Genomic DNA, 54,617 nt, shown 5'->3' with positions numbered 1-54,617 from the left:
GCGTGACATGGCCGGGCGGTTAGCGCCGCATATGGCCGCCGTCCAGTGCGCAAATGCAGACCGGGCGGCGGCGTTTCATCAGCGCCGAACGGGCACCAGGGCGGTGCTTTCGCCCTTGCCCACGTTCCTGGCCTCTTCGGCGATCCGACGGTCCTGATGACGCTTGGTGGCAACAATCAGGCCGCAGAAGAGGAAGGCCAGGTAAGCTGAGTCGGTGTTGCTTACCACGGAACAGTTGATTGTATAACCAATCAACCCAACCGCAGCAGCGCCTGCATATTCCTCATACTCGTTGGCGGCACGCAAGAAGCATCGAATACCGAGCCAGGCGCAGCGCAGGAACATGCCGAAATAGGCAATGAAGCCAAGATAGCCGAGATCGACGAGCATGTTGATATAGAGACTGTCAACGATCTTATTGCCGCGGACATCCACGCCAACGAACTCGATTGAATTACCAGCACCGACCCCAACGGGATTTTTGGCCAACTGCGCCCAAGCATTTGCCCATTGCTTCTCGCGCGCCAGGTTGCTGCCGGCATGCTGCTTTCCGCCAAAGACGTACATCTGCGCCCGGTGGCTGGTGGCCAGCACGCCGCCAAGCATGCCAACGGCCATCAGCACCATCATGCCCCGGATACCGAACTTCAGCGCATCGCGGCGGCTGCCATTGGCAATGCTGCGTGCCACGGTCATCACCGAGAAGCAGACCAACGGCACGATCAGCGCGATGATGGCGGTTCGGGCATTTGCGAACCAAGCGGTGTGAAGCACCAACACGATCAAGGAGAGCCCTAGGATCCGGAAGCGACCGGTCATGCGCGTCATGGCATAAAGAACCATCGGCATCACCAGGCTGAGATAGAGCGTATAGTAAAGCACAACCGGGAAGGTTGAGCGTATGCGATAGCGCGTATCGCCGACGCGGGCCTGGGGGGAAAGGATGCGGGCCAGCCAGTCTTCATCAATCCGCATGAAAGACGGGATGTTTTCCGCCCAAGGCGGAATCTGCATATAGTTTTCCAGCACCGCAACCAGCATTGAATAAATCGCAACGCAGGTGACCACGGCATAAATCGGTTTGAAATACTTTGGGTTGTGAAGGAAAGCTGCAGCCCCGATCACCGCGGAAAAATTCATGACATCCTGCAACGCCCAATAAGACGCAGTTTCAGCTGGTCCGGGCGACAGCGGCAGAACGATGAAATTCAAGCATTCATACAAGAGAAAAAGGCTGATGGCGATGCGATCATAGCCCAGCGTATCCACAATCTGGCTGCGGACACGCCCACGTTGCGGATAATAGATCAGCATCATCGCAAGCAGCACGGCCAGGATCAGCCGCGGCGGCGTGATCCATGGCAGGCCGGGAATCACGATGGCAATATAGGACGGCCAGACAATGATACTGGCAATGAAAGTGAGCAGCACCGGCAGGAATGGAAGATCGGCAGTTTCACCGCGACTGTGCGTGTCGGCATCGGGCAGCAGCCAGATCACCACGCCCAGCAGGCCAAGGATTGGCAACGAAACGGTTTTCAGCACCTGGGTGCCGCCAACAGTCGCGAGCGCACTGCCATAGACGATCATCGCCATCATGAGGCAGATCAGCACCAACTTGAATACCGGAAACCACGGCCGGAATTCCAGCCGGTTGTAGGGCGCCATGATGCGCGTGGAGCGCCGCATCACCGCAGTCCGGCTTGCCAATGCCATGCTCACCTGGTTCACCCCATCACTTCGCCACGGTGGCCAAAACACGATCACCGACCGGTTGCTGATACGGCCGGGCCACACGATGGTTGCTGGCTATCGGTAACACGGGGCCATGTTGCACCGCAAGATGGCCCCGTCCGGCTCAGCCGGCGCGTTCCAGCATCATCAGCTTGATTTCGGCGATCGCCTTGGCCGGGTTCAGGCCCTTCGGGCAGACGTTGGCGCAGTTCATGATGGTATGGCAGCGATAGACACGGAACGGGTCCTCCAGCGCATCCAGGCGCTCGCCGGTCATCTCATCACGGCTGTCGGCCAGCCAGCGATAGGCCTGCAACAGGATGGCGGGGCCGAGGAACTTGTCGCTGTTCCACCAGTAAGACGGGCAGGCGGTGGAGCAGCAGGCGCACAGGATGCACTCATACAGCCCGTCGAGTTTCTCGCGCTCTTCAGGCGACTGGATGCGCTCTTCCCCAGACGGCGCCGGAGTCACGGTCTGCAGCCAGGGCTTGATGCTGGCATATTGGGCATAGAAATGCTTGAAATCAGGGACGAGGTCCTTGATCACCTCCATGTGCGGCAGCGGAGTGATCACCACCTCGCCCTTCACCTCCTCGATCGGCTTGGTGCAGGCCAGCGTATTGGCGCCATCGATGTTCATCGAGCAGGAACCGCAAATACCTTCTCGGCAGGAGCGGCGGAAAGTGAGCGTGGGGTCCACCTCGTTCTTGATCTTGATCAGCGCGTCCAGAACCATCGGGCCGGTGGCATCGAGATCGAGCGCGTAGGTGTCATAGCGCGGGTTCTGCCCATCGTCCGGGTTCCAGCGATAGATCTTGAAGCTCTTGGTCCGCGTCGCGCCAGCGGGGGCCGGATAGGCCTTGCCGTTGCCCTTGATGACGCTGTTGGGGGGGAGGGAGAATTCAGCCATGGTCCATTACCGCCTGATCAATAGGTCCGCGCCTTGGGCTTGATATATTCGATCTCGTCCGACAGCGTGTAGGTGTGGACCGGGCGCTTGGCGAGTTCCACTGCGCCATCGCGGAACCAGCCGAGGCTGTGCACCATCCACTGATCATCGTCGCGATTGGGGAAATCCTCGTGCATGTGGGCGCCGCGGCTTTCGTGGCGGTTGCGGGCCATGTGCATGGTCAGCACGGCCTGGCCGATCATGTTGTCCAGTTCCAGCGTTTCGATAAGATCGGTGTTGAACACCATCGAACGGTCACTGGTGCCGATATCGGCCATGCGCTGATAGACGGCGTCGATCTTGCGCACGCCTTCGTCGAGGATTTCGCTGGTGCGGAACACGCCGGCATTGGCTTGCATCGTCTTCTGCATGGCGAGGCGCACCTCGGCTGTGCTGGAACCGCCCTTGGCATGGCGGAAGCCATCGAGGCGGCCCAAGGCGAAATCGGCATTGTCGGCCGGCAACTTCTGGTGTGGGGCGTTCGCCTTCTGGATGTTGGCAATGCGATGCGCGGTGGCGCGGCCGAAGACGACCAGATCGATCAGGCTGTTGGACCCGAGGCGGTTGGCGCCATGCACCGAAACGCAGGCGGCTTCGCCCACGGCGAATAGGCCGGGCACGACCTGATCAGGGTTGCCATCCTTCAGGGTGACGACTTCGCCGTGATAATTGGTCGGGATACCGCCCATGTTGTAGTGGACGGTCGGCACCACCGGGATCGGCGCCTTGGTCACATCGACACCGGCAAAAACCTTGGCGGTTTCGGAAATCCCAGGCAGCCGCTGGGCCAGCACGCTGGCATCAATGTGGTTGAGGTGCAGGTGGATATGGTCGCCTTCGGCACCAACGCCGCGACCTTCGCGGATTTCCATGGCCATCGACCGCGAAACCACGTCGCGGCTGGCCAGATCCTTGGCCGACGGGGCATAACGCTCCATGAAGCGTTCGCCCTTCGAATTGGTGAGATAGCCCCCCTCCCCGCGCGCGCCTTCGGTGATCAGCACGCCGGCGCCATAGATGCCGGTGGGGTGGAACTGCACGAATTCCATGTCCTGCATGGCAACGCCGGCACGGATGGCCATGCCGCCGCCGTCACCCGTGCTGGTGTGGGCAGAGGTGGCGGAGAAATAGCAGCGGCCATAGCCACCGGTCGCCAGCACCGTCTGGTGGCTGCGGAAGCGATGGATGCTGCCGTCTTCCATGTTGAGCGCGATGACGCCCTTGCACTTCCCGTTCACCATGATCAGATCGATGGCGAAATATTCGATGTAGAAATCGCAGCTGTACTTCAGGCTCTGCTGGTAGAGCGCGTGCAGCATGGCGTGGCCGGTGCGATCGGCTGCGGCGCAGGTGCGCTGGGCGGGCGGGCCGGCGCCCATGTTCTGCATCATGCCGCCGAACGGGCGCTGGTAGATGCGCCCCGCTTCGGTGCGGCTGAACGGCACGCCGAAATGTTCCAGTTCATAAACGGCCGCCGGGGCTTCGCGGCAGAGATATTCGATGGCGTCCTGGTCGCCCAGCCAGTCCGAACCCTTCACCGTATCATACATGTGCCAGGTCCAGTGATCCGGCCCCATGTTGCCCAGCGCGGCCGCAATGCCGCCCTGCGCTGCCACCGTATGGCTGCGGGTGGGGAACACCTTGGTGATGCAGGCGGTTTTCAGGCCAGCTTCGGCGATGCCCATGGCCGCACGCAGGCCGGAGCCGCCGGCCCCCACCACAACGGCATCATAAACGTGATCGATAATCTGATAGGCTTGCACCACGTGGAAATCCTCAGGCGGCAGGCAGGGCGATCTTCAGCACCGAGAACAGTGCGAAAGCCGCCAAGACGAACGTGTAGAAATTCAGCGCGAGCATGGCGATGACGCGCTTTGACCCATGGAGATAATCCTCCAGCATCACCTGAACGCCCAGGCGGAAATGCCAGAAAACGCTGACGACCAGCAGGCACATCGGCACTGCCACGATCGGTTGCGACAGCCACAGGCGCGCGCTGGCATAATCAAGGCTGGGCAGCCGAGCGAGGCTGAAGGCGAACCACAGCACCAGGAACAGGCTGGCTACCGCTGTCACGCGCTGCAGCCACCAGTGGTGGACAACGCCGCCGCCAGCGGCACCAAGGCCGCGGACCTTGCCGAGTCGAGTCCCATTGCCCATGATCAGAGCCCCTTGCCGAGAAGGATATAGGCCCAGAAGGCCAGGGTGGCGGTCGCGCCAAACACGAAGGCGCCTTGCGCCATGCGGCGCGAGGTGACGAGGTCATAACCTTCGCCGGCATCCATGATGAAGTGGCGCAGCCCGCTGCCCATGTGCTGGAACATCGCCCAGGTCAGGCCAAAGCCGACAATCACGCCCAGTGGCGAGAAGACCACATCCTGGAAGAAGCGATAATATTCCGGACCGCTGGCCAGAGCCGCCAGCCACCAGGCAAAAATGACCACGGCACCAAAGGCCAAGGCATGGCCAGTGACGCGGTGGACGATGGAGACCGCCATATGCACCCGCCATTTCCAGATGGTGAGGTGCGGGCTCAGCGGGCGCGGAGCGGGCGCGGTTGGACGAGAAGCCATTGATCCCCCTTTCGCCCAGCACCGGGTATCCCGGCGCCGGCGTGATCATCACATCAGCGCTTTCATAACGCGCTGGCGCTGCGGTGCAACAGAGAAGCCACTGCCACGTTCAGCCGCACTGGATGAGGACGGTCCGTTCCAGGCCGGCATAACGATGCACCAGCGCGTCGCGATAGGCATCATTGGCCATCATGTTCAGGAAATGCTGCCGGCTGGGATAGCGGACCAGCAGCAGCTTGTCCCAATCGGTTGCATCGCTGCCAGCTTGACCGATGAAGACCTGTTCGCACGGGCCATCATACAGCACCTCGGCCTGGCTGATGGCTCCGACGGCCACGGTGAAGGCGTGCTGGTAGCGATCATAGGCGGCCTTTCCCGAACACGCGGCCATGCCCAATTCGGGCGGATAATCTGCGGTTTCGCGGAATTTCAACAGATTCATCATCACCACCGGTCCGTCGCGACCATGATCGCGCAAATGCCGCACCTGGTCGCGGGTGGGATCGATTCGGGCATCGTGGTTGCTGTGGTATGGGATGGCCATGTCGGGACTCGCGGTTGTGGACAATCGAGCGTAGCATGCGCTCCAAGACCGCCAAGAGGCGGCGAACATGGGGAGGATATCATGGCGACTCTGTCACCCGCAGCCGGCCTTGATGTGCCGTTGTCGGCCATCGATGTGTCGGACGCGACGCTTTATGCCACCGACAGCTGGCGGCCGGTGTTCGCTCGCCTCCGGGCCGAGGCACCGGTGCATTTCCAGCCCAACAGCCCGTTCGGCCCCTATTGGAGCGTGAGCCGCCATGCCGACATCATGGCGGTGGAGGCCCGGCCCGACATTTTTTCGAGCAGCCATGAATTCGGCGGCATCACCATCCTGGACCTGTTTGACGAATTCAACCTACCGCAGTTCATCGCCATGGACCGGCCCAAGCACAGCGAGCAACGCCGCGTGGTGGCGCCGGCCTTCGGCCCGTCGGAAATTGCCCGCATGGCCGTGGAAGTGCGGCGGCGCACGCAAGAACTTCTCGACAGCCTGCCGGTGGGAAGCGAATTCTATTGGGTGGATCAGGTATCGATCGAACTCACCACACAAATGCTGGCGATCCTGTTTGATTATCCTTGGGAAAAGCGCCGCGATCTGACCCTCTGGTCGGACTGGGGTGGCGATATCGAGGCAGCGATCAACCCGGCGACCAATCTGATCCGCCACCAGCATATGCTGGACATGACCCACGCGCTCGACGCGCTGATGGCGGAGCGCAAGGCCAAGCCACCTAATGGTGATCTGATCAGCGCCATGGCCCACAGCGAAGCCATGGGCGACATGCCGTTCAAGGAACGTACGGGCAATTACATCTTGCTGATCGTTGGCGGGAACGACACCACGCGCAATTCGATGTCGGGCCTGGTGCAGGCTTTCAATCGTTTTGATAGCGAGTGGGCCCGGCTGGAAGCCGATGCCAGCCTGATCCCCAATGCGGTGAGCGAATTGATCCGCTGGCAGACGCCGCTGGCCCATATGCGCCGCACCGCGCTGGCCGACGCCGAAATCGCCGGCGTGCCGGTGAAGCAGGGCGATAAGATCGTGCTGTGGTACATCAGCGGCAACCGGGATGAAGAGGTGTTCCCCGATGCCGAGCGCTTTGATGTCGGCCGTGCCAACGCCCGGCGGCACCTGTCATTCGGCTTTGGCGTGCACCGCTGCGTCGGCGCGCGGCTGGCCGAACTGCAATTGTCGGTGCTGATTGAGGAATTGCTGGCGCGCCGGCTGTTTCCGCGCCAGACCGGCCCGGCCGAATATGTGCCGCAGGCGTTCGTGCATGGTTTCCGCAAGCTGCCGGTTGTGCTTGAACGGCACTGATGCCGAAGATTGATCCCGCCGCCCTGCCCGTCAACCGAGGCTCCAACTATCTGCCGCCCTATCAGGAGGCGGTGGCCGGCCGCGTTTGGCAGGCCGTGGCTGCGGCCGGTGAGTTGACGCAGTTTGGTGCCAATCTGGTCACCTTGGAGCCCGGTGCCTGGTCGAGCCAGCGCCATTGGCACAGTCATGAAGACGAGATGGTGGTGATGCTGGCTGGCGAGGCGGTGCTGGTGGAGGAGGATGGCGAAACGCTGCTGCGGCCGGGTGACATCGCCTGCTTCCCGGCCGGCAGCGCCAACGGCCATCATCTGCAGAACCGCAGCGCCCTGCCCTGCCGATTCCTCGCCATCGGCACGGACCGGATCGAGATCGACGAATGCCATTACCCCGATATCGACATGCACTTGGATCCCCAAGGTTTTCGGCGCAAATCATGATGGCGCGGCGCCGTTTTTTGGCCGCTGGCTTGGCCAGCCTGCTGCCAGCCCGCTTGGCAGCCAGCCCGCTGCGACAGGGTGCAACAGCACCAGGTATCCGCATCGCGCCTGACCGCGAAGCCATGGTGGCTGTGCCTGGCGGGCGCATTTATGTGCGGGTCAATGGTGCGCTGGATGGGCCGCGGCCGCCGATCCTGTTCATCCACGGCGGGCCGGGCGGATCGCACTGGGGCTGGCTCAACGCCACGGCATTGGCCGACGAGCGCGCGGTGATTCTCTATGATCAGCTGGATTGCGGCCGGTCAGACCGGCCGGGCAATCCGGCCAATTGGACGGTGCCGCGCTTCCTCGCCGAGATCGAGGCGATCCGCACGCACTTCGGCATCGCGCGGTGGCATGTCCTGGGCGGCAGTTGGGGCGGCACGTTGGCGCTGGAATATGGCGCCACACGGCCGGCGGCCCTGGCCGGGCTGGTGCTGCAATCGCCGCTGGTGGCAACATCAGTGTGGCTGGAGGATGCGGCGTTGCTCAAAGCCGGCATGCCTGCCGATGTGCGGCAGCTGCTGGATGCCTGTGACACGCCGGGCGCGGCCCCCGAAGCCGCCTGCCAGGCCGCCACGGATGCCTTTTATGCGGCCCATGTGCGCCAGGTGATGCCGCCGCCAGCCATAGCCGCCTATCGCGATGCCCTGCCAGCGCCCTTTGCCGCCGGGCTCTACACCCATATGTGGGGCCGCGCCGAATTCACCTGCACCGGCACATTGAAGGACTATAATGGGCGGCCGCTTCTGGCCCGGCTGAATGGCCCGCGCAGCCTGTTTGTGGCCGGCATTGATGACGAGGCCCGGCCGGACACCGTCCGCCGCTTCGCCGATCAGGCTGGCGCCCAATTTGCAGCGGTACCGGGCGCGGCCCACAGCATCATGCTTGACAATCCAGCCGCTTATCTCGCCCTGCTCAGGCCGTGGCTGAAGCGGCAAGACGCTTGAAGGTGGAATAGCGCGGGTTGTCCACGGCGCATCTGGCCTGTGCAATGGCCAGCAATGCATCGATCAGGCCAGGTGTCGTTTCGCCCTTGCGGCCGTCGCGAAGATCGGCACACAGGTTGGCACGCAGCGTATCGAGGCTGTCATCCTGGCCCATAACCCCGGCCAGCAGCGCCTGTTCCCTTGCCTGAGGAGCCTGGGCAAGCTCGCGCGCCACGATGGCCAGGGCGTTTTGCGCCACCTTGGCATGAAAGGCGCGTCGGCCCGACAGTTCGGATTCCAGCTCGGCCAGGAAGAGCTGCACTGCTTCGATCAAGGTGGTGGCTTCGATCTGTTCGGCCATCACAGGCTCCCGAACTTCAGCAAGTGCATCAGGTCAAGCTCCACCTCGCTCACACGGCGGCCGATTGCAGCGCGCTCCACATTGCGCAGCCGGCCCGACACATGGTCGTCGCCCAATTGCAGGCAGGCAATCCCCCATTTCAGCGTGCCCCACACTTCCCACACATGGGCGCGCGCCCGGTCCACCGGGCCACCGCCGGCGGCTTCATAGGCCTGATAAAGGGCATCGCGTTCGCCAAAGCCGCCCGCAGGCTTGTCCCACAGGCCAAAGCGCCAGGCGTTGCAGCACAGCCAGCCCAAATCCTCGTGCCCGTCGCCCAGATGCGCCAATTCCCAATCCAGCACCGCCACCAGTCCATCGGGCGCCACGAGGAAATTGCCGGAGCGGAAATCGCCGTGAACGATTGCCGTTGCCGGCCGATCCTCCACCCGTTCCTTCAGCCAGGCAAACCCCAGGTCGAACACCGGGGAATCGACCGCGAAGCGCCGATAATTGGCGAACATGCGCGCCAACCCCTCCGCCGTGCTGCCGGTCGGCAACTTGAGGCCAGCCGTGTTGGCCAGCGGCAGTCGGTGCAACCGGGCCAGCACGGCAGCGCATTGACCGGTAAGGGTGGCGCGCGCCGGGGCATATTCCGGCAGCTTCAGCCATTTCGGCGCCAGCGCCTCGCCCGGCAGCCGCGCCATGATGAAACCCTCACCCAGGCCATCCTCGGGACCGAGCACCCGCACCACTTCGGCCACCGGCAGACCGGCCTCGAACGCGATCTGCTGCAATCGGGCCTGATCGGCCCGCGGCAACCCGCCTTCTGGCACACAACCGGTGGCGGCGCACTGCAGGATCAGCGGCCAGGGCTGGCCATCGCGCACCGCGTCCACGGCATAGGTGGCCGACGATGCCCCGCCTGACAATTGCTCGATCCGCACCACATCGGCGCCAATCAGCAGGGCCACATGATCAGGCGCGGGCGTGGCCATCAATCACTGACCAGGCGGGCATAAGACAATTCATCAAACCATTGATTGCCATCGCGCCAGCTTTCGACAAAGCGACCTTCCAGCCGGAACCAGTTGCGTTCCAGCACACGCTGGGCAGCACGGTTGCGCACATCGGTCACCGCCATAACCCGGCGTCGGCCACGATGGAACAACAGCCGCACCATGGCGCCAACCGCCTCACTGGCAATGCCCTTGCCGCGCTGCGCGACATCGACGGCAAAGCCGATTTCGGCCGTGGCGTTGAACGGCGGCGAAAAACGGATGCCAAGATCTCCGATCATGCTGCCATCCTTGGCCAAGATACTGAATTGTTGCCACCCATCGGAATCAGGAGCGGCGCGGGCCTGCATGGCGGCAATCATGGCGACGCTTTCATCCATGCTGCGAGTCACTGGATCATAAGGGGCACTGGCACGGATGATGTGCCATTCACGGGCCTCCGCAACGCGCATCGGGCGGATGAACAGGCGATCCGTGCTGATTTCCCACTCCGACATTGCGGCGCGACCTTTCCTCTGGCGGGCTTTGCGATCCGCTGTTTTGCAGTTTCGTTGCAGACCGGCAACAGTGCGGCAGGCTTGTTGGGGCTTGCCTTGCAAAAAGATTGATGACCTGCAATCCATGATAAGTCGCCCGGCCAACGGGCACGAACGGAACCGCCCCCACCGATGGTTCCGCATATTGGGAAGGATAGTCATGCGACTGAACGACGTTTCGCGTCACGCTGCCCTGCGTGCGCTGTTTCTGCTGGGTGCCACTGCCATTGCTTCCCCTGCCCTGGCGCAAAATGCCCCGACCGCTGCTGCTGACGAAGGCGAAGACGACATCATCATCGTCACCGCTTCCAAGCAGGCCAAGACCCTGATCGACACGCCGATCGCCGTGTCGGTGGCCAGCAAGGCCACGCTGGAAGTCGCCCAGATCCGTGACGCCCTTGATCTGCAGACCCTGGTGCCGTCGTTGCGCGTGTCGCAGCTGCAGTCGTCGGCCAACACCAACTTCATCATCCGTGGTTTCGGCAACGGCGCCAACAACGCCGGCATCGAACCATCGGTGGGCGTGTTCATCGATGGCGTCTATCGCAGCCGGTCGGCCGCCCAGATCGGCGACCTGCCCAGCCTGGAGCGAGTGGAAGTGCTGCGCGGCCCGCAGTCGACCCTGTTTGGCAAGAACGCGTCGGCCGGCATCATCTCGGTGGTCACGGCCGAGCCCAAGTTTGATTTCGGCGGCGCCGCCGAACTGTCCTATGGTAACTACAACGCGGTTGTTGCCCGTGCCGAAGTCACTGGGCCGATCAGCGACACTGTCGCCTTCAGCCTGGCCGGCAACTACAACCGTCGTGATGGCTATGTTCGCAACGTCACGCTGAACCGCGATGACAACGAACGCAACCGTGGCGGCGTCCGCGGCCAGCTGCTGTTCAAGCCGTCGGACGATTTCAAGCTGCGGCTGATCGCCGATTACGACAGGATCGACGAAGTCTGCTGTTCGGTGGTGAACATTGTCGATGGCCCGACCGGCAATGCCGTGCGCGCGCTGGGCGGCCGACTGATTTCCAACCAGCCGCTGGCGCTGGAATCGGCCACCAACTTCGCGTCGGAAAACAAAATCGACAATTTCGGCGTCTCGGCTCAGGCTGATTACAAGGCCGGCCAGTTCGATCTGACCTTCATTGGCGCCTATCGCGGTGTGCGCTTGAACACCAATGCCGACAGCGATTTCACCAGCGCTGACATCATCGGCGCCAACCGCGGCCGCAACGCCATCAACACCTACACGGCGGAATTCCGGGTTGCCTCGAAGTTTGATGGCCCGATCAACTTCCTCGTGGGCGCCTTCTATTTCCACGAGAATATCGATGCCCAGGCGGCGCTGACCTTTGGCCGCGATTTCCGTGGTTATGCCAGCGCCCTTTCGGGCGGCGCCTACACCAATCTGGAGCCCACGCTGCGCGCGCTGCTGCCGGGCACCCCGGCGGGTGCCTTCGGTGGTCAGGGCCAGGGCCGGTTCGAGGATTATGACTACAAGAACCGCGCCATCTCGCTGTTCGGCACCGTGGATTGGGAACTGGCCGAAGGGCTGACGTTTACTGCGGGCGGCAACTACACCCGGGATACCAAGCGGGTGACCACCAACGTGGTGTCCACGGATGTGTTCTCCGGTCTTGATCTGGTGCGGGCTGGCGTGAATGCCGGCGTGCCGGCCACGGTTGCAGCCAATCCGCAGTTCAACCCGTTCCTGGGCCTGCGCGCCCTTCAGTTCCTGCCGCCGTTCCTGAACTTCCCCAACGCCGTGGAAGATGGCCGCACGTCTGACAGCGATTTCGCCTACACGCTGCGCCTGTCCTACAAGATGAACGAGAACCTGAACCTCTATGCAACCCATGCGACCGGGTTCAAGGCCAGCTCGTTCAACCTGTCGGCCGACTCGCGGCCGTTTGCCTCGCAGTTCATCCCTGGTTCGACGGCGCAGGTGCCGGCGCCGGCCGCATCGCCGATCCGCACGGCGCTGGGTGCCAATCTGCCGGTCAACCTCACCACCGGTTCGCGCTTTGCCAATCCTGAACATGCCACCGTTTATGAAATCGGCATCAAGGGCCAGTGGGAAGGCTTTGCCGTCAACATTGCTGCCTTCCGCCAGATTCTGAACGGGTTCCAGAGCAACGTGTTCTCGGGCACGGGCTTCATCCTCGCCAACGCCGACCAGCAGTCGGTTGACGGTCTGGAAATCGACAGCTCGATCTCGCCGACCCGGGACCTCCGCTTTACGGCCAGCCTGACCTATCTCAACGCCAGGTTCGACCGGTTCCCCGGCGGCGCGGCGCTGGTCAACGGCAGCTTCTCCACGGTGCCGCTGGATCTGTCTGGCCAGCGTGTTGCTGGCACGCCCGAATATGCGGCCTCGCTGGGCATTGATTACACCGCGCGGCTGAGCGATGCGGCCAAGCTGCTGTTCCATGCCGATTATCAGCACGAAAGCCCGACGCAGATCGCCCAGGGCACGGTGGCGCTGAAGCGCACGGTCGACAATCTGAACACCTCGGTGACGCTGGTGCTCGATAACAAGATCGACATCTCGCTTTGGGCCCGCAACCTGACCAACCAGGCGTGGATCACCACGATCTTCCCGGGTGTGGCACAGGCCGGCACGCTGTCGGGCTATCGCAATCAACCGCGCACCTTTGGCGGCCTGGTGCGCTGGCGCTTCTGATCGCACCACTGCGACCGGAATTGGGGGCGCGTCGTTATCGGCGCGCCCCTTTTTCTTGCAAATTTTGGTCTGGGCGGGCTTAAGGCGCGACGTGAATCCGTGGGAAATCCTGGCGGCGGGCTTTGGCCTGGCCAACATGCTGCTGCTGGCGCGGCGGTCGGTGTGGAACTATCCCGCCGGCATGATCATGGTGGCAATCCTGGCTGGGGTCTTTGTCGATGCCCGGCTTTATGCCGTCGCCGGTCTGCAGATCTTCTTTTTTTTGGCGCAGGCACAAGGGTTTGTCGCCTGGTTGCGGGCACCAGCCCACAATGGCGCAGTGGATGTTCGCAGGATGCCGCGCCGGGGTTGGCAGGCGGTGATCGGTGCCGGGATCGCAGCTTCGGCGCTGCTGGCCGTGTTGCTGCGGGAAACCGATGCGGCGGCACCAATTGCCGATGGCACCGTGGCAGGCTGGTCACTGGTGGCGCAATTGCTGACCAACGGGCGTTATCTCGAAAGCTGGCCGATCTGGGTGGGCGTCAATCTGCTGTCGATCGGGCTCTATGCCAGCCAGGCACTGTGGATCACGGCTGCGCTTTACGTGGCCTTTCTTGCCGTCGCGCTCTACAGCTGGCGCCGCTGGCAGACGGTGGCGGCCTGATCCCATGCTGCATGTCTGCTTCACCGGCGTGGAATCCACCGGCAAGTCCACATTGGCGGAACAGCTGAGCCAGGCGCTCGGCGGTGCCTTGATACCGGAATATGGGCGGGAATACGCCGAAACCATCGGCACCGATTTCACGCCTGATGCCCTGCGGATGATTGCCACCGAGCATCAACGCCGGCGGCAGGCCATTGTGGCGCGCCGCCCAGTATTGTTGATCGAGGATACCGATATCGTCACCACCGCCGCCTGGTTCCGCATGCTGCACCGGACACGCGATCCCATCCTGTCGGCCATGCCTGCCAACGCGGACCTGTATCTGCTGTTTGCCCCCGACACACCTTGGGTGGCCGATGGCACCCGCCAGTTCGTCGGCACCGAGCGGATGCGTTTCCAGCATGTGATCGAAAACGAGTTGGCGCTGCGCGGCATTGCGCCGGTGCTGATTTCGGGCAATTGGGCCCAGCGGCGCGCGCAGGCCGAAACCGCCATCCGCAGCGCGCTTGCCACCAGGGAGGCCTTGTCATGACCAGCATCCTGCTTACTGGCGCGTCGCGCGGCATTGGCGCTGCCGCCCATGCCGCCCTTGCTGGCGCGGGCTGCACCGTGATTGGCCAGTCCACCGCCGGCGGCAACGGCCTGATTGCCGCCGATTTTGCCCAGCCGCGTGCCACCGATGCATTGTGGGCGCAGGCGCTGGAACTGGCCAGTGGGCGTATCGATGTGCTGGTCAACAATGCCGGCGTGTTTGAAGCGGCTGATATCGAAGACGCCGATGGCTTTGCCGATGCGTGGGCGCGCAGCATGGCCATCAACCTGCAATCGGCCGCCGACCTGTGCCGTCATGCCGTGCTGCATTTTCAGCAGCATGGCGGTGGCCGCATCATCAACGTGGCCAGCCGCGCCGGCCATCGCGGTGATTCGCCGAAGCATTGGCATTATGCGGCGGCCAAGGGCGGCATGCTGGCCATGACCAAGAGCATTGCCCGCGCCTATGCCGGGCAGAATATCCTGGCCTTTTCGATCACACCCGGCTTCACCATGACGGGCATGGCGGAGGATTATCTGGCCAGCCGCGGCGGCGACAAATTGCTGGCCGATATCCCCCTCGGCCGGGTCGCCATGCCGGATGAGGTGGCCGAGACCATCCGCTGGCTGGCCATCACGGCGCCGGCCTCGCTCACCGGGGCGACCATCGATATCAATGGCGCATCCTATGTGCGCTGATGTGAGGAACTGAGATGCCGAACGTCACGGTTGTGGGCGCCCAGTGGGGCGATGAGGGCAAGGGCAAGATTGTCGATTGGCTGTCGGCGCGTGCCGATGTGGTGGTGCGGTTCCAGGGTGGGCACAATGCCGGCCACACGCTGGTGGTGGGCAACCAGACCTACAAATTGTCGCTGCTGCCTTCCGGCATCGTGCGCGGCACCCTGTCGGTGATCGGCAATGGCGTGGTGTTTGATCCCTGGCATTTCCGCGATGAAGTCGCCCGTATTGCCGGCATGGGTGTGTCGATCACGCCCGACAATTTGGCCGTGTCGGAATCGGCTCCGCTGATCCTGCCGCTGCACCGCGATCTGGATGCCCTCCGCGAGGATGCGATGGGGGCCGGCAAGATCGGCACCACCCGGCGCGGCATCGGCCCGGCTTATGAAGACAAAGTCGGCCGCCGCGCGCTGCGCGTGATCGATCTGGCGCATCTGGATGCGATCGAACCGCAGCTGGAGCGGCTGCTGGCCCACCATAATGCCCTGCGCGCCGGCTTTGGCGTGGCGCCGGTGGATGCGGCCGAGTTGAAGGCACAGCTGGCCGATGTGGCGCCGGCCGTGCTCCCCTACATCCAGCCCGTCTGGAAGCGGCTGCGCGATGCGCGCTGGCGGCGGGACCGCATATTGTTCGAGGGCGCGCAGGGCGTGCTGCTGGATGTTGATCATGGCACCTGGCCCTTTGTCACGTCGTCCAACGTTGTGGCCGGTCAGGCGGCCGCCGGTTCGGGCATGGGCCCGGATGCCACCGGCTATGTCCTCGGCATCGTCAAGGCCTATACCACGCGGGTCGGTTCCGGCCCCTTCCCCACCGAGCAGGACAATGCGGTGGGCGAGCGGCTGGGCACGCGCGGCCATGAATTTGGCACGGTGACGGGCCGCAAGCGCCGCTGTGGCTGGTTTGATGCCGTCCTGGTGCGCCAGGCCATCGCCGTGGGCGGCATCACCGGCATGGCGCTGACCAAGCTGGACGTGCTCGACGGGCTGGAGACGATCATGATCTGCACCGGCTATCGCCTCGATGGCCGGGAGTTGGATTATCTGCCCGCGCATCCCGCCGAACAGGCCCGGGTCGAGCCGGTCTATGAGGCGTTCGAAGGCTGGAGCGAATCGACGGCCGGTGCGCGCAGCTGGGCGCAACTGCCGGCGCAGGCGATCAAATATATCCGCCGCATCGAGGAATTGACCGAATGCCCGGTGGCACTGGTTTCGACCAGCCCCGAGCGCGACGATACCATCCTGGTGAAGGATCCGTTCCGCGATTGAGCGATGAGAACAGGTCAAGTACAAGCCTGTCATGTCGCTTGTCCCCCTGTTGCTTGCTGCCGCCACCAGCTTCAGTTGCATCGCCCCGACCCATCATGATGGGGACAATGTGCGCTGCACCAATGTGGAGGAGAGCATCCGGCTGCAGGGCATTGATGCGCCGGAGATGCCGGGCGCCTGCCGGCCAGGCCGGCAATGCACCCCGGGCGATCCCTATGCGGCGCGCGACCATCTGCGCGGGCTGACCCGGGGGCGGACCCTGACCTGTACGGCCGAAGATTACGACCGCTATGGCCGGGTGATCGCCCGCTGCAGCGTGGATGGCGTGGACTTGAGCTGTGCGATGATCGCATCGGGACTGGCGGTGCCGCGTTATGCCAACCTTGATTGCGGCAATGTTGCGGCGCCGTCTGAGCCGGAGGTGGCCCAACCCGCACCGCAACAGCCGATGGCCGAACCCGAGTGGCCGGTGATTGACCGGGTGGTGGTGCCCGATGATGCGCCGCCGGCCGCCATGCAATTTCCGGACTGGCCATGGCTGGCGGCAGGCTGGTTGGCGCTGATCAATCTCCTCACCTACATCATGTTCGCTATCGACAAGGCGCGGTCCCGCACGGCGCGGCTATGGCGGGTGCCGGAGCGCTGGCTGCACAGCCTGGCGGCGCTGGGTGGCAGCCCGGCGGCCTGGCTGGCCATCCATCGGCTGCGCCACAAGAGCGCCAAGGGCAGTTTCAAGCTGCCGCTGCTGTTGATCAGCGGCTTGCAGATTGGCGCGCTGGCGGGCGGCATCTGGTGGTGGCTCGATCCGCTCGCCAGGTGACGGAGACCGTCCGGCCGCGCGGCAATTGCAAAACGTCGGAAGTTGACGAAGTTGACACAATTTGCCAGTGCGACAATTGAAAACAGGCAATATTTCTCCATGCTGTCCGCATGGATCAATTGGAAATTTTACATTTTAGACAGAGCCACATGACGGAATGATGACAGGTTTGGCCGATGTAGGACAGGCCTGAAGAGCTGGATTGGGTGTTCCTGCTGGCTGTTGCTGCCCACATTGATCGCCTGCGTCGCTCAGGCCAACCGGGCAATTTGATTGGCGCTGCCGGCCGTGCGGGCTTATGGAACGGCCATGAGCACATATGATTTCGACCTTTTCGTGATTGGTGCTGGTTCGGGTGGGGTGCGGGCCAGCCGCATTGCCGCCGGCCATGGCGCGCGCGTGGCGGTGGCCGAGGAGTTTCGCGTTGGCGGCACCTGCGTGATCCGCGGCTGCGTGCCCAAGAAGCTGCTGGTCTATGGATCGCACTTCGCCGAGGATCTGGAGGATGCCGCGCGTTTCGGCTGGCAGATCAGCGGCAAGCGCTTTGACTGGGCGACGCTGCGCGACAATGTGGCGGCCGAGGTCGATCGGCTGAACGGCCTGTATCAGAACACGCTGGACAACAACAAGGTGACGACCCTTTTGGGCCAAGCCCGGCTGGTCGATGCCCACACGGTCGAAGTGGACGGAGAAGACGGCGTTCGGCGCCACACGGCCGGCACCATCCTGATCGCCAGCGGGGCGCGGCCGTTCATTCCCGATGTGCCGGGTGCCGAACTTGGCATCACGTCGAACGAGGTGTTCCATCTGCCCGAACTGCCGCGGCGAATGGTGATTGCCGGTGCCGGCTATATCGCCACCGAATTTGCCGGCGTGTTCCATGAACTGGGCAGCGATGTGACGCTGATCAATCGCAGCGACACCATCCTGCGCGGCTGGGAACCCGCGCTGGCCGATCGGCTGCTGACCATTTCCATGGCCAAGGGCATCAATTTCAAGCTGAACTGCCGGCTGGAACGCGTTGAAAAGACAGGTGACGGCCTGGTGCTGCACTTTGCCGATGGCAAGCGCATCGAAACCGATGTGCTGTTGTGGGCGCTGGGCCGGGTGCCCAACACCGAAGGGCTGGGCCTGGCCGAGGTGGGCGTGTCCCTAAACGACAAGGGCGCGATTGCGGTGGATGCGGACAGCCGCACCAGCGTTGCGAACATCTTTGCTGTGGGCGATGTGACCGATCGGGTGCAGTTGACGCCGGTGGCCATACGCGAGGGCCACAGCTTTGCCGACCGGCAGTTTGGCGGCAAGGTCTGGCATGTCGATTACCGCGCCATCCCTTCGGCCGTGTTCTCCAACCCGCCGCTGGGCAGCGTGGGGATGACCGAGGCCGAAGCCCGCAACGCTTATGGCCAGGTGAAGATCTACACTTCCGATTTCCGGCCGATGAAGAATGTGCTGGCCGGCCGCAACGAGCGCGCCCTGTACAAGCTGGTGGTCGATGCGGCGACCGACCGGGTGGTGGGTGCGCACATGATCGGGCCCGATGCGCCGGAAATCCTGCAGGCGGTCGCGATTGCCGTGAAGGCCGGGCTGACCAAGGCGCAGTTTGACGAGACGATGGCGCTGCACCCGACGATGAGCGAGGAACTGGTGCTGATGCGCTGAAGCGCGGCCAGCGCGCGTGCCGCGCGCGGACTCGCGCGAAGCCGGCAGGCGGGTTCTGGCAGGCCGGCGCCACGGCCTTGCCGGGGCAGAGGCTTGGCACAAGCCCGTTCGACGTCACGAACGCCCGCCCCTTCGAGCCCGTCCGTCGCCCTGCGGGCGCCACGTCCCCAAACAAGTATGGGGAGGATTGTTGCGCCCACGGGCAAAATGCCGCAAAGCACCACCGTCATGACGAAGAACTGGTCTCCCGACAGCTGGCGCGCCTGTGAAGCGCGGCAATTGCCCTCTTACCCCGATGCCGGGGCGCTCAAGGCCGTTGAGAGCGAGCTGCGGTCCTATCCGCCGCTTGTGTTTGCCGGCGAAGCCCGCGATCTGACGGCGCGTCTGGCCGATGTGGCGGCCGGCAATGCCTTCCTTCTGCAGGGTGGCGACTGCGCGGAAAGCTTTGCCGAATTCCATCCCAACACCATCCGCGACACCTTCCGTGTGCTGTTGCAGATGGCGGTGGTGATGACCTTTGCCAGCAAGATGCCGGTGGTGAAGGTGGGCCGCATGGCGGGCCAGTTTGCCAAGCCGCGCTCCGGCGATTTCGAGGAACAGGATGGCGTGTCGCTGCCCAGCTATCGCGGCGACAATGTCAACGATATCGCTTTCACGCCGGAAGCGCGCACGCCCGATCCGCAGCGCATGGTGCGCGGCTATCTGCAATCGGCAGCGACGCTGAACCTGCTGCGGGCCTTTGCCAGCGGTGGCTATGCCAATCTGCACCAGGTGCACAAATGGAACCTGGACTTTGCCGCGCGCAGCCCGTGGGCCGATCAATATGCCCAGCTGGCCGACCGGATCGGCGAAGCGCTTGATTTCATGGCGGCCATTGGCCTGTCCCCCGATACGGTGCCGCAGTTGAAGGGCACGAGTTTCTTCACCAGCCACGAGGCGCTGCTGCTGGGTTATGAAGAGGCGATGACCCGGCAGGACAGCCTGACCGGCGACTGGTATGACACGTCGGCCCATATGCTGTGGATTGGCGACCGCACCCGTTTTGCCGGTTCGGCGCATGTCGAATTCCTGCGCGGGGTGGGCAATCCGCTGGGCCTGAAGTGCGGGCCGTCGCTGGAGCCGGATGATCTCATCCGCCTGATCGACACGCTGAACCCGGGCAATGTGCCGGGCCGACTGACCCTGATCACCCGCTTTGGCCACGACAAGGTGGAGCAGCATCTGCCGCGCCTGATCCGCGCCGTGGCCCGCGAAGGCCGCCATGTGCTGTGGAGTTGTGACCCGATGCACGGCAACACGATCAAGGCCGCCGGTGGCCTGAAGACGCGGCCATTTGACCGTATCCTGATGGAAGTGAAGAGCTTTTTTGCGGTCCACCGCGCCGAGGGCAGCCATGCCGGTGGCATCCACCTGGAAATGACCGGGCAGGATGTGACCGAATGCACCGGCGGCGCCATTGCCATTTCGGATGAAGGCCTGGCCAGCCGCTATCAGACGCAGTGCGACCCGCGCCTGAACGCCAGCCAGAGCCTGGAAATGGCCTTCCTGATTGCCGAGGCGCTGAAGGCCGAACGCGAAGCGATTGCCAACAGCCGGGCCGCCTGAGCCAGTTTACACTATCGTGACATTTGTCGTGTACTGCTGTCGCCGCAGCAGGCGATGATGCATGGCAGCATTAACGGTTGAACAACCATGGTTATGCCTGCGGCTGTAAAGAGTAGCGTGGCATTAACCTTGTTGTTTTCTGTTTGGTCAACTTGCTTTCGAAATTTTTTCTTTGGTTTATTCGCGTTCATCAATTCCGGGTTGCGGCAGCGTGCCGTGTGGGGGGAACAGCCGGCCTTGCGTGCAAGGTCCGGCTCTTTTTTGTGGCGGCCCTGCCGAATCTGGCAATGGCCGCACCAGTGGCGAAGCCGCATGCAGGGCGGTGAAAGGATTTTGCCATGCCCTATCCCCTGCCCAATGCCAGCCATGATCTGACGGGCCAGCTTGCCATCATCACCGGCGCCTCGTCCGGATTGGGTGCCCGTTTTGCCCGCGTGCTGGCCGCCGCGGGCGCAACCGTGGCGGTTTGTGCCCGCCGGGTGGACCGTTTGGAGGCGCTGGTGGCTGACATCACGGCCGCCGGTGGCAAGGCCCGTGCCTTTGCCCTGGATGCCGCCGATCAGGCGCAATGCGTTGGCCTGGCCGAGCGGGTGGAGGCGGAACTCGGCCCGGTATCCATCCTGATCAACAATGCCGGCATTCCCGATGCGGCGCGGGCGCACAAGGTGAGCCTGGAGCTGTACAACCAGGTGATGGCGGTGAATGTGAATGCGCCCTGGCTGCTGTCCACCAGCCTGGCGGCGCGGCGGCTGGCCGATGGCGGGGCCTTGCGCATCGTCAACATGGCATCAATGGCGGCGTTTGAATATAATGGCCATGGCGCGGCGCTGTACAGCATGACCAAGGCCGCCGTGGTGCGGATGACCGAGGTGCTCAGCGTGGAGTGGGCGAAGTTCCCGATCAACGTGAACGCCATCGCGCCCGGCGCCTTTGCCAGCGAGATGATGGATGGGATGATGAGCCGCATGGGCGACATCACCCAACATTTCCGCCGCAAGCGGCTGGGCGATCCTGCGATGATGGATTCGACCCTGCTCTATCTGGTCAGCCCGGCCGGCGAAGCGGTGACTGGCACAATCATCAAGATTGACGACGGCCAGTCAAACCGCTGAGCCTTGGCCTTATTTGCCGGCGTCTTCCTGCGCCTTCAGCTTCCGGGCCTGGCTGCCGACATAGGCGCGCACGGCCTCCACCTGCGCCGGCGAGTACCAGCGGCTGAAGGCGATCATGCCATTGGCCTTCAGCGCGCCATCATGGACCACGGCCTTCCAGGCATCGGCATCGGTGAGCAGGCCGGAGCGCCGCAGATCGGGCAGTACGCCCGAGGCATGGGCATCCGGCCCATGGCAGAAGGCGCAATTGGCGGCATAGATGGCGGCGCCCTCGCTCACCTGGGCCGGGGTGAACATGTCGGCCGGCGGGTTGGCGGCGGCAAACACCGGTTCGGTCGCGCGGGGCAGCCGGGCCTTGCCGCCCAGCTTGAACACCAGCAGCCGGCCGTTGCGGGCTTCCCGCGGGTCTTCAAAGGCACTGGTCAGCGGGTAGGCGCCGCCATAGCCGACCATGATCGCCACATATTGCTGGCCCTTCACGGCATAGCTGATGGCCGGTGCGATGATCCCGGTTTGCGCCTTGAAGTTCCACAGCTTGGTGCCGGTGCTGGCGTTGAAGGCCTGGAAATCCCCGGCGCCATTGCCCTGGAACACCAGATTGCCGGCGGTTGCCAGCGTGCCGCCGTTCCACGGACCATCATAGGTGATTTCCCAGGCCGGCTTTTGGGCCACCGGATCCCAGGCGATCAGCTTGCCTTTCAGCGAGGCCTTGATCGCCTTGAACTGCGCCCGGTCATCGGGCACCGAGCCGGCATCGATGTTGATGCCAAGGTTCCACGCGCCTTCCCGCCGCTCGAACCCGGCCTGCGCCATGTACATCTGCGGGATTTCCTGCGCCGGCAGATAGACGAGCCCGGTGCGCGGGGAAAAGCTCATCGGATGCCAGTTGTGCGCGCCCAGCGGCGAGGGGAAGACCAGCGCGCCGGCGGTGCGGTAGCGCGCGTCGGGCACTTCGATCGGGCGGCCGGTCTTCAGATCAACGCCGGTTGCCCAGGTCTGCGTCGCAAAGCTCTTGGCCGACAGCAATTGGCCGTTGGCCCGGTCGATCACATAGAAGAAGCCATTCTTGGGTGCCTGCATCAGCACCTTGCGCGGGCGCCCGTCGATCATCAGCGTGGACAGCATGATCGGCTGGGTCGCGGTATAATCCCAGGTTTCGCCCGGCGTTGTCTGATAATGCCAGAGATATTCGCCGGTATCCGGCTTCAGCGCCAGGATGGAGGAGAGGAACAGATTGTCCCCCTTCCCGTCCGAACGGATCATGTGGTTCCAGGGCGAGCCGTTGCCGACCCCGATGTAGAGCTGGTCAAGCTCCTGATCATAGACGATGGCATCCCAGGCGGTGCCGCCGGCACCACCCTTCCAATATTCCCCGAACCAGGTCGGCGCCGCCTTGCCGGCGAGCACGCTGTCGGAGGCTTCGCCATCGGGGCCATTGGCCGGGTTGCCGGGAACGGTGAAGAAGCGCCACTTCTTCTTGCCGGTCATCGCGTCATAGGCGGTGACATAGCCACGCACGCCAAGCTCGCCGCCGCCGTTGCCGATCACCACCAGGCCCTTCATCACGCGCGGCGCGCCGGTGATGGTGTAGGGCTTGGCGGTGTCGACGAAGGTCTGGGTCGACCATTTCACCTTGCCGGTATCGGCATCCAGAGCGATCAGCCGGCCATCCAGCGCGGCGACGAACACCAGGCCGTTCCACACCGCCACGCCGCGATTGACGACATCGCAGCAGGCGCTGTGGCCGCGCGCCTTGTCCACCTTGGGGTCATAATGCCACTTCACCCGGCCGGTCACGGCATCAAGCGCCATGACATTCGACCAGCTGGTGGTGGTGTAGATGGTGCCATCCACCACGATCGGCGTGGCTTCCTGCCCGCGATTGGTGGGCAGATCGGCATACCAGGCGAGGCCCAGTTGGCCGATATTGGCGGAATTGATCTGATTCAGATCAGCAAAGCGCTGTTCGGCATAGGTGCCGCCGTGCGTCATCCAGTTGCCCGGTTCGCCGGCCGCATTGGCCAGCCGCTGGGCATCAACGCCGCGAACCCCGCTGCCGGGACCGCCCGAGACGGCCCCTGCCGCGGCCAACAGCCCAGCTGTCGCCAACAGGCAAAACGCCTTTGTCCGCCGCATCATTGCACCCTCCCCAGTGTGACTTTGATGTCAGACTATGGACCCGGTGGAACGATGCAAGCTTGATTTAGTCGCAGGCTTACTTGCCGGATCCCGAGGTCTGGCCGGCGGCAGGCTTGGTCGTGCCATTCGCCGCCGGGGCGTTTTGCGCCTGTTCCTGCTTGGACTTGGCGGCAGCGGTGGTCTGGGCCTTTTGCTTGGCCTGCTGCAGATAGACAAGATCGGCATGGCGCTGGGCCAGGGCCGGGGCAGCAGCCACAGCAGCAATGGCAAGCACGGCGGCGGCAAGACGAAGGGTCATCGGAATGATCCAATCCAGTGATTGTTACTGGAGGGTAATGTTGCACTTTTTGCGGCAAATTTCAAGGTGGCCAAGGATGAAATATCGCCAACTCGGCCCAGCTCGCCTATTTTGTACTTTTTTGCATTAAAAATCCGGTGAATTCGCCGAATCAGGAACATTACACCCCTGTCATGAAGGCAAAGGCAGGCTGTTGATCCAGGCATTGAAGGCAACCACCACGCCGGCCACCATCATCAGCACGGCCTTGGTGCGATTGCCGCCGGGTTGGCGCAGCAGCCACAGGCCGCCCAGCACCAGCGCCAGCGCCGCCACCAGCGCGAGGCCGGTGACGGGCGTGATCTCGGCCGGCATCAGGCCAGCACGCGGGCGATGGCCGCCTGCCATTGCGCCCGGCGCAGGCCGCGGGCGGCGGCATCGATGGCGGGGTGGAAGCTGCGATCGGCGGCGGCCATGGCGGCGGCGGCGCTTTCCAGATCGGCAAACAGGCCGGCGCCCACGCCGGCCAGCATGGCAGCGCCCATGGCGGTGGTTTCAATGACGCGCGGCCGTTCCACCACCAGGCCCAGGCTGTCGGCCAGATCCTGGCACAGCCAGTTGTTGGCCACCATGCCGCCATCCACGCGCAGGCGGGCTGCGGCAACGCCATCGGCGGCGAGCGCATCGACCAGATCGGCGGTCTGCTGGCCTTGCGCCTCCAGTGCGGCGCGCACGATATGGGCGCGGGTGGTGCCGCCCGACAGGCCGCAGATCAGGCCGCGCGCATCCGGGTTCCAATAGGGCGCGCCGAGGCCGGCCAGCGCGGGCACGAAGCTGACGCCGCCATTGTCGGCCACGCTTTGGGCCAGGCTTTCGGATTCGGCGCTGCTGGCAATGATGCCCAGCCCGTCGCGCAGCCATTGCACCGCCGATCCGGCGACGAAGATCGCGCCTTCCAGCGCATAGGCCGGCTTGCCGCCCAGCCGCCATGCGACGGTGGAGAGCAGCCGGTTGCGCGAGACCGGCGCGGTGGGACCGGCATGGGCGAGCAGGAAGCAGCCGGTGCCATAGGTGGCCTTCAGCGCGCCGGCGGTGAGGCAGCCCTGGCCAATCGCGGCGGCTTGCTGATCGCCGGCTGCGCCGGTGATCGGCACCGGGCGGCCGAGCAGGCCGGTGTGGGCGAGCGTGCCGGCGCAATCGGTGATGGCCGGCAAGGCCGCCGCCGGCACGCCGAACAGGGCAATCAGGTCTGCATCCCATTCGCAGCTGGCCAGATCCATCAACAGGGTGCGGCTGGCGTTGGTGGCATCGGTGACATGCGCCGTGCCGCCGCTCAATTTCCAGATCAGCCAGCTTTCGACCGTGCCCACGGCCAGGCGGCCATCCCGGGCGGCGTCGGCAACCATCGGCCAATTGTCCAGCGCCCAGCGGATCTTGGTGGCGGAGAAATAGGGATCGAGCAGCAGGCCGGTCTTGGCCTGCACCCGCGGTTCGAGGCCGGGATCGGCGGCCTTCAATTGGGCACAATAATCAGCGGTACGGCGATCCTGCCAGACGATGGCGTGGCTCAGCGGCTCTCCGGTGGTGCGATCCCAGAAGCAGATGGTTTCGCGCTGGTTGGTGATGCCGATGGCAGCAATGCGATCGATGCCGACCGTGGTAGCCACCTCCTCGAGGCAGGCCTTTGACAGGTCCCAGATCTCGCCTGCGTCATGCTCCACCCAGCCGCTGGCGGGATAATGTTGCGTCATCGGGCGGCCCGCGCTGGCGATGATGTCGCCGCTGCCCGAAAAGGCAATCGCACGGGTGGAGGTGGTGCCCGCATCGAGCACGAGGATGAGCTGATCTGTCATGTCGCCTTTTCTAGGACCAGAAAGGCCGTTAGGGAAGGCGCGTGAGCGATATCAACACCCTCTTCGATCTGGCCATCATTGGCGGTGGCATCAATGGCGCCGGCATTGCCCGCGATGCCGCCGGGCGCGGCTTTTCGGTGGCGGTGATCGATGCCGGCGATGTGGGTGGCGCCACCTCTTCGGCTTCCACCAAGCTGATCCATGGTGGCCTGCGCTATCTGGAATATTATGCCTTTGGGCTGGTGCGAAAGGCGCTGGCGGAGCGGGAGGTGCTGCTCGACATCGCGCCGCACATAACGTGGCCACAGCCATTCGTGCTGCCGCACGCGCCGGGCATGCGCCCCGAATGGCTGCTACGGCTGGGCACCTTCCTTTATGACAATCTGGCCCGGCGCGAAGTGGTGCCGGGATCAGCGAAGATCGATCTGCGCAGCGAGCGCGCCGGCCGCGCGCTGGCCAGCGATTATCGCAGCGCCATGCGATATTGGGATGGCTGGGTGGATGATGCCCGGCTGGTGGTGGAAAATCTGAAGGATGCGCGCGAACGCGGCGCGCTGGTGCTGCCGCGCACGCCGGTGGCCCGTGCCGCCCGCGTCGGCGATGTCTGGGAAATCACGCTGGCCGATGGCCGCCAGATCCGCGCCCTGCGCCTGATCAACGCGGCCGGGCCGTGGGCGGAGGATGTGGCGCGGCGGGTGATGGGCCTGAATGATGCGCCGCCGCTGCGGCTGGTGCAGGGCAGCCATATCGTGACGCGGCGGGTGCACCTGGGCCGCGATGCCTTCATGCTGCAGCAGCCCGATGGCCGCATCATCTTCATCATCCCCTATGAGCGGGATTATTCGTTGATCGGCACCACCGAAGGCGATGTGCAGCGGCCCGAAGATGCGGCGGTGAGCGATGCCGAGGTGGACTATCTGTTGGCGGCTGCCAACCGTTACCTGGCGCGGCCGTTGACTCCGGATGATGTGGTACACCGCTTCGTCGGCGTGCGGCCGCTGATCCTGGAAACCGGCAAGGGCGACAAGGAAACCACCCGCGATTACCGGCTGGTCGAACATGCCGGGCTGGACGCGATGACCGTGGTCGGCGGCAAGATCACCACCTATCGCATGCTGGCCGAGGATGTGATGGCGCGGATTGCGCCCAAATCGAAACCCTGGACCGGCAGTGCCCCCCTGCCCGGCGGTGCCATCGAACGGGCGCGCGGCGAGCATGGCCAGGCCGCCTTCAAGCGCTGGCTGGAGACGTTGCAGCGGCGTGAGGCCAATTTTGATCCCAAGCTGATCAAGCGGCTGGCGACCACCATTGGCGCCCCGGCCGAGGCGCTGCTGGCCGGCGGGCTGGGCCGCAACCTGGGCGGCGTGTTCGAGGCCGAGCTGGACTATTTCCGCAGCCAGGAATGGGCGCAATCAAGCGCCGATGTGCTGTGGCGGCGCACCAAGCTAGGCCTGCATCTGGATGCCGCCGCGCAGGCCGAGGTGGCGCGCTGGTTTGGCGAGGAGCCGGTGGCGGCGACGGAAATTCCGACCGGGCATCGCTTTGCCCGGCCCGGCGCCATGTGATCAGGCGGGCGCGGCCTGCACGGCGCGGCGATAGAGATGCCAAGTGGCGTGGCCGAGCACCGGCAGCACCACGAGCAGGCCAAGGAACAGCGGCAGCATGGCCACGAACAGGCCAGCGGCGATCAGCACCGCCCAGGCCAGCATGACGGTGCGATTGGCCCTGACGACGGCAAAGCTGGTGATGATGGCGCTGAGGAAATCGACATCGCGGTCCACCAGCATCGGCAGGCTGATCACGGTGGCGGCATAGAAGGCCAGCGCGATGATGCTGCCAACGCCGCCGCCGACCAGCAGCATGATGGCGCCCGACGGGGTGAGCAGAAAGGCCAGCGATTCGGATTTGGCGCCGGATTCGGCCAGCGCGACGGCGAAGATGCCGTGGGCAATCATCAGCCAGAAGCCGAAGGCGACGAACAGCACCACGCCCACCGCCAGCAACTGCTGATCGCCATGGCCCTTGAGCGCGCCGAGCACCGGCGGCCAGCGCAAGGGCAGGCCACGTTCCCGCCGCCGGCTCACCTCGTAAAGGCCGACGGCGCAGAAAGGCGCCAGCAGCGGAAAGCCGGCCGCCGCCGGGATCAGGGAGAATAGATCGCCGCGCCCGGCCATCACCCAGGCGAGCGCCAACCCGACCAGCACATAGACCGCGGCAAAGCCCAGCCCGAACTGGGGTTGGGCGCGATAATCCTGCCAGCCGGCGGCCAGTGCTGATTTCAGATCGGCAAGGCCCAGATCATGCGCCACCTGGCGGCGCAAGGCCTGGGTGGTGCCGGCACCGGGATTGGCAATGGCCATTGGCCTGTCCCCCCAAAGGGCGCCCTTTACGGGCGTCGATTGCGGGCATGGTGGCCCGGCAGACCGAGGTCGGCAACTCCGTATCAGCGCGGAGGCGGTGCCTGTCCCCGGCGCTTGCCGTCGCGCCAGATTGACCAGCCCAATCCGGCAAAGATCAGCAGGAACACGGCAAACAGCCGGTGGTCGGCCGACGGATCATAGGGGTGTGCCCGCTCCCACGCCGCCTGCTGGTCGATCGCGGCCAGGGCGGCGGCGCGGTTGATGATGATCCGGCCCGCCATGTCGCGGATCTCGAGCGGCAGGCGATAGCCGCTGGCAGTCTCGACAAAGGATATGCGCACCGCATCGGGCAATGCCGCCGCCTGGGTGCCGGCGGGCGGACAGGCGGTTGCAGCGACGCACGAAAAGCGCAGCCGTTTGCCGGTGAGCAAATAAAGGTCAAAGCCGGGAAAGCTGAAACGTCCGCCGCCGCGACCGGGGTAGCGCTCGGTCTGCCAATTGGCATGGCCGGTCAGCTGGCGCGGCGGGGAGGTGCGTGCGGTTTGGTCAAAGGCGGCAATGTCGGCACTGAGCCGGCGATTCTCGGGGATGCCCAGCAGCGGGGCGAACAGGATGAACAGCATCAGCGCCGCGATGACGGCCACGACGGCCCAGACGAGCCGCGCGCCGAGGCGTCCAAGCGATGCCTCGAGCCCGGCCCTGGGTTGGTCTGCCGGCGCGCCGTTGTCCATCAGGCATGACCGGCTTCGGCAAGACAGGCGGCCATCACCTCGGGATCGATGTTTCCGCCCGACAGGATGGCGATCACCGTCTTGCCCTTCACGTCGACCTTACCGGCCAGCAGTGCAGCGAGGGTGACGCTGCCGCCAGGCTCCACCACCAGCTTCAGCTCGCGGAAGGCGAAGGCGACGGCGCGGGCAACCTCGGCCTCGCTCACCGACACGCCGGTGGCGCCATGGTGGGTGAGTGTGGCGAAGGTGATTTCGGCCATGCGCAGGGTCTGCAGCGCGTCGCAGCGGGTGGGGCCGGGGTTTTCCACCGGCAGGATGCGGCCGGCGGCCAGGCTGCGGCAGACATCATCATAGCCTTCGGGCTCGACGATCACGGTGGGCAACTGGCTGCCGGCGGCGAACCCGCCCGAAAGGCCGCCGCCGCCACAGCAGGTGAGCGCCAGATCGGCGGTTTCGCCCCTGGCGGCAAGATCGGTGACCGCCTCCAGCCCGGCGGTGCCCTGCCCGGCGATGATCAGCGGATCGGCGAACGGCGGCACGATCAGCGCGCCCTTGGCTTCGGCAATGCCGGCGGCGATGGTTTCGCGGGCTTCGGTCAGCCGGTCATAGAAGACAATCTCGGCGCCATCGGCGCGGGTGCGCTCCACCTTCAGTTTGGGCGCATCGCTGGGCATCACGATGGTGGCCGGCATGCCCAGCAATCGGGCGGCGCGCGCCACGCCCTGGGCATGATTGCCGGAGGAGTAGGCGACCACGCCGCCGGCCCGCGCCTCGGCCGGAATCGCCAGCAGGCGGTTCATGGCGCCGCGGAACTTGAAGCTGCCGGTGTGCTGCAGATTCTCGGGCTTCAGCCAGATGCGGCCGCCGCACAGGGCATCAAGCGCCGGCGAATTCAACAGCGGGGTGCGCACCGGCCAAATGCCCAGCCGGGCTGCGGCAATTTCGACATCGGCGAGCGTGACGGGGGAAGTCATTGAAAAACGGCCTTTTCAGTTGCAGCGACACCCTGGGGCAAGCCCTTGAAAGGGCAACGCAAAAGCGCATTTTTCGCTGTAACAAAAAATCGCTTTACACGGCCGTCATGCTTTCATAACAAACGCGGCGCTGCCCCATGGGACTTCCACCGCAAGGCAGCTTTGGTGTCAATGCCGGCGATCGACCGGGCGGGGTTTCGGCCTCATCCGTTCAAGCGCGCAGCAGCGACATGCTTTGCCCACCCGGAGGTCCCTTGAGTTGCTCAAGCACCATAACGCGCTGGGGGTAGCGCTGTCTCTGCGTCCGACGCAGCCAGCCACCCTTGTTCGCCCGCACGCCGCACGCCGCGCTGCCCGTTTCTTCATGTCGAAGTTTCCGGGCACGTCGATGTATGCCGTGAAGGCCAATCCCTCGCCCGATCTGATCCGCACCCTGTGGGATGCGGGGCTGACGCATTTTGACGTCGCCTCCATCGCTGAGGTGCGGCTGGTGCGCGACGTGGCGCCCAACGCCACCTTGTGCTTCATGCACCCGGTGAAGGCGCCCGAAGCCATCGCCGAGGCCTATCACACCCACGGCGTGCGCGTGTTCAGCCTCGATTCGATCGAGGAGCTTGACAAGATCGTGGCGGCGACCGCGCGTGATGGCGTGGCGGCGACCGATCTCACCTTGTGCGTGCGGCTGCGGGTGTCGTCCTCCCACTCGAAACTGTCCCTCGCCTCCAAGTTCGGCGTGCCGGCCGATGAAGCCGCGCCCGTGCTGATGGCCGCCCGCCAGGTCGCCGATGCGCTGGGCATCTGCTTTCATGTCGGCAGCCAGGCGATGAGCCCCCAGGCCTATGGCGATGCCCTCGCCCAGGTGCGTGCGGCCATCGTGGCGGCGGGTGTGACCGTTGACATCGTGGATGTCGGCGGCGGCTTCCCGTCCGTCTATCCGGGCATGGAGCCGGGCCGGCTGGAAGCCTATTTCGAGGTCATCCACCGCGGTTTCGAAGCGCTGCCGATTTCCTATTCCGCCGAGCTGTGGTGCGAACCCGGCCGGGCACTGTGCGCCGAATATTCGTCGGTGCTGGTGCGGGTGGAAGCGCGCAAGGGCGATGTACTCTACATCAACGATGGTGCCTATGGCGCCCTGTTCGATGCCGCGCATATTGATTGGCGGTTCCCGGTGACGCTGGTGCGCGAAGAGGCATCGCGGGCCAAGCCCATGGAGTTCAGCTTCTGGGGCCCGACCTGCGATGACATGGACTATATGCGCGGTCCCTTCGCCCTGCCGGCCGACATCGCGGCTGGCGACTATATAGAGATCGGCATGCTGGGCGCCTATGGCGCGGCCATGCGCACCGGGTTCAACGGCTTCACCGCCGGCGAGACGGTGATGGTTTCGGATGAACCGATGGACACGCTCTACGCTGTCACGGAAGAGTCGCCGGACAAGATTATCCAGCTGCGCCAACACTGAGTCTTCAGGCCCCCGCAGCGCTTGCGGGGGCCGCTTCCCCGCTCGGCGCCGGACTCCCCCGGCCGCGGGCGGCGTTTCGTTTGGAACGCCGGGCCATCACGCACTTTTCCGGGAGCACACCCATGAGCACCGAAACGCTGAACCATGTTGTGACCGAACTCAGCCCGGCCGAGCGCCAGCGCAAGGCCGAGCTGCTGTCCACCCTGGTTGAACATATCGACATCACCAGCTTTGACGCCCGCCCGATCATCGACGGCATGTCGAAGATGAGCTTCACCAGCCGCGATCTGGCCCGCGCCACTGCCATCTACAACCAGATGCTGCAGGACCCGGATTGCACCATCTTCCTGGTCATCGCCGGCTCCACCTCGGCCGGCGGCTGCATGGATCTTTATGCCGAGCTGGTGCGCAACAACATGGTCGACGGCATCGTTGCCACCGGCGCATCGATCGTGGACATGGATTTCTTCGAAGGCCTGGGCCACAAGCATTATCAGGCCCTGGAAGTGCCGGATGACGACACGCTGCGCTCGCTGCTGATCGACCGCATCTATGACACCTATATCGACGAAGAGGCGCTGCAGCAGACCGATCACACCATCGGCGAGATTGCCAACACGCTGGAACCGCGCGGCTATTCGAGCCGCGAGTTCATCCGCGAGATGGGCAAATATCTGGTTGAGCACGGCAAGAAGGACAACAGCCTGGTCAAGCTCGCCTATGAGCATGATGTGCCGATCTTCTGCCCGGCCTTTGTCGACAGCTCGGCCGGGTTCGGCCTCGTCAAGCACCAGGTGGACCGCGCCAAGGCCGGCCAGCCCTATATGATGCTGGATGCCATCGCCGATTTCCGTGAGCTGACCGAGATCAAGATCAAGGCTGGCACCACCGGCCTGTTGATGATCGGCGGCGGCGTGCCGAAGAACTTCATCCAGGACACGGTGGTGTGCGCCGAAATCCTGGGCCACCATGATGTGGAAGTGCACAAATATGCCGTGCAGATCACCGTGGCCGACGTGCGGGATGGTGCCTGCTCGTCCTCCACGCTGCAGGAAGCCGCCTCGTGGGGCAAGGTCAACACCGGCATCGAGCAGATGGTGTTCGCCGAAGCCGGCAGCGTGATGCCGCTGCTCGCGAGCGACGCCTATCACCGCGGCCACTGGAAGACCCGCGCCAAGCGCGCTTGGGGGAAGCTGTTCGCCTGATTTGACTTCCCGCTGAAAAGGAAGAACCCTCCCTGCCATAACCAGGGAGGGTTTTTTCATGGACACGCACCAACCGATCCTGCTGCCGATGCTGGTGCTGGCGGGCTGGACGATGATTGTCTGGCTGTGGATGTATGCCACCCGCCTGCCGGCGATGAGCCGGGCCGGGATTGATGGCACCAAGATGGTGGGCAGCACCGGCAAGAGCCTGCGCGACGATCTGGTCGCCGCCGGAGAGGTGAAGGCCAGCTGGGTGGCCGACAATTACAACCACCTGATGGAGCAGCCGACCATCTTCTATGCCACCACGCTCGCGCTGGCGCTGATGGGCGCCGGGACCGGCATGGCGGTGCAGTTGGCCTGGGGCTATGCGATCTTGCGTGTGCTGCACAGCCTGGTGCAGATATTGTCCAACCGGGTGCTGGTGCGCTTCCTGGTGTTTGCGCTGGCTTCGCTGTGCCTGTTCGGGCTGCTGGCGCTGGGGCTGGGCGCGGCGATGGCATAAGACGCGCAGGTCGGTCCTCCCCCTCTGGGGGAGGTGCCGAGCAACGCGAGGCGGAGGGGGCGGGAGCCTTGGCCCAAAGTGGCAGGCGCGGCGCCTGCNGGCGCCTGCGAGCCCCCTCCGCCCTGCGGGCACCTCCCCCAGAGGGGGAGGATCTTTATCTGGTCCTCTTTCGACGGGGGAGGATCTTCAGGCGGGCGCCGGGCTCAGCATTTTTCATATTTCCAGTTGAGTCGTTTGCCCTCGGCCGCCTGGGCCACCGTGGTGTCGATGCGCTTGGCACGGGTGGCGGCCTGTTTGGCGCTGGTCACCCATTCCAGATATTCGCGGCGGCAGCCGGGCGGGAAGCTGGCGAAGTGCGACTGGGCCGTCGGGTTGGCGGCCAGCGCTGCGGCCAGATCATCGGGCATGGCAATTTCGGCCTTGGGCGGGCGCGGCAGGCGGGCGGATTGGCGCATGCCGCCGCCGCCGGCCGCAATCAGGGCCAGTGCCTGGTTCAGCCGTTCCACCAGCGCGGAATCTGACGGTAGATCAGCCAGGCTGGCCAGCTTGCCGAGGTTGCCCATCCCCTCTCCGCTCGCCATCGGGCTGCCGTCGAAAATGCCGATGCCGGCATGGCCCTTGAACGCCGCCATCATGGCCAGCGGGCGCCCGCGCCATTCAAAAAAGGGCATGCCCCATTTGATGGTTTCGGACGCCTCCGGAACATGCGCGTGGATCAGCCCACGCAGATGATTGAGGATGGGCTGGGCAAACGCGGCCCGGGCAGCGATATAGGCGGTGATGCGGTCATCGGTTGGCATGGCGAACCCTCCCCTGCCCAACCAGATTACCCCCGTTCGAAACGCGCCACCAGTTCGACGTGGGAGGACCAGCGGAATTGCGCCACGGGCCACAGGCTGGCGAGCCGCCAACCGGCATCCATCAGGATCTTTGCATCGCGCCCGAACGTGTTGGGATTGCAGGAAACAGCGACAATCACCGGCACCGGGCTGGCGGCCAGCGCCCTCGCCTGCGCCTCCGCCCCGGCGCGCGGCGGATCGAACACCACGGCGTCCAGCCCGGCCAGTTCCTTGCCCGAAAGCGGTCGGCGGAACAGGTCGCGGTGTTGCACCTCCACGCGCCGGCCGGCGCGGCGGGCGGCGGTGCCCAGCGCCATCACGGCCGGGCCGGCGGCATCGACCGCCAGCACGGCGGCCGTGGTGGAAAGCGGCAGCGCGAAGGTGCCGAGGCCGCAGAAGAGATCGGCAACGCGGCCGGCATCGCCCACGGCTTCGCGCACGGCCGCCACCAGCGCCGCCTCCCCTTCACGCGTGGCCTGCAGGAAGGGCGCGACCGGCAGCGCCACCTCCACCCCGCCCATGGCGAGCACGGGCGCGCGGCGTTCAACCAGCGTATCGATGCCGCCGGGCCCTTCCACCGAAAGGCGGGCGAGATCATGGGCGGCAGCAAAATCGGTGAGCGCCTCGATCGCGGCCAAGCCTTCGGCGCTGACATTGGCGAGCAGCACATCGACCCCGCTGTCAGACGCGGTGAGCGCGATGCCGGCGCCCTGCCCGTCTTTCAGCCGCGCCTTCAGGAGGCTGCGCAAGGGCGCCAGCAGCGCCATCAGTTCGGGCGCCAGCACCGGGCAGTCGCTGATATCGACCAGGGCGTGCGTACCCTCGCTGTGGAAGCCGAGGCTGAGCTTGCCGCCGCGCTTCAGGGCCTTCAGGCTGGCACGGCGGCGGCTGCGCGGTGGGGACAGTGCCACGGTGCGCACATCGGGCGGCAACGGCACGACGCGGGCCAGGCGATCGTGCACGAAATCGCGATAGGCGGCTTCATCAAGATGCTGGAGTTGGCAGCCGCCGCAGGCCGGATAATGGGCGCAGGCCGGCGCCGCATGATGGGGGCCGGGCAGGATACGCGGCGGATCGCTGCCGAAATCGATCAGGTCGCCCACGGCCGCCAGCGGCACGAAGCGGCCATCTTCGGTAATGCCATCGCCGCGTGCGGCCAGCCTGACGATGGGGACGGGCATGGTCACAGCCCGGCCAGCACCTCGGGCAGGATGGCGATCAGATCATCGGCGATCCGCCCCGGCCCCATGCGCCGCCCGGCGTCCCCATGCAGCCAGCTGGCAGCGCAGGCGGCTTCGAACAGCGGCTGCCCCTGGGCCAGCAGGGCCGCAATGATGCCGGCCAGCACGTCACCCGATCCGGCCGTGGCCAGCCAGGGCGAATTGTGGGTGTTGATCGCAACCCGGCCGTCGGGCGCGGCGATGACCGTGGTGGGGCCCTTCAGCAGCACGACGGCATCGGTGATGCTGGCCGCCTTTTGCACGGCGGCGATCCGGTCGTCCCCGATGGGGCCGAACATCTGGGTGAATTCGCCTTCGTGCGGGGTGAGGACCGAGGGGGCACCCACCGGCTCTTCGGCGAGCAGGCGCAGGGCGCCGGCATCGATGACCAGGGGCTTGCCAGCCCAAGTGAGGCGTTTCAGCCAACCGCGGGCGCGCGTGTCGGGCAGCATGCCGGGGCCGATGATGACGCTGCCCAGCCGCCGGTCGTTGAGCAGATTGGCGGCTTCCTCGTCATCGCGCCGCATCACGGCCATGGCGGGCAGATGCGTGCCGGGGCCGGCGATGGTCACTAGCCCGGCCCCACTGCGCAGCGCCGCCAGCGCGGCCAGGCTGGAGGCGCCGCCGTGATCGGCCTTGCCTTCCACCATCAGCACCCAGCCACGATCATATTTGTGCGCATCGGGCGCCGGGCCGATCAGGCGGGGACGATCGATCAGCATCATGGCGGTTTCGACCGGCACGCCGATATCCACCACCGCGAGCCGGCCCGAATGGCGCGGGCCATCCGCCAGCAGATGCCCAGCCTTGGGCGCGGCAAAGGCGATGGTGAGTTCGGCGGCCAGCGGCTGGCCCAGGGCGGTACCGCGATCGGCGTGCAGGCCTGAAACAATGTCGATGGCCACCACCCGGCCGTGGCCGCGCAGCCGATCGATGGCGCGCTGGCTGGCGCTGTCGAGCGGGCGATCAAGCCCGATACCGAACAGCGCATCGATGATCAGCGGCGCTGGTGGCGCTGCATCCAGCGGCACCACCGGGCCGGTCCAGCGCGCGGCCATGGTCGCCGCCGGCTCGCGGCGGGGCGGCGCATCGGCCGCCACCGTGACCGCAACCCCGGCAGCCGACAGGGCGATGGCGATGCCATAGCCATCGCCGCCATTGTTGCCAGGGCCACATAGCACGGTGGCACGGCGGGACGGCAGGTGGGCCAGGATGGCGTGGGCAGCAGCTTGGGCTGCGCGCTCCATCAGGGTGAGCGCCGGGGTGCCGGCGGCAATGGCGGCGGCTTCGGCGCTGCGCATGGCAGCGGCCGTCACCAACGGCAAACCGGGTTGGATCTGGAACATGGCCGTTCACTTGCAAAGCCCCGCTGGCGAGGCAAGCCCTTTCCGATTTTGGTGCGACCAGCACTGGCACGGCCGCAAGCTGCGCCTATATTGCAGCCCATGCGCCGCCCCCTGCCTCAACACCTGCCCGCCCTGCCCATGGTTGGGCTGGTTTCGGCGGCGATGCTGGGCGGTTGCACGCCCGATGCCGATGATGCCAGCATTCGCCTGTGCAAGGATGCCATGGGCCGGCGCGTGGCCGAGGCCAATTGCCAGGGCAGCGGCGGCACGGCGCGCGGCTTTTCCCATGCCTATATCAGCAACCGCCAGGCGGTGCCGGCGGAAGGCCAGGCCATTGGTGAGCATCGCAGCAGCCCCGGCAACGGCGAGGTGCGCAGCCCGGAAGGCCGGGTGGTGCGCGGCGGGCTCGGCGGTTCGGCACGCGGCAGCGTGGGATCGTGAGGCGCATCGACTGCACGCCGCGAAGCGATTGGCAGCAGCGGGTCAGCCAGCTGGGGCTGGTGTGGCACAGCCGCGCTGATGGCAGCGCCTATTGGGATGAACACCCCGCATGGGTCTTCACGCCCGACGAGGTGGCCGTGCTGGAAACGGCGACGGCCGAGCTTTATCGCCTGTATCTGGCCGCCGGCCAGCATGTGATCGATGCGGATCGGCTGGGCGAGCTGGGCATCCCTTCATTCTGCCACGCTGCCATCCGCGCCGCCTGGGACGGGGAGCCCAGAGCCCTCAATCTCGGCCGCTTCGATCTGGGCTGGGATGGCAGCGGGCCGCCCAAATTGTTCGAATTCGACGCCGACACGCCGACCAGCCTGCTGGAGGCCGCCGTGGTGCAGTGGGATTGGAAACAGGCGGTGTTTCCCGCGGCCGACCAGTTCAACAGCCTGCACGAAGCGCTGGTGGCGCGGTGGCGCGAGATCGCACCGCCCACCGGCACCAGCCGACTCTATCTCGCCGCTGCGGCTGACGCGAGCGGCGAGGATGAAGTGACCATTGCCTATCACGCCGATTGCGCCGCCGAAGCCGGCATCGCCACCAGCCTGATCGCAATGGGCGATATCGGCTGGGACCGGGATATCCGCCGCTTTGTCGATCTGGATGGCCGCGCCATGGGTGCGATCTGCAAGCTGTATCCGTGGGAATGGCTGGTGCACGAACCCTTCGGCCGCCAGGTGATCGACAGCCTGTCGACCACGCTGTGGATGGAGCCAATCTGGAAAATGTTGTGGTCCAACAAGGCGATGCTGGCGGTGCTGTGGGAATTGTTTCCGGGCCACCCCAACCTGCTGGAAACCAGGCGCAGGCCGTTGGCCGGTGCGCAGGTGGAAAAGCCGATCCTGGGCCGCGAAGGCGCGAATGTGCGCATCATCGGCGCGGAAGGCGGCGCCGCCAGCGATGGCCCCTATGGCGCGGAAGGCTTTGTCTATCAGGCGCTCTATCCCCTGCCCGGCCGGGATGACCAGCGGCCGGTGATCGGCAGTTGGACGGTGGATGGCGCCCCGGTGGGCATCGGCATCCGCGAGGATGGCCCCATCACCGGCAATCTGGCGCGTTTTGTCCCGCATCTGATCCTGGAGCAATGATGGCCATCCCCACCCCAAGCATCCGCCCAGTCACCAGCGCCGATGCCGCCGCATTGGCCGCGCTGCTCAATGCCATCATCGCGCGCGGCGGCACGACGGCGTTTGAAACCCCGTTTGCGCCCGAGCAGCTGGATGCGGCCTATCTGACCGGGCCAAGCGTGCACTGCTGTTTCGTGGCCGAAGCCGATGGGCAAATCGCCGGCTTCCAGACCCTGGGCACGCAAGATTTTCTGCCGCCCAGCATTGGCGACATCGCCACCTTTTCCCGCATCGGCGGCACCCAACGCGGCGTGGGCAGCGCGCTGTTTGCCGCCACGGTTGGCCGCGCCCGCGCGCTGGGCCTTGCTGCCATCAATGCCACCATCCGGGCCGACAATGTGGGCGGCCTCGCCTATTACAGCCGCATGGGCTTTGTTGACCACGAGGTGGTTCCGGCCGTGCCGTTGAACGATGGCACGCCGGTGGACCGGATCAGGAAGCGCTTTGCCCTGCACGGTGGGGCGATCTGATCGCGGCGGCCCGGCCGGCATTTTGGTTCGCGTGCCGGCTGACTCGGCGATGCAATTTTGCTATTGCAAGCCATCGGGCAAGGGGCACTGCAGCCGCAACCATGGGCATCTGGATCAAGGTCATCCGGTCAGTCACCATTTCCGTCAGCGTCACGCTGGCGGTGTTGGCCGTGATGTCGCGTGAACCGGGCCTTGAGATTCCCATGCCCTATTGGGTGCTCGGAGCGCTGCTGCCACTTTGCCTGTCGGGCACGATTTCCTATTCGCTGGCACGTCAGGCCGAGCGTATTGGCCGGTTGAATGACGAACTGGCCGAGGCCTATGCCAGGATGAAGGCACTGGCGGAGACCGACCCGCTGACCGGTCTTGCCAACCGCGCCACCTTCGTGAGGGCGGCCGAAGAGCTGCACGCCCGGCAACCTGGCCGGATTCTCATGATCGATCTCGATCATTTCAAGGCGATCAACGATACCCACGGCCATGCCGTTGGCGATCATGTCCTCAACGGCATTGCCCAGACTCTGCTGCGCTGCGCCCGCAGCGGGGATCTGGTCGGGCGCATTGGCGGAGAGGAATTTGCCATGTTCCTGCCCGATACCGATGCCGAAACGGCAATGCTGCAGGCCGAGCCATCAGGGCCGGCATCGAGCAGGTCACCATCCTGGATGCGACCTGCCCGGTGCGCATCACCGCCAGCATCGGGATTTCCGGCGCGCCCGGCCCCAACCTGCTTGATGCGGTTCAGGCGGCCGACATGGCGATGTATGGCGCCAAGCGCGCTGGCCGCAACCAGACGCGCCTGGCAGCCTGAACAGCTCAGATATCGGCGAACATGTGGGTTTCGGCCTTGGCGCCGGGGTGGGTGACCGCGCCCAGCCGCGCGGGGCCCACCGTCTGGGCGAATTTCCAGATGGCGCCGGACTGGTAATTGGTGCTGCGCGGCTGCCAGTTGGCGCGGCGGGCGGCCAGGGTCGCCTCGTCCACATGCAGATCGATGGTGCCGGCAACGGCATCGATGCTGATGATGTCGCCATCCTCGACCAGCGCGATCGGGCCGCCTTCGGCCGCTTCGGGGCCGACATGGCCGATGCAGAAGCCGCGGGTGGCACCCGAGAAACGGCCATCGGTGATCAGCGCCACTTCGGCGCCCAGGCCCTGGCCATAGAGCGCGGCGGTGGTGGACAGCATTTCGCGCATGCCGGGGCCGCCCTTGGGCCCTTCATAGCGGATGACGATCACACAGCCCTTCTCGATGCCGCGCTCTTCGACTTGCCTGAAGGCATCTTCCTCGCAATCAAACACCCGGGCCGGGCCGGTGAAGCGCAAATTCTGCATGCCGGCCACCTTCACGATGGCGCCTTCGGGAGCGAGGCTGCCCTTGAGGCCGACGACACCGCCGGTGGGGGTGATCGGGTTCGCCACCGGATAGATCACCTTCTGGTTGGGGTTCCAGCTGATCTCCTCGATATTCTCGGCCAGGGTCTTGCCGCTGACCGTCATGCAATCGCCGTGGATGAAGCCGGCATCGAACAATGTCTTCAGCACCATGTAGACGCCGCCGGCATCATACATGTCCTTCGCGACATATTTGCCGCCGGGCTTGAGGTCGGCGATGTAGGGCGTGGTCTTGAAGATTTCGGCCATGTCGAACAGGTCGAACTTCACGCCGCATTCGTTGGCCATCGCCGGCAGGTGCAGCGCGGCGTTGGTGGAGCCACCGGTCGCCGCCACGATGCGAGCCGCATTTTCAAAGGCTTCGCGGGTGCAGATGTCACGCGGGCGCAGGTTGCGCTCAATGAGGGTCATGATCTGCTTGCCAGCGGCGATGGCGATATCGCCGCGGCTGCCATAGGGGGCGGGCGCCATGTTGCTGTTGGGCAGCGACAGGCCGATGGCTTCGCCAACGCAGGCCATGGTGTTGGCGGTATATTGGCCGCCGCAGGCGCCATGGCCGGGGCAGGCCACCTTTTCCAGCGCTGTCAGGCGGGTGAGCGGGCAGTTGCCGGCGGCATGGCCGCCCACCGCCTCGAACACGTCCACCACGGTCACATCCTTGTCTTCAAAACGGCCGGGCAGGATGGAGCCGCCATAGACGAAGATCGACGGAACGTTCAGGCGCAGCATCGCCATCATCATGCCGGGCAGCGACTTGTCGCAGCCGGCAAAGCCGATCAGCGCGTCATAGCAATGGCCGCGCATCGACAGTTCGACCGAATCGGCGATGCAGTCACGCGACACAAGCGAAGCTTTCATGCCCTGGTGGCCCATGGCGATACCATCGGTGACAGTGATGGTGTTGAACCGGCGCGGCATGCCGCCGGCCTCGTTCACACCAATCCGGGCCGCATCGGCCTGGGCATCCAATGTGGTGTTGCACGGCGCCGAATCATTGCCGGCCGACGCGATGCCGACGAACGGCCGGGCAATCTCCTCCTCCGACAGGCCCATGGCATAATAGTAGGACCGGTGAGGCGCCCGCTCGGGACCGACCGAAACATGGCGGGATGGCAGTTTGGACTTGTCGAATCTTGTCATTTGGGGGCCTCAATCGATAACATTATTGCCCTGCCAAAGCGGAGCCGGCCGGTCAAGCCGGTTATGGCCCCATGCTGGCCGCATACAAGGCGCGGCACGTGCATCATGCCCAGTTTCAGCGGTGTAAGACAGCGCAGCGCTTGCCGAACGCCCGGCGGGCGGGCACGCTGCTCAAAAGTTGGCAGCAGGAGCAGGCCATGGGCGTGGAGGGCATCGGCGGCATTTTCTTCCGGGCGCGCGATCCGGATGGTTTGTCGGCCTGGTACAAGGCGCATCTCAACATCGGGGCCGGCTGCAACGCCCATGCCATGGGCCCGGTGGACGAATGGGCTTGGATGACGATGGCGGGCCCGCTGGTGTTTGCCCCCTTCCCCGCCGACACCGCCTATTTCGCGGCGGACAAGGCGTTCATGATCAACCTGCGCGTGTCGGGGATCGAGGCCCTGATTGCCGGGTTGCGCGCGGCGGGCATCGCGGTGGAAACCCGGGCGGAATGGGACGCGCCCGAAACTGGCCGCTTTGCCCGGCTTCATGATCCCGAAGGCAATGCCATCGAATTGTGGCAGCCGCCGGGGTGAGTCCAGCGTGATCAGGCCAGCAGCCGCAGGTGCCGGCCCATGCGCTGCAATTGCACGGCGCCGAAGATCAACAGGCCCAGTTGCAGCGCGCCGCTGGCCAGCAGCAGCGCCAGATCGGCCGCGCTGGCATCCGCCGCGAGGCGCAGCGGCGCGCGCAGCAGATTGGCCGCGGCCGACGCCGCCAGCGCCACAAAGGCCCACAGGATCAGGCGGCCGGCCTGCGCCGCCGGCCCGGCACCGACCCGCCACGCCAGGCCGCACAACAGGGCGCCGAGACCAAAGCCGGCCCCATCGGCCAGCGCCAGCCAGGCCGAACCGCCATCCGCCAGGCCCATCGCCATCGTGCGCAGGCGCATGAACAGGAAGGTCGCCACCACCAGGCACACCAGCCAGCGCAGCGTGTCGCGCAAGCGTTCCGGCAACGCGGCTTCGGCATAGAGGCGCGCCATGTCGGCCGCGGAACCAAAGCGCGCCAGCGCCGCCTGGGGTCCGGGTGCGCGCGTGTCGGCGCCATCCAGCGCCTCGGCCAGATATTCCTCCACATCGGCGCGGGCGCGCGCGGCCAGCCGGTGATCAAACCGCAGCCGCCGCTGCAGATCGGCAAGATAATGATCGATCAGGCCGGAGCTCAGGCCGGACATGGCGCCGCCCCATCCAGAAAGGCGCCGACGGCGCGGGCAAAGCGTTGCCAGTTGGCGCGATGTTCGCCCAGCGCCACCAGCCCGGCAGGTGTCAGGGCGTAAACCCGCTTGCGCCGGCCTTCGGATGGGCTGGTCCAGTCACTGCGCAGCAGGCCGGCGAGTTCGAGCCGGTGCAGGGCCGGATAGATGGTGCCTTCGGGCAGATCGAGGCTGCCGTCGCTGCGCTGGCGGATGGCCTGGATCACGGCGTAGCCATGGGCCGGCCCGTCGGCCAGCGTGGCCAGCAGAATTGTGTCGAGGTGGCCCTTCAGCATTTCCGGGTTCATGGCCGCAGTTTAGCCTTGCAATGCTAAGGGTCAAGCCATAGCTCAGTATTACTAGGCATAGGGAGACTCAGCATGAACATCAGCGACCGCAGCCGGCCGGGGGGCGCGCCGTTGTTTCTGGCCATTGCCGCGGGGCTGGCCGTGATGACGGCCGGCCTGCTGGCACTGGCTGGCGATCCGATCGCCGCCATGCGCCTGGTGATCCAGTGGACGGCGCGAACATCGCTGCTGCTGTTTCTGGGGGCATTTCTGGCATCGGCCACGGCGCGGCTGTGGCCAGGTCCGGCATCAGGCTGGCTGCTGGCCAATCGGCGCTGGCTGGGACTGGGCTTTGCCTTTTCCCACCTGATCCATGCCGGCGGCATCCTGCTGCTGCACGATGCCGATCCCGTGCTGTTCTGGCAGTTGACCAATCCGGTGTCGGTGGTGTCGGGCAGCATCGCCTATGGGATGATTGCCCTGATGGCGGCGACATCGATCGACCGGGTGGCGGCGGCGATGGGCGGGCGCGCCTGGGCCCGGCTGCACACGGCGGGCCTGTGGCTGTTGTGGGTGGTGTTCCTTGTGTCCAACGGCAAGCGCATCGGCAACAGCCTGTTGTATCTGGTGCCGGTGATCATCCTGCTGGCGGCGCTGGCGGTGCGCATTGCGGCCCGGCGGCACGCGCGGCCGGCGGCCGGCTGATCACAGGCCGCGGCGCACGGTGGCGATGCAATCGGCCAGGATGTGGGTCCAGCGGGCGATGCCTTCGCGGCTCTGCAGGCCGTCGTTGCGCACCTCGATCCCCAGATAGGGGATGTGCTGCGCCTCGGCATGGCGGTCCATGGTGTAATTGAGGTCGCGGCCGGAATAGGGCTGGTTGTCGCCCACGTGGAGCCCGCGCGCGGCCAATGCGACGAGGCCGCAGCGGGCGGCGCGGTCATCCTGGTTGTAAAGGATGCCCACGGGCCATGGGCGCTGCTCGTCAGGGCGCGTGGCAAGGCGCGGCGTGAAGCTGTGGATGGAGATGATCAGCGCCGGGCGCCGGGCGGCAATTTCGGCCGCAATTGCATCATGATAGGGCACATGGATGGCGGCCACGCGCAAGGCCCGTTCGGCATCGGGCAGATTCCAGTTGCCGGGGATCATGTGGCCATCGCTGCTGGCCGGCACGGCGCCAAGATCGGCCGGATCGCGGTTGAGATCGACGACGAGGCGCGAGACGGTGGCGATGATGGCCGGGGCAGACAAGGCGCGGGCCAGCCGGCGGGTGAGCGCATCGGTGCCGATATCGACCGCGACATGATCGGCCATCAGGGCCGGCGGCACGCCCAGATCGATGCCGGGCGGCACATCGGCAGAGGCATGATCGGCGATCAGCAGCAGATCGGCGGTGCCGGGCAGGATTTCGGGCAAGCGCATCGCGCTGTCCTTACCGGAGAGCGGCCGACAAGAAAATGGCCCGGCGGGGGGCCGCCGGGCCATGAAGTTCATCCTTGGGTGAGGATGGAAGGGAGAGAATGGCCCGGGCTGGCCGGGCCAGAGGCTTACTGGCCGGCGACGGCGGTCGGCAGGGCAGCCAGTTCGGTGCCGAGCAGCTTGGCAGCGGCGGCGAACTTCTTGCCGGCTTCGAACTTGGCATCGGCTTCGCACAGCTTTTCACCGGTGGCGACCAGCTTGATGGCCTTGCCGGCTTCTTCGCCGCCCTTGGTGGCCGCCAGGGTGCGGATCTGGGCCGGGGTGGCCTTGCAGCTGACTTCGGCGGCGTTGGCCGGGGCAGCAGCGGCGCCAACGAAGGTGGCGGCGGCGGCGATGGCGAACGGCAGGGCGATCAGACGGTTGAACATGTTTCTTCTCCTGTTGCAGCGGGGGTTGGCCGCAGAGCTTTGAAATTCCGACTGATCTGAACAGTGCTGGCCGGCCCGAGGGGGGAGGGTTGAGCTCGGCTGAGCACTGCTCAAATCAACTGAGGCCGGTTTAAGCGTGGCTCAGTTCCCCGTCAACAGCCATTTTGAGCGTGCATCAGCTTGCTGCAGTGCGGCACAGCAATATCAATATGTTGGACAAATGACGTAGGGTTTTTACGGCGTCGCACCCATGCCGCAGGCGGCCTTTTCGAGCACGACTCAGGCGATCTTTCGAGTCGCGCTTCAATCTGTTGAGTGCAACTCGGGTTCAGCGAATCGCCGTGGCGCAAATCCACCAGCCGGTGCCCGCCAGCGCATCGGCCGTGGCCGCCATTGCGGCATTGGTGTCAAAAAGTGCGAGGCAGGTGGCACCCGAACCGCTCATCCGTGCCACGATCGGCTTGTGGGCTGACAATTGCGCAAGCACATCGGAAATCACCGGCTGGATGGCAACGGCGGCGGCGGTCATGTCGTTGCGCAGCGCGGTCAGCGGGGCGGTGCGGTCGATGCCGCCGCGATCCTGGCGGTCCCACCCGGCGAACACCGGGCCGGTGGGCACCGCCACGCGCGGATTGACCAGCAACAGCGGCGTGCCGGCCATGCTGCCGGGCCAGGGCGACAACAGCTCCCCCTTCCCCGCCCCGAACATCGTCTGGCTGTGGACGCACACCGGCACATCGGCCCCAAGCGGCTCGGCAAGCGCGGCCAGCCGATCGAGCGGCCAACCCAGACCCCACAGGCGATTGAGCAGGCGCAGCGCCGCCGCGGCATCGGCCGAGCCACCGCCCAGCCCGGCGGCGACCGGAATGCGCTTTTCCAGATGCAGGCGGGCGCCTGCGCTCATGCCGGCTGCCGATGCCAGGGCGCGGGCGGCGCGCAGCACCAGATTGTCATCACCGACATCCGCCGCCGCCGCCATCGGGCCGGACAGGGTGAGGCTGAGCCCGTCGGCGGCTTCGCCGGTCAGCGTGTCGCCAAACTCGGTGAAGGCGAACAGGCTTTCCAGATCATGATAGCCATCGGGTCGCCGCCGGCGCAGGTGCAGCGCCAGGTTGATCTTGGCCGGGGCGGGTTCGTGCAGCATGGCTGCGCATTGGCGCGGCTGCGGCGTCGGTTCAAGCCCTATCGGCGCAATCAGCGTTGGGCCAGCATGGCGGGCGCGGCATCCAGCCCATAATCCAGCCGGGCCTGCAGCCGGCGCTTTTCATCGCCCTCGGCAACAATGGCCAGCGCCTGGCGCCAGCGGAACCGGGCTTCGATGCGGCGGCCCTGGCTCCACAGCGCATCGCCGAGATGGCTGATCAGGGTCGGGTCCTCCGGCTCCAGCGCCAGCGCGCGTTCCAGCGTCGCCACCGCCTCATCCACCTGGCCCAGCTTCAATTGCAGCCAGCCCAGCGAATCGATGATGCCGCCATCACCGGGGCGCAGTTTCGCCGCCTTTTCGATGAGGGCCTGGGCCTCGGCCAGCCGCTCCCCCCGCTCCATCAGCGTGTAGCCGAGATAGTTCATCACGCCGGCTTCATCGGGGAACAATGTGAGCGCAGTCTTCAGATCCGCCTCCGCACCCGGCCAGTCGCCAGCGCGGTCGCGCATGATGGCGCGCAGATAATGGAGGTTCCAGGCCTGGGCGCCCATGCCGGCGCCAAAGCGATCGATGGCGGTGCCATAGGCCGTGGCCGCCTCGGCATGGCGGCCGGCGCGCTGGTGCCAGGCAGCAAGGCCAACCAGATCCTCCACACTGGCGCCGGGCGCGGCGGCGGCGGCCTGCAGCAGTTCGCCAGCCTCCTTGCCGGCGCCCATCGCCTCCAGCGCTTCGGCGCGACGGCTGCGCGCCAGTTCATCAAGGCCCAGCCCGGCCGGCACCCGGGCCAGCGCGGTGAGCGCGGCCTGGTTCTGCCCGGCCTGGGCAAGATGATCGGCGACGCTGAGCCAGGGCAGCGGCTGTTCCGGGGCCATGAAACTGGCCAGCCGTGCAAAGAACAGCGCCAGCGGCTCGGCCCGTTCGCGGGCAAGATCGTCGGAGAAGCGCAGGAACATCCAGGCCATGGCATTGCGGGCATCGGGCGCCAGCGGGCCGAGGCGCTTGCCGGCCTCCAGCCGCTGGCGCGCTACGGCTGTTGGCCGGTCTGACGGGAAGAGCAGCGCCAGCGCCTCGTCCTTGCGGCCGGCCATGGCCAGCGCATCGGCCTGGCCCTGGCGCAGGACGGCGGCGGCGGTGCCATTGCCGGCGCGCACGCGGGCATAGGCGCTGGCCGCCGCGTCCCAGCGGCCAAGCGCGGCCAACATGTGCGCGCGCTGTTCGGCGAAATAGGGCCGCATGAAGCCCTGGGTGCGCGCCGGCTCCATGGCGGCCGATGCGCCATCGGTGTCGCCACGGGCGAATTGCGCCCAGGCATCGATCACCGGGCCGGCAACCTGCGGCCAGGCCTGGACGCCCAGCGCGGGGCGCAGCTGCTGCACCGCCGCCCAATCCTTTTTCAGCACGGCATCGGCGAGCCGGGTGATCACCACTTCGGCATCACGGTTGCCCGCGGCGCCCATGGCCTGCGCCAGCTTGAAGGCGCGTGGGCCATCGCCGGCGGCGACCGCCAGTTCCCAGGCCTGGCGGGTGATGCTGGCCGACGCCGGATCGGCCAGCCGGGCGCTTTCCAGCAGGCGGGCGGCCCGCTCCACATCATGATCGAGCCAGGCATAGCGGCCGAGCACATAGGCGGTGCGCGGCAGCGCCGTGGGCGTGGCCAGCGCCGGCGTGGCGGCTGCGGCAAGGATCAGGAGGGCGGCGAGGCTGCGCATGTGGGGGCGGACATTGGCCGGGCGGGCGCGGCTTGTCGAGGGGTGTGGCGGTCGCGGGGGACAACGAGCCGATCCTCCCTCTCTGGGGGAGGTGCCCGCAGGGCGGAGGGGGCAAGGAGGACAAGGCCACGGAACAGTTGGAAGGGCGCGCCCCCTCCGCCTTCCCCGGCCTTCGCCGGGGTCGGCACCTCGCCCAGAGGGGGAGGATTACCAGAATCGCGCTGCGCTACATGTTAGGATAGTTGGGGCCCCCACCGCCCTCCGGCACCACCCAGTTGATATTCTGGGTCATGTCCTTGATATCGCACGTCTTGCAGTGGACGCAGTTCTGGGCGTTGATCTGCAGGCGCGGGGCGTTTTCTTCGACGCCGACGATTTCATAAACACCGGCCGGGCAATAGCGCTGGGCCGGTTCGTCATAGAGCGCATAGTTGACCTCGACCGGCACCGACGGGTCTTTCAGCGTCAGGTGGCAGGGCTGGTCTTCCTCGTGGTTGGTGTTGGAGAGGAACACGCTCGACAGCCGGTCAAAGCTGATGACGCCATCGGGCTTGGGATAGACGATCTTCGGCGCCTCATCCTTCTTGCGCATGTGGGTGTTGTCGGGCGTCAGCTTGAAGGTGAAGGGCAGTTCATAGCCCAGATATTCCATCCACATCATGATGCCGCCCATGGCGGTGCCGATGGTGGTGCCGAACTTCTCGACGGCGGGCAGCACGTTGCGCACCATCTTCAGCTCATCGTGCACCCAGCTCTTCTTGTAGGCGGCGTCATACTCGGCCAGCCGGTCGCCGCTGCGCTGGGCGGCAATGGCGGCGACGGCGCATTCGGCGGCCATCATGCCGGTCTTCATCGCGGTGTGGCTGCCCTTGAGGCGCGGCACGTTGAGGAAGCCGGCCGAACAGCCGATCAGCGCGCCGCCGGGGAAGGACAGTTGCGGCACGGCCTGCCAGCCGCCATCGTTGATGGCGCGCGCGCCATAGCTCACACGGCGGCCGCCTTGCAGAATCTCGCGGATCGCCGGGTGGGTTTTCCAGCGCTGGAACTCCTCGAACGGGGAGAGGTGCGGGTTGTCATAGTTGAGCCACACCGAGAAGCCCAAGGCCACCTGGCCATTGGCCTGGTGATAGAGGAAGCCGCCGCCATTGGCATCGGACAGCGGCCAGCCCTGGCTGTGGATCACCCGGCCCGGCACATGCTTGGCGGGATCAATGTCCCACAATTCCTTCAGGCCGATGCCATAGATTTGCGGCTGCGCGTCTTTCCGGAGGTCAAAGCGGTTGATGATCTGCTTGGAGAGGTGGCCGCGCGCACCTTCGGCGAAGAAGGTATATTTGGCGTGGATTTCCAGACCCGGCGTCCAGCTGTCTTTCTTCGTGCCGTCCTTGGCGATCCCCATATCACCGGTGGCGACACCCTTCACGCTGCCATCATCGTTGAACAGCACTTCGGCGGCGGCAAAGCCGGGGAAGATCTCCACACCATGTGCTTCGGCCTGAGTGGCGAGCCAGCGGCAGAGATTGCCGAGGCTGACGGTGTAGCAGCCCTTGTTCTGCATGAACGGCGGCAGCAGGGCATGGGGGAAATCATATTTCTTTGTTTCGGTGAGCACCCAGTGGTGGTTTTCGGTCACCGGCACGGTGAGCGGCGAATCCATCGTGCGCCATTCCGGCAGCAGTTCATCCAGCGCCTTGGGATCAACCACCGCGCCCGACAGGATATGCGCGCCGATTTCGCTGCCCTTTTCGAGGATGCAGACCGAAAGCTCCACACCCAGGCGCTGCGCCTCCTGCTTGGCCCGGATCGCCGCCGACAGGCCAGCCGGCCCGCCGCCCACGATCACCAGATCATAGGGCATGGATTCGCGTTCGCTCACTGTACGTCATCCCCATCCTGGCCACGGCAGCACGCCGCAGCTTTGCCATGCTTCACCAGATAGCGGCACTGCCAAGGCTTGACCAGACGGGCGACACTGGTGCTTTTGGCAAGCGTGTCGCACCCCCCGCCCCTCCTGTCTGCCGAAGATGCCCGCGCCGCGCTGGCGTTTCTGGTGGCAGCCGGGGCCGATGTGGCGGTGGATGATGCGCCGCGCCGCTGGCTGGAGGCGGTGCCGGAGCCAGTGCCAGAGCCGGTGATGCAACCGGTGCCGCCGCCAGCGATGGAAAAACCCGCGCCAGCGGCCAGGCTGGCCCCTGCCAAGCCAGCGCCCGAACGCCACCCGGCGCTGGATTGCCCGGATGTGCCGGCGTTGCTGGCGCTGCTGGGCAAGTTTCCGCAGGCACGGCAAACCCCGCCATTGCTGTTCCACGGCGCGGTGGAAAGCGGCGTGTGGCTGCTCATTGACCGGCCGGATGAAGACCCGGCGCACCGCGACACCATCGATCGCATGCTGGCCGCCGTTGATCTGGATTGGAACCGGGCGGCACTGGTCAGCCGCCTGCCCTTCCCCTCGCCCGGCGATGCCGAGCCGCCGCCGGGACATTTCACCCGCTTTGGCCCGGTGCTCGACCAGCTGGTGCGCTTCCAGCCGCCGCGGCTGGTGCTGGCTTTGGGCCAGGGCGCGGCCGACGTGGCAGGTCCGCAGGCGCGGCTGGCGAGCAGCCGGGGCAAATGGTTTGATTGGGGCCCGGCGCAGTTGCTGCCGAGTTTCCACCCGCGCACCATGCGCGGCGACAAGGAGTTGAAGCGCCAGGCCTTTGAGCATCTGAAGCTGTTCCGGGCGGCAATCGCATGATCGGACTGGGAATATTGCTGGTGGCGGCCCAGATGGAGCCGCTGCCGCCGCCGGCATCGCCGACCATCACCGTGGTCGCCCCCACCGGCATCACCGAGCGTCAGCGCCGGGTGCCGCCGCAGCTGACCGAGGCGGAGCGCGCGGCCTATCGCCAGATCTTCCTTGATATCGACGCCGGGCGTTTGACCAAGGCGGAAACGGCGCTGGCCGCCCTTCCTGCTGGTCTGCTCAGCGAAAGCGCGCGCGCCGCGCTGATCGTGGCGCGCGGGGCCGGCGTGAAGCTGACCCGCGCCGAGCTGGTGGCCTGGCTGGCAAGCAATGCCGATCTGCCGCTGGCGGGCAAGGTGGCGAAGCTCGCCGAGAGCATGCCGGGCGCCGATGCCGCGCCGCTGCCGCTGCTGCCCGAGGTGCGGCCGGTGCGGCCTGCCAGCGCCGCCGGATACAGCATTGCGCCGGGGCCGGCGGATGGCGACATCGGCAGCCGGCTGAAGCCCCTGCTGGCGGCCGACCGCAATGACGAGGCGGAGCGCATCTGGCTGGCCGAGGCACCGCGGCTTTCGGGCTTTGCCCGCGCCGATTGGGCGGCGCGCATCGCCTGGAACCATTATCGCATGGGCGATGATCTGGCGGCCTGGCGCATGGGGCTGGAGGCCACTGCCGGGTTGGGCCGGGGCGCGTCTGATGGCGCGTGGACAGCCGGATTGGCCGCGTATCGCCTGGGGCGCTGGCGCGATGCGGCGCAGGCCTTTGATCTGGTGACGGACGGGCGCGAGGATGCGCTGGCCGCCGCTGCCTTCTGGGCGGCGCGGGCGTGGGGGCAATTGGGCGATGCCGGAAGGCGGGCCGACCGGCTGGGCAAGGCGGCGGGCGCGGCCGGCACATTTTACGGCATATTGGCGCGGCGCAGCCTGGGGGTGGACCAGGGGCTGGATTGGCGCGAGCCGGATTTCATCACCGCCGACTGGAATTATCTGAAAGACGTGCCGGGCGCGAAGCGTGCCGCCGCGCTGGTGGAAATCGGCCAACTGGGCCTGGCTGACCGGGAATTGCGGCACCTGGCTGCCACCGCGCCGGCCGATGCCTTTCCGGCCATATTGCGGCTGGCGACGCGGCTTGATCTGCCGGCGACGCAGTACAGCCTGGCGGTGAAGCCGCCACTGGGGCTGGAGGCGCCATTGAGCGCGCGCTATCCGGCGCCGGATTGGGTGCCGTTCCGCGGCTGGCGGGTGCCGCGCGCCCTGGCCTTTGCCCATGCCCTGCAGGAATCGGCCTTTGCCACCACCGCCACCAGCCGGGTGGGCGCGCGTGGCCTGATGCAGTTGATGCCCGACACGCGGGCGCTGGTGGCCGCCCGGATTGCGCGGGAGAATCCGGAATATCTGCAAGGGCCGCTGGGTGCCGGTGACATGAGCGACCCGGCCTATAGTTTCGAGCTGGGCCAGACCTATCTGGAGGTGCTGGGCCGCATGGGGTTGACCGCCGGCCTGCTGCCCAAGGTGATCGCGGCCTATAACGCCGGGCCGGGCGCGGTGCAGACCTGGAACCGCACGCTGGATGACCAGGGCGACCCGCTGCTGTTCATCGAATCCATCCCCTATCGCGAGACCCGCCATTATGTGGAAATCGTGCTCAGGAATTACTGGATCTATGCCCTGCGCGAAGGCGAGCAGCCGGCGGCGCTGGACGCGCTGGCGCAAGGCCTGTGGCCGCGCCTGCCGGGCATTGGCGGGCCGGCCATGGTGAAGCTGCAACCGGCGGCGGTGCGGCCCCGCCCCGAACCGGGCAGTTTCCGGCCCGAACTGTGGAATGACGACGAACGCGCGGTGGCCGGCGGGAAATGATCCGGGCGCTGCTGCTGGCCCTGCCGCTGTTGCTGGGTGGCTGTGCCAGCCTTTTGCTGGGCCAGGCGCGGCCCTGCCCCGGCCCGGCGGCGGGCGCGCTTGCCATGCTGGAATGCCAGGCGGGGCGGGGCGACAAGCCGGCCCAGCTGGAACTGGGGATCCGGCTGGAGGAAGGGCGCGGAATTGCCGCCGATCCGGAGCGGGCGGCGCAGCTCTATCGCCAGGCCGCCAGCTTCACCAGCGGCACCATCTGGGTCTATGTGCCGGGCATCAATGGCGCGGCCGGCACCGTGATGCCGGTGCGCAGCGCGCCGGACCAGCCGGGCCTGGCTGAAGCCAAATATCGGCTGGGGTTGCTCTATCTCGCTGGCCGGGGCGTGCCGCGCGATGCCGCCGAAGGGCAGGAGTGGATCCGCAAGGCGATCGAGGCCGGCTATCGCCCGCCCAGCGAACGCAAGCGCGCGGCCTGAGCCGGTTCAGCCCTGCTGGGTGAGGCTGAGCAGATTGCCCTCACTGTCGTTGAACCAGCCGATCACGGCGCCGCCATCAGGCGAGTGCCACAGGCCCAGATCATCCTGATCAAAACCGGGATAGCGCAGCAGCGCCACACCGGCGGCCAGCAGCGCCCGGCTTGCGGCGGTGGCATCATCCACCTGCCAGCCCAGCATCGGATATTGGCCCGCCTGCCAGCCGGGGATGGTGGTGAGGCGGATGAAGCCATCGCCGCAGGGGAATTGATCGCCGAACGGATCGATCACCGGTGCGCCGATGCCGAACACCGGGCCCAATATGTCGCTGTAAAACGCCCGTGCGCGGTCCCGGTCTGCCACGCACAACAAGGCCATCACCCGTGCCATATCGCCCCCCGCTGTTCTGCCACCATGACAAGGCGGCAATCAGCAGCTTAGCTTGTTTCATGCCCATTGATGAGTCGCTTGCGTTCCTGCCGCTGAACATTGCCGTGGCCACGGTGAGCGACACGCGCGTGGCCGCGACCGACAGGAGTGGCGACACGCTGGTGGAACGGCTGTTGGGCGCTGGCCACCGGCTCGCCGCCCGCGCCATTGTGCCGGATGAGGTGCCGGCGCTGGTGGCGCAGTTCAACGCCTGGATTGATGATGCGGGCGTTGATGTGATCATTTCGACCGGCGGCACCGGCGTGACCGGCCGCGACGTGACGCCCGAAGCGCTGGATGCGGTGGCCGAAAAGCTGATCCCCGGCTTTGGCGAGCTGTTCCGCTGGCTCAGCTTCCAGTCAATCGGCACCTCCACCATCCAGTCCCGCGCCTGTGCTGGGGTGGCGCGCGGCACCTATATCTTCTGCCTGCCGGGCTCCACCGGCGCCGTGAAGGACGGGTGGGATGGCATATTGGCCGCCCAGCTCGACAGCAGGCACCGGCCCTGCAATTTTGCCGATCTGATCCCGCGCCTGCAGGAACGCTGAGGCGATGCGCTATTTCCTTGATTGCGAATTCAATGGCTTTGACGGGCCGCTGATTTCCATCGCGCTGGTGCCGGAGCTGGAGGGGCATGGCGATTTCTATGCCGTGCTGCCCTGCCACCGGCCGCTGCGCTGGGTGGCGGAGCATGTGATGCCCAAGTTGGGCGCCGCCGCGCAAAGCCGGGCCGAGGTGGTGGCCGGGCTGGCCGCCTATCTCGCCGCCGATGCCGAACCGGTGCTGGTGGCGGACTGGCCGGAAGATATTGCCCATGCCGCTGCCCTGCTGGTGTTCCAGGGCCGGCGCATGGTGCCCCATGTGCGCTTTGACCTCATCAACCTGCCCGGCTTTGAAACCGCCCGGCAAAGCGCCCTGCCCCACAATGCCCTGGCCGATGCCCATGCCCTGCGCCGCGAGGTGTTGACGCGGGAGGCGCTGGCGCTGGGGCATGTCGCGGCCTGAGCGCGAAATTGGCGCTGGCCAGCGGCGTTCGTTCCTGATACGTTCGCATCCATGCGGTGGATGACCGGGGCCTTGTTGATGATGGGTGCAATGCCGGCCGGCGCGGCCGAGGCCACTGGCCAATTCAACGTGCAGTTGACGCCCCTGCCCGCGGCCCCCGGCGGCATCGGGCAATATCGGCTGGACAAGCAGTTCAGCGGCGATCTGGTTGCCAGCAGCGGCGGCCTGATGTTGAGCGGCGGTGATCCGGCCAAGGGGGCTGCCGGCTATGTCGCGATGGAACTGGTGACGGGCCGATTGGCCGGGCGCAGCGGCGGCTTTGCCCTGCAGCACAGCGGCACGATGAGCGGCGATGGCCAGCACTTGCAGATCGTCATTGTGCCGGGATCGGGCACGGGTGCGCTGGCCAGTATCAGCGGCACGATGACGATCCGCATCAGCGGCAAGGATCATTTCTACACGATGCGCTATGAGCTTCCCGCCGCGCCCTGAAGCGATGCGGGGCCGCGGTGCGCCGGCCAATGCGACGCCGACCCGCTTTGGCCTGGCGGCGCGGCATGCGGATGGCGATTGGGCGGATCACTTGGCGCTGGTGGATGGCGAAGCGCCCGCTTTGCGCACCACGGTGACGGTGGAACGGCCGCGCACGATCATCACCAGGAACCAATCCCCCGACGTGCCGTTTGACCGGTCGATCAACGCCTATCGGGGCTGTGAGCATGTTATGTGCAATCGAGGCCAATAAAATACCTCCAACGAAAATAGTATCCCCCCCCATCCATAACTTCTATAGCGCCATACAATAAAACCTGTTTATATATTGCACTAACTAATTGACTTTATGATTGATGCGATTCCATATTTGATTCGATCCTAACCCGCCTTATTCATGAGCCTTCCTGTCAGGGCGTT

General features: G+C 65.8%; 57 protein-coding genes and 1 pseudogene (1 of these 58 running past the window's edge). 29 read left to right on the top strand and 29 right to left on the bottom strand.

The window, feature by feature from the left end:
- The 7 genes from CHU93_RS08495 to CHU93_RS08465 all read right to left on the bottom strand — a co-directional run.
- Nucleotides 1-9 carry the beginning of a PaaI family thioesterase gene (locus CHU93_RS08495; RefSeq protein WP_086117997.1) on the bottom strand. Its footprint begins 477 nt before the window's first position, so 9 of the gene's 486 nt are visible here — the first part of the coding sequence; the start codon lies at nt 7-9; its stop codon lies beyond the left edge, outside the window.
- 69 nt (nt 10-78) lie between these two features.
- Nucleotides 79-1,716 (bottom strand): O-antigen ligase family protein, encoded by a 1,638-nt coding sequence (locus tag CHU93_RS08490; protein WP_243375438.1) that lies wholly within the window; start codon nt 1,714-1,716, stop codon nt 79-81.
- Nucleotides 1,717-1,858: 142 nt separating this feature from the next.
- Nucleotides 1,859-2,644 (bottom strand): succinate dehydrogenase iron-sulfur subunit, encoded by a 786-nt coding sequence (locus CHU93_RS08485; RefSeq protein WP_094473659.1) that lies wholly within the window; start codon nt 2,642-2,644, stop codon nt 1,859-1,861.
- Nucleotides 2,645-2,661: 17 nt separating this feature from the next.
- Nucleotides 2,662-4,449, bottom strand: coding sequence for a succinate dehydrogenase flavoprotein subunit (gene sdhA, locus CHU93_RS08480; protein ID WP_094473658.1), 1,788 nt, complete (start codon nt 4,447-4,449; stop codon nt 2,662-2,664).
- A 10-nt stretch (nt 4,450-4,459) separates the two neighbouring features.
- Nucleotides 4,460-4,843: a succinate dehydrogenase, hydrophobic membrane anchor protein gene (gene sdhD / locus CHU93_RS08475; protein WP_094473657.1), complete on the bottom strand. Its 384-nt coding sequence runs from the start codon at nt 4,841-4,843 to the stop codon at nt 4,460-4,462.
- 2 nt (nt 4,844-4,845) lie between these two features.
- Nucleotides 4,846-5,256 carry a succinate dehydrogenase, cytochrome b556 subunit gene (gene sdhC / locus CHU93_RS08470; protein ID WP_094473656.1) on the bottom strand — a complete coding sequence of 137 codons (411 nt, stop codon included), beginning with the start codon at nt 5,254-5,256 and terminating at the stop codon, nt 4,846-4,848.
- 109 nt (nt 5,257-5,365) lie between these two features.
- Complete coding sequence (locus CHU93_RS08465) at nt 5,366-5,800, bottom strand: DUF1330 domain-containing protein (protein ID WP_094473655.1); 435 nt, start codon at nt 5,798-5,800, stop codon at nt 5,366-5,368.
- A gap of 81 nt (nt 5,801-5,881) precedes the next feature.
- Between CHU93_RS08465 and CHU93_RS08460 the strand changes: the two genes are divergently transcribed.
- From CHU93_RS08460 to CHU93_RS08450, 3 genes are read left to right on the top strand one after another with little or no spacing between them, the layout of a single operon-like run.
- Entirely contained in the window at nt 5,882-7,120 is a 1,239-nt protein-coding gene (locus CHU93_RS08460) for a cytochrome P450 (protein WP_094473654.1), read from the top strand.
- Nucleotides 7,120-7,557 carry a cupin domain-containing protein gene (locus CHU93_RS08455; protein WP_094473653.1) on the top strand — a complete coding sequence of 146 codons (438 nt, stop codon included), beginning with the start codon at nt 7,120-7,122 and terminating at the stop codon, nt 7,555-7,557. The genes CHU93_RS08460 and CHU93_RS08455 overlap by 1 nt, the downstream gene beginning before the upstream one ends.
- On the top strand, nt 7,554-8,546 hold the full coding sequence (locus CHU93_RS08450; RefSeq protein ID WP_243375435.1) for a proline iminopeptidase-family hydrolase: 993 nt from the start codon (nt 7,554-7,556) through the stop codon (nt 8,544-8,546). The genes CHU93_RS08455 and CHU93_RS08450 overlap by 4 nt, the downstream gene beginning before the upstream one ends.
- On the opposite strand, the gene CHU93_RS08445 is transcribed toward CHU93_RS08450, so the two are convergent.
- The 3 genes from CHU93_RS08445 to CHU93_RS08435 are packed head-to-tail and all read right to left on the bottom strand — an operon-like array spanning nt 8,515 to nt 10,381.
- On the bottom strand, nt 8,515-8,886 hold the full coding sequence (locus CHU93_RS08445; protein ID WP_094473652.1) for a DUF6285 domain-containing protein: 372 nt from the start codon (nt 8,884-8,886) through the stop codon (nt 8,515-8,517). The two genes, CHU93_RS08450 and CHU93_RS08445, sit on opposite strands and share 32 nt — an antisense overlap.
- Nucleotides 8,886-9,863, bottom strand: a complete 978-nt coding sequence (locus CHU93_RS08440) for a phosphotransferase family protein (protein ID WP_094473651.1) — start codon at nt 9,861-9,863, stop codon at nt 8,886-8,888. The genes CHU93_RS08445 and CHU93_RS08440 overlap by 1 nt, the downstream gene beginning before the upstream one ends.
- Nucleotides 9,863-10,381 (bottom strand): GNAT family N-acetyltransferase, encoded by a 519-nt coding sequence (locus CHU93_RS08435; protein WP_165768666.1) that lies wholly within the window; start codon nt 10,379-10,381, stop codon nt 9,863-9,865. Before CHU93_RS08435 ends, CHU93_RS08440 begins: the two co-directional genes overlap by 1 nt.
- A 199-nt stretch (nt 10,382-10,580) precedes the next feature.
- Between CHU93_RS08435 and CHU93_RS08430 the strand changes: the two genes are divergently transcribed.
- The 9 genes from CHU93_RS08430 to CHU93_RS08390 all read left to right on the top strand — a co-directional run bounded on the left by CHU93_RS08430 (nt 10,581) and on the right by CHU93_RS08390 (nt 21,470).
- Entirely contained in the window at nt 10,581-13,094 is a 2,514-nt protein-coding gene (locus CHU93_RS08430) for a TonB-dependent receptor (RefSeq protein ID WP_094473649.1), read from the top strand.
- A gap of 91 nt (nt 13,095-13,185) precedes the next feature.
- Nucleotides 13,186-13,737, top strand: a complete 552-nt coding sequence (pnuC, locus tag CHU93_RS08425) for a nicotinamide riboside transporter PnuC (protein ID WP_094473648.1) — start codon at nt 13,186-13,188, stop codon at nt 13,735-13,737.
- A 4-nt stretch (nt 13,738-13,741) separates the two neighbouring features.
- The gene (locus CHU93_RS08420; protein ID WP_094473647.1) at nt 13,742-14,269 is read left to right on the top strand and encodes an AAA family ATPase; all 528 of its coding nucleotides are present in this window, start codon (nt 13,742-13,744) and stop codon (nt 14,267-14,269) included.
- Nucleotides 14,266-14,967 (top strand): SDR family NAD(P)-dependent oxidoreductase, encoded by a 702-nt coding sequence (locus CHU93_RS08415; RefSeq protein ID WP_094473646.1) that lies wholly within the window; start codon nt 14,266-14,268, stop codon nt 14,965-14,967. Before CHU93_RS08420 ends, CHU93_RS08415 begins: the two co-directional genes overlap by 4 nt.
- Before the next feature lie 14 nt (nt 14,968-14,981).
- Complete coding sequence (locus tag CHU93_RS08410; RefSeq protein WP_094473645.1) at nt 14,982-16,271, top strand: adenylosuccinate synthase; 1,290 nt, start codon at nt 14,982-14,984, stop codon at nt 16,269-16,271.
- 31 nt (nt 16,272-16,302) lie between these two features.
- Complete coding sequence (locus CHU93_RS08405; RefSeq protein ID WP_094473644.1) at nt 16,303-17,091, top strand: DUF1294 domain-containing protein; 789 nt, start codon at nt 16,303-16,305, stop codon at nt 17,089-17,091.
- A 309-nt stretch (nt 17,092-17,400) separates the two neighbouring features.
- The gene (gene gor, locus CHU93_RS08400) at nt 17,401-18,753 is read left to right on the top strand and encodes a glutathione-disulfide reductase (protein ID WP_094473643.1); all 1,353 of its coding nucleotides are present in this window, start codon (nt 17,401-17,403) and stop codon (nt 18,751-18,753) included.
- Between the two features lie 228 nt (nt 18,754-18,981).
- Nucleotides 18,982-20,358 (top strand): class II 3-deoxy-7-phosphoheptulonate synthase, encoded by a 1,377-nt coding sequence (locus tag CHU93_RS08395; RefSeq protein WP_094473671.1) that lies wholly within the window; start codon nt 18,982-18,984, stop codon nt 20,356-20,358.
- Between the two features lie 338 nt (nt 20,359-20,696).
- The gene (locus CHU93_RS08390) at nt 20,697-21,470 is read left to right on the top strand and encodes an SDR family NAD(P)-dependent oxidoreductase (protein WP_094473642.1); all 774 of its coding nucleotides are present in this window, start codon (nt 20,697-20,699) and stop codon (nt 21,468-21,470) included.
- Between the two features lie 9 nt (nt 21,471-21,479).
- Here the strand turns inward: CHU93_RS08390 and CHU93_RS08385 are convergent, their stop codons facing one another.
- The 4 genes from CHU93_RS08385 to glpK all read right to left on the bottom strand — a co-directional run bounded on the left by CHU93_RS08385 (nt 21,480) and on the right by glpK (nt 25,739).
- Nucleotides 21,480-23,609 carry a PQQ-dependent dehydrogenase, methanol/ethanol family gene (locus CHU93_RS08385; RefSeq protein WP_094473641.1) on the bottom strand — a complete coding sequence of 710 codons (2,130 nt, stop codon included), beginning with the start codon at nt 23,607-23,609 and terminating at the stop codon, nt 21,480-21,482.
- Nucleotides 23,610-23,685: 76 nt separating this feature from the next.
- On the bottom strand, nt 23,686-23,907 hold the full coding sequence (locus CHU93_RS08380; protein WP_094473640.1) for a hypothetical protein: 222 nt from the start codon (nt 23,905-23,907) through the stop codon (nt 23,686-23,688).
- A gap of 171 nt (nt 23,908-24,078) precedes the next feature.
- Nucleotides 24,079-24,261, bottom strand: coding sequence for a hypothetical protein (locus CHU93_RS08375; RefSeq protein ID WP_133064356.1), 183 nt, complete (start codon nt 24,259-24,261; stop codon nt 24,079-24,081).
- On the bottom strand, nt 24,261-25,739 hold the full coding sequence (gene glpK, locus CHU93_RS08370) for a glycerol kinase GlpK (RefSeq protein ID WP_094473638.1): 1,479 nt from the start codon (nt 25,737-25,739) through the stop codon (nt 24,261-24,263). Before glpK ends, CHU93_RS08375 begins: the two co-directional genes overlap by 1 nt.
- Nucleotides 25,740-25,780: 41 nt before the next feature.
- Here glpK and glpD point away from each other — a divergent pair, with 41 nt between their 5' ends.
- A complete protein-coding gene (gene glpD / locus CHU93_RS08365; protein ID WP_094473637.1) occupies nt 25,781-27,304 on the top strand; it encodes a glycerol-3-phosphate dehydrogenase in 1,524 nt (507 codons plus the stop codon).
- Here glpD and CHU93_RS08360 read toward each other — a convergent pair whose 3' ends face one another.
- The 3 genes from CHU93_RS08360 to CHU93_RS08350 all read right to left on the bottom strand — a co-directional run bounded on the left by CHU93_RS08360 (nt 27,305) and on the right by CHU93_RS08350 (nt 29,804).
- A complete protein-coding gene (locus CHU93_RS08360) occupies nt 27,305-28,099 on the bottom strand; it encodes a DUF2189 domain-containing protein (protein WP_094473636.1) in 795 nt (264 codons plus the stop codon).
- 83 nt (nt 28,100-28,182) lie between these two features.
- The gene (locus CHU93_RS08355) at nt 28,183-28,830 is read right to left on the bottom strand and encodes a hypothetical protein (RefSeq protein ID WP_094473635.1); all 648 of its coding nucleotides are present in this window, start codon (nt 28,828-28,830) and stop codon (nt 28,183-28,185) included.
- Nucleotides 28,830-29,804, bottom strand: a complete 975-nt coding sequence (locus tag CHU93_RS08350) for a threonine ammonia-lyase (RefSeq protein WP_094473634.1) — start codon at nt 29,802-29,804, stop codon at nt 28,830-28,832. Before CHU93_RS08350 ends, CHU93_RS08355 begins: the two co-directional genes overlap by 1 nt.
- Nucleotides 29,805-30,063: 259 nt before the next feature.
- Between CHU93_RS08350 and CHU93_RS08345 the strand changes: the two genes are divergently transcribed.
- The 3 genes from CHU93_RS08345 (at nt 30,064) to CHU93_RS17730 (ending at nt 32,976) form a co-directional block, all read left to right on the top strand.
- Complete coding sequence (locus CHU93_RS08345; protein WP_094473633.1) at nt 30,064-31,266, top strand: type III PLP-dependent enzyme; 1,203 nt, start codon at nt 30,064-30,066, stop codon at nt 31,264-31,266.
- A 122-nt stretch (nt 31,267-31,388) separates the two neighbouring features.
- Nucleotides 31,389-32,471, top strand: coding sequence for a 1,9-bis(guanidino)-5-aza-nonane synthase (locus tag CHU93_RS08340; RefSeq protein ID WP_086118024.1), 1,083 nt, complete (start codon nt 31,389-31,391; stop codon nt 32,469-32,471).
- A gap of 58 nt (nt 32,472-32,529) precedes the next feature.
- Nucleotides 32,530-32,976 (top strand): MAPEG family protein, encoded by a 447-nt coding sequence (locus CHU93_RS17730; RefSeq protein WP_207759254.1) that lies wholly within the window; start codon nt 32,530-32,532, stop codon nt 32,974-32,976.
- Nucleotides 32,977-33,179: 203 nt separating this feature from the next.
- Here the strand turns inward: CHU93_RS17730 and CHU93_RS08335 are convergent, their stop codons facing one another.
- Genes CHU93_RS08335 through CHU93_RS08325 form a run of 3 tightly spaced genes read right to left on the bottom strand, consistent with a single transcriptional unit; the run spans nt 33,180 to nt 36,381 of the window.
- Nucleotides 33,180-33,776 (bottom strand): YdeI/OmpD-associated family protein, encoded by a 597-nt coding sequence (locus tag CHU93_RS08335; protein ID WP_094473632.1) that lies wholly within the window; start codon nt 33,774-33,776, stop codon nt 33,180-33,182.
- Between the two features lie 26 nt (nt 33,777-33,802).
- On the bottom strand, nt 33,803-34,996 hold the full coding sequence (locus CHU93_RS08330; protein WP_094473631.1) for a class I SAM-dependent RNA methyltransferase: 1,194 nt from the start codon (nt 34,994-34,996) through the stop codon (nt 33,803-33,805).
- Nucleotides 34,997-34,998: 2 nt separating this feature from the next.
- Nucleotides 34,999-36,381 (bottom strand): NAD(P)H-hydrate dehydratase, encoded by a 1,383-nt coding sequence (locus CHU93_RS08325; RefSeq protein ID WP_094473630.1) that lies wholly within the window; start codon nt 36,379-36,381, stop codon nt 34,999-35,001.
- A gap of 99 nt (nt 36,382-36,480) precedes the next feature.
- On the opposite strand from CHU93_RS08325, the gene CHU93_RS08320 reads away from it, so the two are divergent.
- The 4 genes from CHU93_RS08320 (at nt 36,481) to CHU93_RS08305 (ending at nt 39,336) form a co-directional block, all read left to right on the top strand.
- Nucleotides 36,481-36,822 carry a hypothetical protein gene (locus CHU93_RS08320; protein WP_133064355.1) on the top strand — a complete coding sequence of 114 codons (342 nt, stop codon included), beginning with the start codon at nt 36,481-36,483 and terminating at the stop codon, nt 36,820-36,822.
- A complete protein-coding gene (locus tag CHU93_RS08315) occupies nt 36,819-37,961 on the top strand; it encodes a glutathionylspermidine synthase family protein (RefSeq protein WP_094473628.1) in 1,143 nt (380 codons plus the stop codon). The genes CHU93_RS08320 and CHU93_RS08315 overlap by 4 nt, the downstream gene beginning before the upstream one ends.
- Nucleotides 37,958-38,470, top strand: a complete 513-nt coding sequence (locus tag CHU93_RS08310) for a GNAT family N-acetyltransferase (RefSeq protein WP_243375430.1) — start codon at nt 37,958-37,960, stop codon at nt 38,468-38,470. The genes CHU93_RS08315 and CHU93_RS08310 overlap by 4 nt, the downstream gene beginning before the upstream one ends.
- Before the next feature lie 101 nt (nt 38,471-38,571).
- A complete protein-coding gene (locus CHU93_RS08305; protein WP_094473627.1) occupies nt 38,572-39,336 on the top strand; it encodes a GGDEF domain-containing protein in 765 nt (254 codons plus the stop codon).
- Here CHU93_RS08305 and ilvD read toward each other — a convergent pair.
- Nucleotides 39,287-41,005 carry a dihydroxy-acid dehydratase gene (gene ilvD, locus CHU93_RS08300; RefSeq protein WP_094473626.1) on the bottom strand — a complete coding sequence of 573 codons (1,719 nt, stop codon included), beginning with the start codon at nt 41,003-41,005 and terminating at the stop codon, nt 39,287-39,289. The two genes, CHU93_RS08305 and ilvD, sit on opposite strands and share 50 nt — an antisense overlap.
- Before the next feature lie 197 nt (nt 41,006-41,202).
- Here ilvD and CHU93_RS08295 point away from each other — a divergent pair, with 197 nt between their 5' ends.
- Entirely contained in the window at nt 41,203-41,583 is a 381-nt protein-coding gene (locus CHU93_RS08295; protein ID WP_094473669.1) for a VOC family protein, read from the top strand.
- Nucleotides 41,584-41,594: 11 nt separating this feature from the next.
- Here CHU93_RS08295 and CHU93_RS08290 read toward each other — a convergent pair whose 3' ends face one another.
- Together CHU93_RS08290 and CHU93_RS08285 are read right to left on the bottom strand one after the other, a co-directional pair.
- Nucleotides 41,595-42,224, bottom strand: coding sequence for an HAAS signaling domain-containing protein (locus tag CHU93_RS08290; RefSeq protein WP_094473625.1), 630 nt, complete (start codon nt 42,222-42,224; stop codon nt 41,595-41,597).
- The gene (locus CHU93_RS08285; RefSeq protein ID WP_094473624.1) at nt 42,212-42,550 is read right to left on the bottom strand and encodes a PadR family transcriptional regulator; all 339 of its coding nucleotides are present in this window, start codon (nt 42,548-42,550) and stop codon (nt 42,212-42,214) included. Before CHU93_RS08285 ends, CHU93_RS08290 begins: the two co-directional genes overlap by 13 nt.
- A 72-nt stretch (nt 42,551-42,622) precedes the next feature.
- Here CHU93_RS08285 and CHU93_RS08280 point away from each other — a divergent pair, with 72 nt between their 5' ends.
- On the top strand, nt 42,623-43,234 hold the full coding sequence (locus CHU93_RS08280; RefSeq protein WP_094473623.1) for a hypothetical protein: 612 nt from the start codon (nt 42,623-42,625) through the stop codon (nt 43,232-43,234).
- Here CHU93_RS08280 and CHU93_RS08275 read toward each other — a convergent pair whose 3' ends face one another.
- The 5 genes from CHU93_RS08275 to CHU93_RS08250 form a co-directional block, all read right to left on the bottom strand.
- Nucleotides 43,235-43,951 carry an N-formylglutamate amidohydrolase gene (locus CHU93_RS08275; RefSeq protein ID WP_094473622.1) on the bottom strand — a complete coding sequence of 239 codons (717 nt, stop codon included), beginning with the start codon at nt 43,949-43,951 and terminating at the stop codon, nt 43,235-43,237. It lies immediately after the preceding gene.
- Between the two features lie 125 nt (nt 43,952-44,076).
- Nucleotides 44,077-44,376 (bottom strand): hypothetical protein, encoded by a 300-nt coding sequence (locus CHU93_RS08270; RefSeq protein WP_086117436.1) that lies wholly within the window; start codon nt 44,374-44,376, stop codon nt 44,077-44,079.
- A 328-nt stretch (nt 44,377-44,704) separates the two neighbouring features.
- The gene (locus CHU93_RS08265; RefSeq protein WP_094473621.1) at nt 44,705-45,520 is read right to left on the bottom strand and encodes a 4-(cytidine 5'-diphospho)-2-C-methyl-D-erythritol kinase; all 816 of its coding nucleotides are present in this window, start codon (nt 45,518-45,520) and stop codon (nt 44,705-44,707) included.
- A gap of 50 nt (nt 45,521-45,570) precedes the next feature.
- Entirely contained in the window at nt 45,571-47,229 is a 1,659-nt protein-coding gene (locus CHU93_RS08260; RefSeq protein WP_094473620.1) for a tetratricopeptide repeat protein, read from the bottom strand.
- 226 nt (nt 47,230-47,455) lie between these two features.
- Nucleotides 47,456-49,105: an electron transfer flavoprotein-ubiquinone oxidoreductase gene (locus tag CHU93_RS08250; RefSeq protein WP_094473618.1), complete on the bottom strand. Its 1,650-nt coding sequence runs from the start codon at nt 49,103-49,105 to the stop codon at nt 47,456-47,458.
- 114 nt (nt 49,106-49,219) lie between these two features.
- On the opposite strand from CHU93_RS08250, the gene CHU93_RS08245 reads away from it, so the two are divergent.
- From CHU93_RS08245 to CHU93_RS08235, 3 genes are read left to right on the top strand one after another with little or no spacing between them, the layout of a single operon-like run.
- Entirely contained in the window at nt 49,220-49,963 is a 744-nt protein-coding gene (locus CHU93_RS08245) for a uracil-DNA glycosylase family protein (RefSeq protein WP_094473617.1), read from the top strand.
- Nucleotides 49,960-51,804, top strand: coding sequence for a lytic transglycosylase domain-containing protein (locus CHU93_RS08240; protein ID WP_094473616.1), 1,845 nt, complete (start codon nt 49,960-49,962; stop codon nt 51,802-51,804). Before CHU93_RS08245 ends, CHU93_RS08240 begins: the two co-directional genes overlap by 4 nt.
- On the top strand, nt 51,801-52,274 hold the full coding sequence (locus CHU93_RS08235) for a tetratricopeptide repeat protein (protein ID WP_094473615.1): 474 nt from the start codon (nt 51,801-51,803) through the stop codon (nt 52,272-52,274). The genes CHU93_RS08240 and CHU93_RS08235 overlap by 4 nt, the downstream gene beginning before the upstream one ends.
- Nucleotides 52,275-52,280: 6 nt before the next feature.
- Here the strand turns inward: CHU93_RS08235 and CHU93_RS08230 are convergent, their stop codons facing one another.
- On the bottom strand, nt 52,281-52,661 hold the full coding sequence (locus CHU93_RS08230; RefSeq protein ID WP_094473614.1) for a VOC family protein: 381 nt from the start codon (nt 52,659-52,661) through the stop codon (nt 52,281-52,283).
- A 59-nt stretch (nt 52,662-52,720) separates the two neighbouring features.
- On the opposite strand from CHU93_RS08230, the gene moaB reads away from it, so the two are divergent.
- The 4 genes and pseudogenes from moaB to CHU93_RS08210 form a co-directional block, all read left to right on the top strand.
- A complete protein-coding gene (gene moaB / locus CHU93_RS08225; RefSeq protein WP_094473613.1) occupies nt 52,721-53,248 on the top strand; it encodes a molybdenum cofactor biosynthesis protein B in 528 nt (175 codons plus the stop codon).
- A 4-nt stretch (nt 53,249-53,252) separates the two neighbouring features.
- Nucleotides 53,253-53,705 carry a hypothetical protein gene (locus CHU93_RS08220; RefSeq protein ID WP_086117425.1) on the top strand — a complete coding sequence of 151 codons (453 nt, stop codon included), beginning with the start codon at nt 53,253-53,255 and terminating at the stop codon, nt 53,703-53,705.
- Between the two features lie 51 nt (nt 53,706-53,756).
- Nucleotides 53,757-54,197 (top strand): DUF3224 domain-containing protein, encoded by a 441-nt coding sequence (locus CHU93_RS08215; protein ID WP_243375427.1) that lies wholly within the window; start codon nt 53,757-53,759, stop codon nt 54,195-54,197.
- A pseudogene (locus CHU93_RS08210) lies at nt 54,175-54,426 on the top strand (PA0069 family radical SAM protein); the annotation flags it as partial. The gene CHU93_RS08215 and the pseudogene CHU93_RS08210, both read left to right, overlap by 23 nt.
- Nucleotides 54,427-54,617: the final 191 nt, after the last annotated feature.

Source organism: Sandarakinorhabdus cyanobacteriorum (genome assembly GCF_002251755.1).
Classification (GTDB): Bacteria; Pseudomonadota; Alphaproteobacteria; order Sphingomonadales; family Sphingomonadaceae; genus Sandarakinorhabdus; species Sandarakinorhabdus cyanobacteriorum.
This window is presented reverse-complemented; position numbering and strand designations above follow the sequence as displayed.

What these genes read in the sequence shown, in the direction of transcription:
- CHU93_RS08355 (WP_094473635.1), bottom strand. Translation starts at nt 28,830, where the DNA reads ATGGACAACGGCGCGCCGGCAGACCAACCCAGGGCCGGGCTCGAGGCA.
- CHU93_RS08260 (WP_094473620.1), bottom strand. Translation starts at nt 47,229, where the DNA reads ATGCGCAGCCTCGCCGCCCTCCTGATCCTTGCCGCAGCCGCCACGCCG.
- CHU93_RS08325 (WP_094473630.1), bottom strand. Translation starts at nt 36,381, where the DNA reads ATGTTCCAGATCCAACCCGGTTTGCCGTTGGTGACGGCCGCTGCCATG.
- CHU93_RS08465 (WP_094473655.1), bottom strand. Translation starts at nt 5,800, where the DNA reads ATGGCCATCCCATACCACAGCAACCACGATGCCCGAATCGATCCCACC.
- CHU93_RS08320 (WP_133064355.1), top strand. Translation starts at nt 36,481, where the DNA reads ATGCGCCGCCCCCTGCCTCAACACCTGCCCGCCCTGCCCATGGTTGGG.
- CHU93_RS08295 (WP_094473669.1), top strand. Translation starts at nt 41,203, where the DNA reads ATGGGCGTGGAGGGCATCGGCGGCATTTTCTTCCGGGCGCGCGATCCG.
- CHU93_RS08485 (WP_094473659.1), bottom strand. Translation starts at nt 2,644, where the DNA reads ATGGCTGAATTCTCCCTCCCCCCCAACAGCGTCATCAAGGGCAACGGC.
- CHU93_RS08340 (WP_086118024.1), top strand. Translation starts at nt 31,389, where the DNA reads ATGAGCACCGAAACGCTGAACCATGTTGTGACCGAACTCAGCCCGGCC.
- CHU93_RS17730 (WP_207759254.1), top strand. Translation starts at nt 32,530, where the DNA reads ATGGACACGCACCAACCGATCCTGCTGCCGATGCTGGTGCTGGCGGGC.
- CHU93_RS08275 (WP_094473622.1), bottom strand. Translation starts at nt 43,951, where the DNA reads ATGCGCTTGCCCGAAATCCTGCCCGGCACCGCCGATCTGCTGCTGATC.
- sdhC (WP_094473656.1), bottom strand. Translation starts at nt 5,256, where the DNA reads ATGGCTTCTCGTCCAACCGCGCCCGCTCCGCGCCCGCTGAGCCCGCAC.
- CHU93_RS08360 (WP_094473636.1), bottom strand. Translation starts at nt 28,099, where the DNA reads ATGGCCATTGCCAATCCCGGTGCCGGCACCACCCAGGCCTTGCGCCGC.
- CHU93_RS08430 (WP_094473649.1), top strand. Translation starts at nt 10,581, where the DNA reads ATGCGACTGAACGACGTTTCGCGTCACGCTGCCCTGCGTGCGCTGTTT.
- ilvD (WP_094473626.1), bottom strand. Translation starts at nt 41,005, where the DNA reads ATGACAAGATTCGACAAGTCCAAACTGCCATCCCGCCATGTTTCGGTC.
- CHU93_RS08290 (WP_094473625.1), bottom strand. Translation starts at nt 42,224, where the DNA reads ATGTCCGGCCTGAGCTCCGGCCTGATCGATCATTATCTTGCCGATCTG.
- CHU93_RS08265 (WP_094473621.1), bottom strand. Translation starts at nt 45,520, where the DNA reads ATGCTGCACGAACCCGCCCCGGCCAAGATCAACCTGGCGCTGCACCTG.
- gor (WP_094473643.1), top strand. Translation starts at nt 17,401, where the DNA reads ATGAGCACATATGATTTCGACCTTTTCGTGATTGGTGCTGGTTCGGGT.
- CHU93_RS08490 (WP_243375438.1), bottom strand. Translation starts at nt 1,716, where the DNA reads ATGGCATTGGCAAGCCGGACTGCGGTGATGCGGCGCTCCACGCGCATC.
- CHU93_RS08455 (WP_094473653.1), top strand. Translation starts at nt 7,120, where the DNA reads ATGCCGAAGATTGATCCCGCCGCCCTGCCCGTCAACCGAGGCTCCAAC.
- CHU93_RS08230 (WP_094473614.1), bottom strand. Translation starts at nt 52,661, where the DNA reads ATGGCACGGGTGATGGCCTTGTTGTGCGTGGCAGACCGGGACCGCGCA.
- CHU93_RS08410 (WP_094473645.1), top strand. Translation starts at nt 14,982, where the DNA reads ATGCCGAACGTCACGGTTGTGGGCGCCCAGTGGGGCGATGAGGGCAAG.
- CHU93_RS08380 (WP_094473640.1), bottom strand. Translation starts at nt 23,907, where the DNA reads ATGACCCTTCGTCTTGCCGCCGCCGTGCTTGCCATTGCTGCTGTGGCT.
- CHU93_RS08285 (WP_094473624.1), bottom strand. Translation starts at nt 42,550, where the DNA reads ATGAACCCGGAAATGCTGAAGGGCCACCTCGACACAATTCTGCTGGCC.
- CHU93_RS08270 (WP_086117436.1), bottom strand. Translation starts at nt 44,376, where the DNA reads ATGTTCAACCGTCTGATCGCCCTGCCGTTCGCCATCGCCGCCGCCGCC.
- CHU93_RS08280 (WP_094473623.1), top strand. Translation starts at nt 42,623, where the DNA reads ATGAACATCAGCGACCGCAGCCGGCCGGGGGGCGCGCCGTTGTTTCTG.
- CHU93_RS08350 (WP_094473634.1), bottom strand. Translation starts at nt 29,804, where the DNA reads ATGACTTCCCCCGTCACGCTCGCCGATGTCGAAATTGCCGCAGCCCGG.
- CHU93_RS08310 (WP_243375430.1), top strand. Translation starts at nt 37,958, where the DNA reads ATGATGGCCATCCCCACCCCAAGCATCCGCCCAGTCACCAGCGCCGAT.
- CHU93_RS08235 (WP_094473615.1), top strand. Translation starts at nt 51,801, where the DNA reads ATGATCCGGGCGCTGCTGCTGGCCCTGCCGCTGTTGCTGGGTGGCTGT.
- CHU93_RS08460 (WP_094473654.1), top strand. Translation starts at nt 5,882, where the DNA reads ATGGCGACTCTGTCACCCGCAGCCGGCCTTGATGTGCCGTTGTCGGCC.
- CHU93_RS08240 (WP_094473616.1), top strand. Translation starts at nt 49,960, where the DNA reads ATGATCGGACTGGGAATATTGCTGGTGGCGGCCCAGATGGAGCCGCTG.
- CHU93_RS08220 (WP_086117425.1), top strand. Translation starts at nt 53,253, where the DNA reads ATGCGCTATTTCCTTGATTGCGAATTCAATGGCTTTGACGGGCCGCTG.
- CHU93_RS08440 (WP_094473651.1), bottom strand. Translation starts at nt 9,863, where the DNA reads ATGGCCACGCCCGCGCCTGATCATGTGGCCCTGCTGATTGGCGCCGAT.
- CHU93_RS08215 (WP_243375427.1), top strand. Translation starts at nt 53,757, where the DNA reads ATGCGGTGGATGACCGGGGCCTTGTTGATGATGGGTGCAATGCCGGCC.
- CHU93_RS08435 (WP_165768666.1), bottom strand. Translation starts at nt 10,381, where the DNA reads ATGTCGGAGTGGGAAATCAGCACGGATCGCCTGTTCATCCGCCCGATG.
- CHU93_RS08375 (WP_133064356.1), bottom strand. Translation starts at nt 24,261, where the DNA reads ATGCCGGCCGAGATCACGCCCGTCACCGGCCTCGCGCTGGTGGCGGCG.
- CHU93_RS08330 (WP_094473631.1), bottom strand. Translation starts at nt 34,996, where the DNA reads ATGCCCGTCCCCATCGTCAGGCTGGCCGCACGCGGCGATGGCATTACC.
- CHU93_RS08420 (WP_094473647.1), top strand. Translation starts at nt 13,742, where the DNA reads ATGCTGCATGTCTGCTTCACCGGCGTGGAATCCACCGGCAAGTCCACA.
- CHU93_RS08450 (WP_243375435.1), top strand. Translation starts at nt 7,554, where the DNA reads ATGATGGCGCGGCGCCGTTTTTTGGCCGCTGGCTTGGCCAGCCTGCTG.
- CHU93_RS08385 (WP_094473641.1), bottom strand. Translation starts at nt 23,609, where the DNA reads ATGATGCGGCGGACAAAGGCGTTTTGCCTGTTGGCGACAGCTGGGCTG.
- glpK (WP_094473638.1), bottom strand. Translation starts at nt 25,739, where the DNA reads ATGACAGATCAGCTCATCCTCGTGCTCGATGCGGGCACCACCTCCACC.
- CHU93_RS08395 (WP_094473671.1), top strand. Translation starts at nt 18,982, where the DNA reads ATGACGAAGAACTGGTCTCCCGACAGCTGGCGCGCCTGTGAAGCGCGG.
- sdhD (WP_094473657.1), bottom strand. Translation starts at nt 4,843, where the DNA reads ATGGGCAATGGGACTCGACTCGGCAAGGTCCGCGGCCTTGGTGCCGCT.
- CHU93_RS08390 (WP_094473642.1), top strand. Translation starts at nt 20,697, where the DNA reads ATGCCCTATCCCCTGCCCAATGCCAGCCATGATCTGACGGGCCAGCTT.
- CHU93_RS08405 (WP_094473644.1), top strand. Translation starts at nt 16,303, where the DNA reads ATGTCGCTTGTCCCCCTGTTGCTTGCTGCCGCCACCAGCTTCAGTTGC.
- CHU93_RS08445 (WP_094473652.1), bottom strand. Translation starts at nt 8,886, where the DNA reads ATGGCCGAACAGATCGAAGCCACCACCTTGATCGAAGCAGTGCAGCTC.
- moaB (WP_094473613.1), top strand. Translation starts at nt 52,721, where the DNA reads ATGCCCATTGATGAGTCGCTTGCGTTCCTGCCGCTGAACATTGCCGTG.
- CHU93_RS08415 (WP_094473646.1), top strand. Translation starts at nt 14,266, where the DNA reads ATGACCAGCATCCTGCTTACTGGCGCGTCGCGCGGCATTGGCGCTGCC.
- CHU93_RS08305 (WP_094473627.1), top strand. Translation starts at nt 38,572, where the DNA reads ATGGGCATCTGGATCAAGGTCATCCGGTCAGTCACCATTTCCGTCAGC.
- CHU93_RS08335 (WP_094473632.1), bottom strand. Translation starts at nt 33,776, where the DNA reads ATGCCAACCGATGACCGCATCACCGCCTATATCGCTGCCCGGGCCGCG.